This window comes from Apibacter sp. B2912 (assembly GCF_009827835.1).
Taxonomy (GTDB): domain Bacteria; phylum Bacteroidota; class Bacteroidia; order Flavobacteriales; family Weeksellaceae; genus Apibacter.
In genome coordinates this window covers 115,343-173,013 of sequence record NZ_WINV01000003.1, presented here as the reverse complement: position 1 = coordinate 173,013, position 57,671 = coordinate 115,343, and the positions used below count along the sequence as shown (strand labels likewise).

The following is a 57,671-nucleotide window of genomic DNA, read 5'->3' as shown; positions in this document are numbered from 1 at the left end:
TATCGCTTATACAAGCTTTATTTTTATCTAGTAAAATACATTTTATATCACTTAATTACGTTTATCGTAAAACTTATTGTAATACATTTTTTACTATAGTAAATTTGATTTTATTTACAAAAGATACAGAATTTATGAAATAAAAAATTTATTTTTGATCAAATTTACATTATAATTATGGCTAAAGAATTGAATTCTGATCTTGGAAAACTCCTATTACGTGTTTCAATAGGCGGATTAATGGTCTTTCATGGAATATCTAAATTATATCATGGACACGATTTTATAAAAGGAATGCTTACTTCAAAAAATTTGCCTGAATATCTATGGCTTGGAGTTCCTTTAGGGGAAGTATTTGCTCCTATTTGTATCTTATTAGGGGTTTTTACAAGGATTTCATCCCTTTTAGTAGCATTTACTATGCTTATGACTTTTTATTTAGTGCATGGGATGGAAGGTTTTTCACTATCGCAAACCGGAGGTTTAAAAGTTGAACTTAACCTATTCTATTTATTAACTTCATTAGCGCTTTTCTTCTTAGGTTCAGGAAAATATAGCGTATATAAAGGTAACAAAGGAATTATGATATAAATGATTTCTTTCTAATTTTTGTTCATTATTTTTTTACTACTATATTAATCCATACATGAATTTTGAAAAAATATTTGCCCACAATGAAACATGGATAGCTGAAAAGTTATCTATGGATAAGGAGTATTTCCAGAAGCTATCAGAAGGACAGAACCCTGAAGTTCTTTATATTGGCTGTTCTGATAGTCGGGTAGCAACTGAAGAATTACTTGGAGCTAAACCCGGAGAAGTCTTTGTCCATAGAAATTTAGCCAATATGGTTATTAGCACAGATTTTAATGTTCAATCTGTAATAACTTATGCTATCGATCATTTAAAAGTTAAACAAATCATTGTTTGTGGACATTATTATTGTGGCGGAGTTAAAGAGGCTATGGAGGCTAAAGACCTGGGACTTTTAAATCCGTGGTTGCGAAATATCAGGGACGTCTATAGAATTCATAAAGATGAATTAAATTTAATTACCGACTCAGAGGAAAAATACAATCGGCTTATTGAATTGAATGTGGAAGAACAATGCATTAATTTAATTAAAACCGCTGCTGTACAAAAAGCTATTATAGAAAGTAATCTAAAGGTTCATGGCTGGATTTTTGACATACGATCCGGAAAATTAATTGACATGAAAATTAATTTCAAAAAGATTCTAAAAGAGATTATGGAAATATATAATCTTTATGAAGGGAAAAGTTTATTTTAATATATGAAAAACCAACGGGTCAATTACCTTTCTCTACTAAATTAAAAAGTAACTTTTTTCCCAATAAAAATATTTATAAAAATAATGGGAGAGTTAACTATTTTGCTAATCTCTCCCAAAATAAAAATAATAAAGTAATTGTTTATATTTTAGTCCATTCGATACCAAAAACTAAATAAGCGATAATTAAGGTAAATACAACATTAAAAGTTTGTGCGCCTAAAAATACTAAAGTAGCTTTTCTGTTTTCTTTATTAATCAACGTTTTAAAATTAGTTTCTAAACCTATGGAGGTAAACCCTAAGGCAAACCATAATCCTTGAAATTTCTTCAATACAGCAAGAACCGGTTTGTAGTGCTCAGTTGGAATAACAAATGAGAATAACAAAGAAGCTAAGATAAAACCTATAACAAATTTAGGAAATCGATCCCAAATTACTTTTAGATTAGGTTTATCAGCAAATTCATTTCCTTCTTTTTTAGTATAACTCCAATAAACAGCTATTAAAAAGGCAGCAATACCTAACAAAACATTTTGTGAAAATTTAACTATTGTACTAATTTTAAGTGCTTCTTCCCCATAAACGGCTCCGGTTGCAGCTACTGCTCCGGTAGTATCAATTGTTCCACCAATCCATGCACCGGCCATTACTTCTCCTAATCCTAATAATTTAGCTAATGCCGGCATAATGATAATCATAGGTACAGCAACTACTAAAACTAGTGATACTACATAAGATAATTTTTTGGAATCTCCTTTTATTGCTCCTGCCGTTGCTATAGCAGCTGAAACTCCACAAATGGATACCGCACTGGAAAGCATCATAGACATTTCCTTATCTATATTGAATTTTTTGCACAGCCAAAAAGAAAAATACCAAACAGAGAAAACTACTACTACTGATTGTATTAATCCCAAAGCACCCGCCTGCATAATATCTTGAAAAATAATGGTTGAGCCTAAAAAAATCAATCCTATTTTCACATACATTTCAGAAGATAAACATCCTTTCATCCACTGAGGAGTACCTATAAAGTTATTGATAACTAATCCTATAAGCAAACAAAATATTACGGTTTCAAATCCCCAATAATTCATTACCGAGTTTCCACCAATCACCATGGCGACTATAGTAAGAATAAACAGTAAGGGAAACCCTTTTGCTGAACTCATAGGTTTTCCTTGTAATAGATCTGCCAATAATAATAAAATATAAGAAACAATAAAAATGATAAAAATGTTTATAAAATTTTTACCTGTTAAAACATTGGACAATAAATCGTCACCGGTGCTCCATTTAAATGTAGGCCAACTTAGTGTATACCCGAATGAAGAATATAAAATAATACCTAATACTATGACCAATCCACCAATTATTGTGGCTGTCCAATCCTCTGTTAAACTCAGTTTTTTCATTTCTTATTTTTGATGTTCTTTAATAAAGTTTTTTAGTTTTATTTTAGATTAAAACTCCGCAAATGTAATAATTCCTATCGAAATAATAGGAATTCAACCAAAATTTTTTACCCAGATTCGCAGTTTGTAGCAAATACACCCTTATATTGTTTATAAAAAATGTATTTTTGCACTATTGTAGAAAATATGAAGAACATAAGAAATTTTTGCATTATTGCCCATATAGATCATGGCAAAAGCACTTTAGCAGACAGACTTTTACAACAAACCAAAACTATTTCTGATCGTGAGCTGCAAGAACAGACCTTAGATGATATGGACTTAGAACGCGAACGGGGTATTACTATTAAGAGTCATGCTATTCAAATGGAGTATGAATATAAAGGGGAAAAATATGTTTTGAATTTGATCGATACTCCCGGGCATGTTGATTTTTCTTATGAAGTTTCTCGTTCTATTGCTGCCTGTGAAGGTGCCTTATTAATTGTTGATGCCGCACAAAGTATTCAGGCACAAACCATATCCAATCTTTATTTAGCGTTAGAACACGACTTGGAAATTATTCCAGTTTTAAATAAAATTGACCTACCTTCTGCAAATCCTGAAGAAGTTACCGATGAAATTGTAAATCTTCTCGGTTGCAAACCTGAAGACGTATTACGCGCCAGTGGCAAGACCGGAGCGGGGGTTGAAGAATTGTTGGAGCAAATTGTGGAAAGAATCCCGGCACCATCCGGATATCCTAATGCTCCATTACAAGCGTTGATTTTTGATTCTGTTTTTAATCCTTTTCGAGGAATAGAGGCCTTTTTCAAGGTTGTAAACGGCAGCATAACTAAAGGTCAAAAAGTGAAATTTATGGCTACCGGTAAAAGCTATGATGCCGATGAAATAGGAACTTTAAAACTAAATCAAGTCCCAAAAGATGTTATACATTGCGGTGATGTGGGATATATTATAAGTGGTATTAAAGAAGCTCGTGAAGTTAAGGTAGGTGACACCATCACATCGGTTGAACGCCCTGCATCTGAAGCTATTGCCGGATTTGAAGAAGTAAAACCAATGGTGTTTGCCGGAATATATCCGGTGGATACGGAAGAATATGAATTGTTGCGTTCTGCTTTGGAAAAGCTTCAACTTAATGATGCTTCTCTTGTTTTTGAACCGGAATCATCCGCTGCTTTAGGATTTGGTTTCCGTTGCGGATTTTTAGGTATGCTTCATATGGAAATCATTCAAGAGCGTTTGGAACGAGAATTTAAAATGACTGTAGTTACTACCGTTCCCAATGTATCTTATAATGCCTATTTAAATAAGGATCCTGAAAAAGCGATTGTAGTACATAATCCTTCGGAACTTCCGGAACCTACGTCATTAAATCGTGTAGAAGAACCTTATATTAAAGCTTCAATTATCACCAAATCAGATTTTATTGGTTCTGTAATGAACCTTTGTATTGATAAAAGGGGCGAACTGACTAACCAATCGTATTTAACTACTGACCGAGTAGAGCTATTTTTTGAAATGCCTTTAGCTGAGGTGGTTTTTGACTTTTATGACAGACTCAAAACTATTTCCAAAGGATACGCTTCTTTTGATTATTCGCCTTGCGGAATGAGAACTTCCAAGCTGGTGAAAGTTGACATACTTATAAATGGTGAGCCTGTGGATGCTTTATCTGCTTTGATTCATCAAGATAATGCCTATACTATAGGTAAAAAAATGTGTGAAAAGCTTAAAGAATTAATTCCGAGACAACAATTTGATATTCCTATTCAAGCAGCACTTGGAGCTAAGATTATTGCTAGAGAAACTATTAAAGCTTTACGAAAAGACGTTACTGCCAAATGTTACGGAGGTGATATATCTCGTAAAAGAAAATTACTAGAAAAACAAAAAGAAGGTAAGAAACGAATGCGACAAATTGGACGAGTGGAAGTCCCGCAATCTGCATTTTTAGCGGTTTTAAAATTGGATTAAGTGTTTTGTTACTTATTTATAGATTATAGACTATAATTTATGCTTATTGTATTTTTTTATAGGAGTATCATGTTATGATAATTGTTTGGATTATTGATTAATTTACCTTCTATAATTATTTTGTGCCTTAATAAATTATAGGATATATACTTACATATATTTTTTATAAAAGGTAAACACATTTATTTCATAGATATTATCTTTTTTATATAAATTAAACTTCTAATTATTATTATTTTATAAACATTGTTTATTATTTTTATCTATAAAAATTATTTGAATATTATTTTTTATGTTTTTATATTTAATAAAAATTTTTTAAATTAATATTTCAATATTTTTTTAAATAATTAAATAAGTATAGTAATCTAAATATGTTTAGTTTTTATGTAAGATTCAAAATCCATTTAATTTTAAATAGATAAACAAATTGTTTATTATTTTTGTGAAAAATTTTTTTATAGATTAATTTTCGTAACCAATCCTAATAATATACTACAAATAGTAAAAAGGGATTACGTGTTCTTTACCATTTAACACAGTTAAGACAATGTATTTATAAAATTTTAACATCGGTTATATTATTGTTATCTATCTCTATTAAAAAAATAGTGAAGAGAATTCTAACCAAGTAGGACAATTTTACAAATAGCATTCTTACAATTATAAATGGATATAGTATTACATATTTAAAAAATTTTTACATAGCGATTTAAAACTCTTATATACTATGATTTTTGAAAAAATAATGGAAGAAATAAATGAGGTAGTGCCTATTTCCAGAGAGGAAAAAGAGTATCTAAAATCTATTTTAAAATTTAAAAAGCTAAACAAAAGAGATTCTCTTTTGCATCAAGAGGAGGTTGAAGATAATTATTATTATGTACTTTCCGGTTGTTTACGAAGCTATATTAACGACAAAAAAGGATTGGAGCAGGTTCTTCAATTTTCATCTAAAGGTTGGTGGATTGCAGATAATGAAAGTATTATATACAATCAACCTGCTAAATTCAATATTGTTGCAGATTTAGATACTGAAATACTTATTTTATCTAAAAAAGCAAAAGAAGAATCTGTTAAAAGGTTTCCAAAATTAGAACTTTATTATAATGAAAGTTTAATCCGCTCTGTAATTTTCTTACGTAATCGTTTATATGAAATATTAAGTTTATCTGCAGAAGAACGATATAGAAATTTTTGTATTATGTTTCCTGAATTAAAAAATTCAATATCTCAAAAACATATTGCCTCATATATTGGTATTACTCCTGAATTTTTTAGCGCTATGAAAAAAAAATTAAAAGACAGGCAAACATGCGTTGAGGAATTTTAATTATATATTCTTAAGTTATTTAAATTTGTGAAAATATATTTAAGCTTTAAAAAAGGAGATAAAGATAGTTGATAAATAATGTATTTATTTTAAATTTACTTTATGGACCTAATAAAATATTGCATACTATTATTACAAGAAACCAATCAAGTTACTTTACCTTCTTTTGGAAAATTTGAATTAAAATTTAATTCGGTGAGAGAGGATCAGGAAACTAATCAACTACTCCCCCCCTCCTATTCCCTTTCTTTTACTCAGCAACATAATCTCAATGATATCGCTTTAGCTAGCATAATTGCGGAATTGCATTCAATAGATGTTGAGAGAGCTAAAGATTTTGTTTATCAGACAATTAAGGAGTGGAAAAAAATTCTAAAATCGGAACCATATTTAACCATTGAAAATTTAGGAACATTTACAGCTGAAAAAGAAAAAATTATTTTCAGTTTGAGTGAAAAGAGTTTTGTTACTTACAAAAATTTTGGTTTACTTCCTCTATAATTGAATTGAAATTCATGAAAGCTAAAACTCCCTCTGATTCAAGGACCATAATGACCACCATTGTACTAACGAATGAAACTAATGCTTATAATAATATGTTTGGCGGGGATTTACTTTCTTTAATGGATCGAGCATGTGCCATAGCCGCTCAAAGACATGCGGAAGCTAAAGTTGTGACTGCTTCTGTTAATCATGTTTCCTTTTCAACACCTATTCCATTAGGAAGCACCGTAGAAGCCATAGCTAAGGTTTCTAGAGCTTTTGGATCTTCTATGGAAGTATTTGTCGATATATGGGTAGATGATGCAATAAATCATACAAAAACCAAAACCAATGAAGGGATATATACTTTTGTAGCTTTAGATGAATTTATGAAGCCTAAAAAAATACCTGACTTAGTACCTGAAACTGAAGAAGAAATAGTTAGATATAACTCAGCCCTTCACAGAAGGGAATTATCTTTGCTGCTATCCGGAAGAATTACTCCTTCAGAAGCTGTTGAATTAAGAAAAATATTTACGATGGATAAATAAAATTAAACAGTTTCGGTAAAAGTCTGTAAATGCAAATGATCTCCATCGAAAACGGCATAGGTATAATACGAAATCCAATCCCCTAAATTTACATAGTGGCTGTTTTTATCTTCACCAATCAATAAATCCATAGGTAAATGACGATGTCCGTAAATAAAGTAATCATAATGTCTTTCATTCAATTTTTCTTTAGAAAAGACAATCAGCCATTCATTATCTTCCCCTAAGAATTTAATATCTTCCTCCCCGCTAATTAATTTATTTTTTCTTGATAAATAAGTACCTAAGGCTACTCCTACATCCGGATGCAACCATCTGAAAAACCATCGAGCAACAGGATTCGTAAAAAGTTTTTTCATTCTTTTATACCCACGATCTCCCGGTCCCAATCCATCTCCATGAGCAATAAAAAAACTTTTGTTGTTGATTATAAATGTTTGTTCTTCGTTAAAAACTGTTATTGCTAATTCTTTTTGAAGATAATCTCTCATCCATAAATCATGATTTCCGGTAAAAAAATATATTTTAACCCCCGAATCTGAAAGTTCAGCTAATTTTCCTAATATTCGAACAAACCCTTTGGGTACAACGGTTTTATATTCATGCCAAAAATCAAATAAATCCCCTAATAGGAATAATACTTGAACATCATGTTTAATTTGTTCTAAAAATTTTACGAAAATCTTTTCTCTTTTTCTGGATGAAACATCATCAGGTGCTCCTAAATGCTGATCAGAGGCAAAATAAACTTTTTTGCCTGCCGTAAGGTTAATTTCTATTGGTCTTCCCTTATCCATTCACCATATGACGTTTCGGTTTCATATAATTTAAGCTTCGCTAATAAAATATTTTCAGGAAGCTCTGATTGTATCTTTTCGGCAAAATCCATCAACATATTCTCACATGTGGGCTGATAATTCATAAAAATAACTTTATGTCCTTGATTTTGCAATTGCTCTCCTAATTGTTTATGTTCTGTTTGAGCGTTTAAAACAATGGCATGATCTAAAGGATTTATAATTAATTTTTTTACAATAGATTTCAAGTCTCCAAAATCCATAACCATTCCATTTTTAACATGGTGTATATCATTACATGGCTCTCCTTTAACAGTAACATACAATTTATAAGAATGTCCATGAATGTTTTTACATTTACCATCATATCCCCACAGAGCATGAGCTGTTTCAAATGTAAATATTTTAGTCAGCCTTATCACAATAAATAAATTTGTTTATATTACGCAAAGATAATTGAAAAATACTCATGTGGCAAGAAATACTCTCTACCCTGTTTCCTAATAGATGTATTGGTTGTGAAACAATTATTTCTTCATCACAACACTATGTATGCGAAAGGTGTAAAGCTCATTTACCTTTTACTTATATTCCTTTTAACAACGCAAATTCAATTCACAGCCAACTTAACAATTCTGCGAAAATAGAATTTGCATCTTCCTTATTATTTTTCTCAAAAGAAAATATTACACAACAATTAATTCATCATTTAAAATATAAAAATAAACCGGAAATCGGTTCGTGGTTAGCTGAGATTTGGTTTATGCTGAATGAGAACAATCCTTGTTTAAAAGAAGTAAAAACCGTTGTTCCGGTTCCTATTCACTCGAAAAGATATAAAAAAAGAAACTATAATCAAATTTTGCTCTGTTGCAAAAAATTAGCAACTCTAATGAATTGCAATTTCGACGAGCATGTTCTTCAACGAGTTTCTCATACGAAATCTCAAACCCAGTCCAACAGAGAAGAACGTATAAAGAAAATGGAAAACGCTTTTATAAGAAATTCAAATTGTTCGAGTCATTATTTATTGGTTGATGATGTCTTAACAACGGGTGCAACCTTAATTGCATGTACTCAAGAACTGTTAAAAACCAATGATTCTCAAGTAAGTATATTTACTTTAGCAACAACAATATAAATATAAAATATAGAATAATTCAGAAAAAAGCCCTAAATACAAAACTATTGAAGATAAGATAATTAAATATTATCTTTATTCCCAAATAAAAATAAAAATAATTTAATGAAAAGTTGTAAAGAATATTTTTTTTTTATAATTTTATACATTAATTTTAAGTACATAACACTATTATTTTATCAAGGAAATTTTCATAATTTTTAGATATAAATTGCTTATGAAGAAATTTTTATTTTTTATTACGTTGCTTTTTTCAATTAACCTGGTTACTGCAAAAGATTTTCCGGCCAGTATTTTAATGAACTTTTATTTACAAGAGCAACCTTATACTAAATCAAAATTATATCCTAACCCGGCAGTAAATTTTATACTTGTTAAGAATTCAAGTTCTTATAAAATCGATAATATTTCTGTTTTATCCATGGTTGGTACCAATTTAATTGATAAAGATATAATTGACTCCAATCTTAATCAGGAAATTAATATTTCAAAACTTCCTACAGGAAGATATTTTGTTAAAGTTACTTATTCCGATGGAAGCAGAGAAATTCTAACCCTTATCAAGTTATAATTCTAAGCTTTATTAGCAATTATAGTAAGTTTTTATTTGGCATATTAATTGACCTTAGTACACGTACAAACTTTGGAGGTTGCAACATTTCTTATTAATAATCAATACTATACCCATTTAAGATTTAAAAAAAGCAGTTCTCTTTTTTTAGATATCTGAAAGTTTGTCATTAAATCTTTAATACGAAACATTATGAAGTTCGACATATTGTCATTAGATCAAGTTATGCAAAATGATAGTGAATTTATTCCTTTACTAAGCCAGGATGAAGAAGATAAAATGATGAATGAAACTTTTCCTACAGTTTTACCCTTACTTCCGGTAAAAAATGTAGTTTTATTTCCCGGGGTTGTTATACCAATTACTGCCGGAAGAAATAAATCCATCAATTTATTACAAGATGCTCAGCAAAACGACAAGATAATAGCAGTCATTACACAAAAAGATGTAAATGCAGATAATCCGACTATAAATGATATGTATTCGGTAGGTACTATAGGTAAAATATTAAAATTACTTAAAATGCCTGATGGAAGTACCATGGTAATTATTCAGGGGATACGTAAATTTTCTATTAATAATATACTTGAAGAGGAGCCTTATTTAAAAGCAGAAATAACTTTATTGGAAGACAAAAGAAAGGTTTCCAATAAAAATAAAGAACATTTTAATGTTTTATTGGAAAGCCTTCGTGAAACAGCCATTAAAATTATTAATGAAAATCCAGCTATCCCTTCAGACGCTTCTTTTGCTATTAAAAATATTGAAGGCAGCTCCTTGTTAGTAAATTTTGTTGCTTCTAATCTTGATTTGCCTTTAGTAAAAAAGCAGGAATTGCTGGAAGTTAACAGTTTGTTAGATCGTGCTTCCAAAACGTTAAAGTACCTGAACGTTGAGCTTCAAAAAATATCTTTAAAAAATTCTATTCAGGATAAGGTTAACTCCGACCTCAGCAAACAACAACGTGAATATTTCCTACACCAGCAAATGAAAACCATTCAGGAAGAGTTGGGAGGCGTTTCTTATGAAGCTGAAGTTCAAGAAATGAAAGAAAAAGCTTCGAAAAAAAAATGGAGCAAGTCTATAAATGAACATTTTGAAAAAGAACTTAATCGCTTAGTTCGCATGAACCCGCAAACACCTGATTATGGGGTTCAAAGGAATTATTTAGAATTAATGTTGGATTTGCCTTGGGAAAAATATTCTAAGGACAATTTTGATATTAATCATGCTGAAAAAGTTTTAAATAAAGACCATTTTGGCTTAGAAGATGTTAAAGAACGAATCTTAGAGTATCTCGCGGTCCTAAAACTTAAAGGAGATATGAAATCTCCCATCATTTGTTTATATGGTCCTCCCGGTGTCGGTAAAACTTCATTGGGTAAATCCATTGCTTCTGCTTTAGGAAGAAAATACGTTCGTATATCATTGGGCGGGTTGCATGATGAATCGGAAATTAGAGGACATCGTAAAACTTATATTGGAGCTATGCCGGGGAGAATTATTCAATCCATAAAAAAGGTTGGAACATCGAATCCCGTTATTGTTTTAGACGAAATAGACAAAATTAGCACCAGTGGACACGGTGACCCGTCATCTGCTTTACTTGAAGTATTAGATCCCGAACAAAACAGTACTTTCCATGATAATTTCCTGGATGTAGATTACGACTTATCTAAAATATTGTTTATTGCTACCGCCAACAATTTAGCTACCATACAACCGGCGTTGTTGGACAGAATGGAAATTATTGATATTTCCGGATATACTATTGAGGAAAAAGTAGAAATAGCTAATAAATATCTTTTACCAAAGCAAATCCTCGAACATGGACTTACCAAAAAAGATATTTCAATAAGTAAGAAAGAATTGGAATTTATTATCCAAGCATATACTCGAGAATCCGGTGTTAGAGGCTTAGAAAGGAAGATATCAAAAATTGTAAGGAATATTGCCTTACAAATTGCTCGCAATACTGAATACAACAAAAAATTGAGTCAAAATAAAATTATCGAAATCCTAGGTCCGCCTATGATGCCTGAAATGTCTGAAACTAATAAAGTTCCAGGAGTTGTTACAGGATTAGCCTGGACTCAAGTAGGAGGAGATATTCTTTTTATTGAAAGTATTCTTTCTAAAGGCAAAGGAAACTTAAGCATGACCGGAAATTTAGGTAATGTAATGAAAGAATCGGCTACTATTGCTTTGGAATACATAAAATCTAATTATAAAGAATTCGGTATCGATCCGCAAAAAATTGAAGAAAGTAATATACACATTCACGTTCCTGAAGGTGCAACTCCTAAAGACGGACCATCTGCAGGTATAGCAATGCTTACTTCTCTTGTTTCCTCTTTTACCGGTAAAAAGGTTAAGTCTAAATGGGCAATGACTGGTGAAATTACGTTACGAGGAAAAGTTCTTCCGGTAGGCGGCATTAAAGAAAAAATATTAGCTGCTAAACGGGCCGGTATTACCGATGTCATATTATGTGAAGAGAATAGAAAAGATATTGAAAAAATCAATCCTGATTATATTAAAGGCTTAAAAATACATTATGTAACTCAAATGTCTGAAGTAATTGATTTAGCTCTATAATAAAATTATAATAATTATAAGCCTGATTTTCATCAGGCTTTTTATTTCTAATTATAATATATTTAAAATGCAACATTTATCAAATAATAAAATTTAATTTTTTTTGCTTACTGTTAAAATTTGAAAGTAAAGTACTATTAGATATATATAGACTTTAAAATTAGCTATTTTATTTTGTTTACCTTTGATATCATGAAAATAAAAGATATTGAACATTCATACCGTTCTCTTATTAATAAAGAGATTTCAACGGTACAATCACTTAAAAAAAAGATATTTATTATTGCTGCTTTAAGATTATCAGTAGTTCTTATTGCTGCTTTACTTTGTATTTTTACTTGGAAAAACAGCTACCTTACCGGCGGTATCATCTTTGTATCTTTTTCAATATTTATCTTGTTATTAAAGTTACATCAAAAACTGTTTTATAAAAAAAATTATTCAGATTCATTAATAACTTTAGCAGAAAATGAATGTAAAGCTCTTAATTACGATTTTTCATCTTTTGATGGAGGCCCAGAATATATTTCGACTGAACACAGCTTCAGCTACGATTTAGATTTATTTGGCGATCGATCGCTTTTTCAGGCTATTAATCGAACATGCACCTATCAAGGTAAAAAATTTCTTGCCTATCTGTTCCTTACTCCCTATTTAGACAAAAAAACCATTGTGGAAAATCAGGAAAGCATCCAAGAATTAACTTCAAAACAAGATTGGGTAAACCATTTCCGAGTTTTAGGGTCTTTAAACGGAAAATTAGAAAATAAAGAAAATTTTGATTCAAATACATTTCCGGAAACATTTTTATTGCATAAAAATAAATTCTGGGAAATAATGATAAATATTATTCCCTGCTTGTATTTAATCTTACTTGTACTTACAGCTTTTAATAGGGTATCTGCATTATATTTTATTCCTTTATGGATCATAACTTATTCAATTAATGCCTTTGCGAGTAAGCATGTAAATAATATAGTTAATAACATAGAAAAAAAAACAGATGTTTTAAATACCTATACCTCACTTTTTAATGCCATAGAAGAGCAAAATTTTGATAGTTATTTGTTAGAAAAAAATCGTAAAACCCTTATCAAGAAAACTCCTGCATCAAAAGCTATCTATAAATTAAATAGATATTGTTCTCAATTAAATATGTGTATGGCTTATCCGATGATTTTATTTTTCAATCCGGTCTTATGTTGGAGTGTTCGTTATGCTATTAAGATAGAAAAATGGTTAGATATCTATAAAAAGTATCTACCGAATTGGTTTGATTCTCTTTCTCATTTTGATGCTTGGTGCTCCCTGTCAACATACGCATATACTCACCCCGGATATTCATATCCTAAAATAAATACTGAACATTTTATATTTGATGGGAAAGAATTGGGCCACCCTCTACTTAACCGATCTAATTGTGTAACCAATGATGTTAAAGTTTCAAAAGAAAATTATTTTTTAGTAATAACGGGAGCTAATATGGCAGGTAAAAGTACGTATTTAAGAACTATAGGGGTTAATCACGTGTTAGCCTGTATTGGTGCTCCGGTATATGCTAAGTCATTAGAGATATTCCCAGGAAATTTGGTAACTAATTTAAGAACTACAGATTCCTTACTTGATCATGAATCTTATTTTTTCTCTGAATTAAAACGATTGAAAATGATTATAGACAGACTTCATTCCGGAGAACATTTATTTATCATTTTAGACGAAATTTTAAAAGGTACCAACTCTGAAGATAAGCAAAAAGGATCTTTAGCGCTTATGAAACAGCTTATTTCGCTAAAAGGAAATGGCATTATTGCTACGCATGATTTAGTATTAGGCACCTTGGAAGCAAACTATCCCGAAAATATAAAGAACTATCGATTTGAAGCAGAAATTGCTCAGGATGAATTAGTGTTTGATTATAAATTAAAAGAAGGTGTAGCTCAAAATATGAATGCCACTTTTTTAATGAAGAAAATGGGAATTACTGGTATTGAATAAAAATACCTGCCTATTCGGCAGGTATTATATAAATACTAAGTATATAACTTAATTTTTAAAATTTATAGAGATGATTCATCTATATCTAAACGAATAGCAAAGAAATAAACACCAACCGGGAGATCTCCACCATTATCACCCGCTCCAGGTATTGAAGATCTGGTTTCCAATACTTGTTGACGTTTTAAACTGGTACTAAAAGTTAAAGCAATTTCATGCTCATATCCTTCATCACCCGGATTTTTATCTGGAGATTGGATTACTGCAATATAATTTACATATGGAGTAGTATACCCTTGGCTTTTAGCTTCCGGATAGGTTCCAACCATAGTCATTGCATGCTCAGATGGATTTCCATTTACAAAACTATTTTGACTTGCTAAATACCAATTTCTATTATATTTCCCGTTATCGCAAAGATTACCCCCTTGATCAAAAGGTAGAGGTGAGCTAGCAGGATTCATACAAGGAGATCGTTTATTTTTAATGTGAAATTCATCGACTTTTAATTTGCTTAAATCATCTAAATCATGAAGATATGTCCAGAATAAAAATCCCCCATCGTCTCCATTATTATAAATCATATATTTAGCCATTATCATCCAAACACCCGGAGGTAATTTTAATCCTTTACCAGGTTTTGAAATTTCTACATGATCCCCCTCATCTCTATTATTCATTACAAAGTCTGTTCTAAGATCTTTTGTTTCAACCCGCTTAATACTAAATGGTTTGGGCACCCAGTTAACCATACCGGTATCATCATGGAACATTAACATGCTTCCTGCAGCTTCAGATTGATCACTGATACGAATTCCTGGTACGGTCCCATCCGTATAGATATGGACTTTAGCTTGAGGTGTTAGGGTACCAATACCCAGGTTACCATTACTATCAACTATCACATCATCGGAAGTATTAGAATTTCCTTGAGTATTACCTTTTGCATCAACATGAAAAACCCCTTTAGGCTCTGTTGTATTTATACCTACTTGTGCAAAAGCAGAGGAAATTCCTACACTTCCTCCTAACATATATAATAAAAATAATTTTCTCATATAATAAATTTAAAATTCGTATAATTTATTAATCAATAAGATCCGCATCTAATCGAACAGCATAAAAGAAAGAACCTTGAAATTTTGTATTTGATGTTACATATCCGAATTTAACATTACTTGTGCTTCCAAATATTCTAAATTCATGATTTTCCCCTTTAGGAATATTAACCAAAGCTGCTAATTGCGGAGTTCCTGTAAGCCCATCTAGACCTCCATCTTGTTCTAAAGGAACACCTAAAATAGTATTATAAACCTTTTTATTTATATCAGGATATTTAGTAACATTTTTTAAATAAATCCACACATTATTTCTTGGCTTTTCATTAGGAGGAGATACTGTAGGTTTAATTACGAATTTAGAAAGAATCAGCCATCTTCCCTGAGATAGTATTACGGGCTGCTCTGTTAAATCTGCGGCACTTTCATCTAATGGTAAAGGTATATTATCCCCTATTTTACCAGTTTTAATTAAAGGTCTCGATGGCACTACCCATTTGGAATTTCCTAAAGAGTCTATGCTGACCAATATGTTTGCATTAGTTTCATGACCATCTTCCAAACGAATATTTCCGTTTATATCCAGACTAACATCAGGATTAATTTTACCTACCCCTACCTTTCCATAATAAGGAATATTATCTTCTGTTGTAAATACCACATCATCAGAAGTATTTACCGGATTTGGTATATCGCCATTATCCTTTTTTGCATCAATATGAAATATCGCTTGAGGATGATCGGTATTGATTCCTACTCCTATTGCCTTCTTTTGCGAAATACCTATACCTGTTGCTAACAACAAAATGCATATAGTTAAATATATTTTATTCATGATTTTTTTATATAAAAATTATTATTATAATTAATAATGATCTTATTTAAATTGATCTATTCGTACAGCTCTAAAATAAGGTTTACCTGTTGAAAATCCAGTATAATCTCCATCTACATATACGATTGTATTATGATCTATACTGGTACTGGCATAAGCGCTAACCTTCATAGTTTGCCCATTGTTTATTTTAACCACATGAGTTAGCTGAGGCGTACAGGCACAAGCTCCACCCCGTTCTGTTGCAAAACCAACAGTTGTTAATACTCCTTTATCGGGTGACTGATTTTCGTCATAAAGTAGGGTCCAGATATATTGATCAAAACCATACATTTTTCCACAACCTCCACCAAATCCTGTTGAACTATTTGAAGTTCGTGTAGTGTATTTGAGTTGAATTAGCCATGTACCTTCTGTTAGCTCTAATGGCTTATCTGAAATTTTTACGGCAGGCTTATAACCACTAGGCATATTGGGATCACCGGGTATATATGGAGATGTATTTACAAAATTAGGTGCTGATGTTGATGTTGCATCAAGTCTTGTTTTAATTTGAATAATAGAACCTTCCTTGATCTCCGGCATAGGCCTCGTTTCAGCTACAAAATTACCTTCTGCATCAGAAGCAATAATTTCACCTTTTGACTGTACACCGGCCGGTTTTACTCGTAATGCTTGCCCTTTTGTCCCTATAATTTCGAGCTTTGCTTTCGGAGTTCTGGTACCAATACCTACATTTCCTTCTGAATCTACTATAAATTCATCAAATTCTTGATTTAAATTGCCTTCTTTTCCACTTACAATGTGGAAAACTCCTTGAGGATCTTCTGTGTTTATTCCCACATTTTTGGTTTGAGAGAAAGAACAAACGGAAATCACTCCGAGTAATGAACATAATAAAACTCTCTTTTTCATAATGAATTATTAATTAACATATTACTTATTAATTGATTTTCTACTTTTTAATTTAAAAAATCTATCCTATTTTTAATGATCATCTTTCTTTTTTCATTATAAAAATATAGTACCTACAAGGGCATTAAAAATAGATGAACGCTTAATTTTTTAAACTTTATAACACTTTAACACTAACTTTATGGCGGTAAAGATAAACAAAAAAAATATACAATCACAAAGTTTATATGACATATATATTTTTTATATATTTAAATCAAATAAAGTAATTTTAATTTATTTTTTAAGTATACAGCTAACTCATATTAATAATTTTTAAAATATAAATCTTTTAAATTATATTGATTAAATATTTACTTTATATAAATTTAAAAGTATGCATATAATAGCATTTATATATTAAAAGATCCATTCTTTTTATATCAATTTATATCATTATCAAAAGACGTAAAGTTATTTTAACACTCCTAAAAATTTATAAATTGATTATTTAAGTAAATGTTTATATATATACAGAATTGATATATTAATTAATATAAATTTTAACAAATATTAAGTAGCATAATTCATAAGTTTATTTCATTTCATTCGTGCCGATAAAGTAGTTATTTACATTGATTATTGTTTTCTTATATTAAAAATAACTTTATTTAATCCTAAATTAATTTGAAATTTTCTTTTGATAATTTTTAATAAACTTTTCTCTATTACTAATAATTGCTTCTAAAGCCTCTAATACATCATTTTTTTCACGGGAAAAACGAGCTCTTACGTTTTCAGGAGTTATATTCAATAATTTAGATGCCAAAATATAATCTCCCACTTCAATTTTTCTTTTTATTTGTTCTACTGTCATAACAATAATATATTTTTTGATATCTTTGTTTTATCTCAACACAAATATATATACATTTTGTTTATCTTAAAATTTTTTTACACGAAATGTATATTTTTATACATGCTATGGATAAAGTTATTATTTTAAATGAAATTAAAAAACACTATGGATACACTAAAGATTCTCAGTTAGTAAAACATTTGGGAATAACTTCTCAAATTTTGTATAACTGGAAAAAACGTAATTCATATAACATTAAATTAATTTATACAAAATGTGAAATTTTCAACTATGAATGGCTATTAACAGGAAACCCCCCTATGTTGAAAAAAGATAATACCATTACAAATAATAATAATTCTATAGCTGAAGAATCAAAAAATATTTTTCTTAAAGGCCAAAAAAATTATATTCCTTTATATAATTTGGACCGTAATGGGGGGTTAAAAAATATTTTTGTAAAAAAATTTGATCAAAATTTAATTATAGAATTTATCAAAATACCGGATTTAGCTGATTGTGATGGGGCAACATATGTTAAAGGCAATTCCATGCTACCAACAATCCAAAACGGTGACATTGTTATTTTTAAAACTATTTCCCTTAATGATTTATTTTGGGGAGAACTTTACTTAGTCGAAATATGCATGGATGACGATTCATTTTATTTATTAATTAAGTTTATACAAAAATCTGAAAAAGGAGATAAATTTATTAAACTTACAGGGCAAGATAATAAAAGTAGTTCCCATGATATTCCTATTTCTAAAATCAATGCAATAGCCCTTATCCGTGGAAGCTTACGAATATTCTAAATGCTTCTCCCTACATTATTTATCTCAATATAATTTATATATAATTTTTTTATACTAATTGTGTTAGATTATTGTAATGTTGTTGTGACAATTTAATAATTTTTAGTATATTTGTCTAGCAACCAAATACTTATATAAACATTCTGTTTATTTTGATCATTTATTTATTTAAATTAATAAGCTATGAAAAAATCTGTCCTATTAAGTAAAATAAAATTATTTTATGGATTTAAAAAAGATTCTGAATTGGCTAAATATCTTAATATTTCACCTCAAACTTTTTCAAATTGGAAAAAACGAAATAGCTTTAATCCTTTATTAATCCACGCTAAATGCCCTGAAATTAGCCTTGAATGGATATTAACCGGAGAAGGTCCTATGTTAAAATCACCAATTTTAGATAATGATTTTTCTTTACCATTATTAGAAGAACCATTAGTTAGATTTGAAGATAAAAGTAATTTTAATATACCACTATATAACTTAGACACCAATGGTGGATTAAAAAATATTGTTCATAAAAAATCTGAAAATACATTCATTTCAGAATTTATAAAAATACCTAGTTTATCTGACTGTGACGGAGCTATTCATATAAAAGGAGAATCTATGCTTCCACTTTTAAAAAATGGTGACATTGTTATTTTCAAAAATGCTTCCATAGATAATATATTTTGGGGAGAATTATATATAATTGAAATCGCCTTATCGGAAGATTCCAATCTTACCTTCGTTAAACATATTCAGAAATCCAGTTTAGGTAACAATTACATAAAATTAGTCAGTACCAATCCTATGTTTGAACCTAAAGATGTTTCCTTAGATACCATAAATGCTATCGGCATGATACGTGCAAGTATTCGATATCATTAAATATTACATAAAATTTATAATTTATTTATAACATATTATGCATCTGTTATTTTTTTAATTATATATGAATTTCACGTAATTTTTTTGAAGATGTAGTAATCAAAAAAAATAATCTAATCTTTTAAAAGTTAAAAGTCTAAAAACCCATGTCATTATGTCATTGAATTTGGTATTTAAAACATAAATATGTCATATTGTCTCGTTTTATTCATTTATTTTCTTATATATAGATTATAAAAACCTATCCACGATTTTGGTTTATATTTTGCTGAGAAAAAATGTAAGAGATTAAATAAAATGGATTTTAATAAATTAACCATCAAATCACAAGAAGCCTTGCAACAATCCCAAGTGATTGCACAAGGATTAGAAAATCAGGCCATTGAACCTGCGCATTTGCTTAAAGCTTTATTGGAAAGCGAAGCCAGTGTGATTACTTTCATATTAAAAAAACAAAACTCAAATTTAGCATATATTAACTCCGAACTTGAATCTATACTAAATTCTTTACCTAAAGTTAGCGGCGGACAAATTTATTTGTCTCAAAATTCTAATAAAGCTTTAAATGAAGCCCAATTAGAATCAACTAAGATGAAAGATGAATTTATAAGTTTAGAGCATATTTTCTTAGGACTACTTTCTGTAAATGACAAAACCTCACAATTATTAAAAAACCAAGGAGTCACCAAAGAAGGCGTACTTAAAGCGATCGAAGAAATCAGAAAAGGAGAACGAGTAACCTCTCAATCAGCAGAAGATACCTATAATTCATTAAACAAGTATGCCAAAAACCTTAATGAATTAGCTCAAAACGGTAAACTAGACCCTGTAATAGGAAGAGATGACGAAATCAGAAGGGTTTTGCAAATTCTTTCTCGAAGAACAAAAAACAATCCCATATTAATTGGAGAGCCCGGTGTCGGAAAAACTGCAATTGCCGAAGGAATAGCTCATCGAATCATTAACGGGGATGTTCCTGAAAATTTGAAGGATAAAACTATTTTTTCTTTAGATATGGGAGCTTTAATTGCAGGGGCAAAATATAAGGGTGAATTTGAAGAACGTCTAAAAGCAGTAGTTAAAGAAGTAACCGCTTCCAACGGAAATATTATTTTATTTATTGATGAAATTCACACATTAGTTGGTGCCGGAGGAGGAGAAGGAGCCATGGATGCAGCGAACATTTTAAAACCCGCATTGGCACGTGGCGAACTTCGTTCAATTGGAGCTACAACATTAAATGAATATCAAAAATATTTTGAAAAGGACAAAGCGTTGGAAAGACGTTTTCAAAAAGTGATGGTTGAAGAACCCGATGTGGATGATGCCATAGCAATATTACGTGGAATTAGAGAGAAGTATGAAGCCCATCACAAAGTACGTATTAAAGATGAAGCCGTAATTGCATCTGTGGAACTTTCCAATCGTTATATTTCCGACCGATTTTTACCGGACAAAGCCATAGACTTAATGGATGAAGCATCGGCAAAACTTCGTATGGAAATGAATTCCAAGCCTGAAGAGTTGGATGCCTTAGACCGTAAAAAAATGCAGCTTGAAATTGAATTAGAGGCGGTTAAACGAGAAGCGGAAAGTCCTACTTCCAATGAAAGCATTAAACAAGCTAATGAGAAAAGGTTAGAAAATGTTAAAGAAGAATTAGCACAACTTAATGAAAAAAGAAATGAGCTAAGCGCTTCCTGGAAAGCAGAAAAAGAAAGAGCGGATAAAGTTCAAGAAATCCGTAAAAATATTGAAGAATTTAAGATTGAAGCTGAAAAGGCTGAAAGATCCGGTGATTATGGTAAAGTTGCTGAATTACGTTACGGAAAAATAAAAGAACAAGAGGCTGAACTTGCTAAGGCTGAAGCCGAACTTTCTGATGATCGACCTAAATTAATCAAGGAAGAAGTTGATTCCGAAGACATTGCTGATGTAGTAGCCAAATGGACCGGTATTCCGGTTACTAAACTGGTACAAAGTGAACGTGAAAAGTTATTAAATCTGGAATCTGTTCTTCACAAAAGGGTTGTCGGACAAGAAGAAGCAATTGAAGCAGTAGCAGATGCTATACGCAGAAACCGCGCGGGATTAAACGATGAAAGAAAGCCTATTGGATCATTCTTATTCTTAGGAACAACAGGTGTCGGTAAAACCGAATTAGCAAAAGCCTTAGCCGAATTTTTATTTGATGATGAAAATTCAATGACCCGAATTGACATGAGTGAATATCAAGAAAAACATTCTGTTAGCAGACTGGTAGGTGCGCCTCCGGGATATGTGGGTTACGATGAGGGTGGTCAGTTAACCGAAGCCGTTAGAAGAAGACCTTATTCTGTTATCTTATTGGATGAAATCGAAAAAGCTCATCCGGATGTTTTTAATATTTTATTACAAGTATTGGATGATGGTAGGCTTACAGATAATAAAGGAAGAACCGTTAATTTTAAAAATGCGATTATAGTTATGACTTCCAATTTGGGATCTCATTTAATTCAAGAAAATTTTGAAAAACTGGAAGGAAATAATTACAAAGAAATTTTAGAATTGACCAAAGAGCAAGTTATGGAACTGTTAAGAAAAACACTTCGCCCAGAGTTTTTAAATCGTATTGATGAAACTATTGTATTTAAGCCTTTAAATAAAAATGAAATAAGAAGTATAATAGATATCCAATTAGATTCTCTTAATAAAATATTAGATAAAAAAGGAATTCGCATGAGCATGACCGATGAGGCTAAAGATTATATAATGAGCAAAGGCTATGATCCTACTTTTGGCGCCAGACCTTTAAAAAGATTGATTCAACATGAAATTTTAAATCAATTATCTAAGGAAATTTTAGGTGGAAAAATTAATGATAATGATACCATCGTTGCAGATTATTTTCCTGAAACCGGTCTAGTTTTTAGAAAAGAAAATTAATAAGAATACATAAATCATAATACATTATTAAATTAAAAAAAGGGTATATAATTTATACCCTTTTTTGGTTTCAGTTAATAAAAGTACTTCATATTATTTTTATTTTATATTTACTTCTTATATTTAGTATTCAACACTTACTATCTTAATTAATAATACATAAATTTAAAGATGATGATATCATTTAAAATTAATTAGTATATTATCATATTAGAAGATAGATCTATAAATAAAACCTGTTAAAAAATGTTTTTAGATAAGTTTGTAACAAAATAAATAATTATTCTACTTATAATACTGAAAATTCATTTACATAAGAATGAAACTAAACAACAGTATAATCGCTTTTTTCATAGTCGGATTTATTTCAGCGCAAAAAGTATGGTCTTTCAATGATTGTTTATCTTACGCCAGAGAAAACAATTTGCAAGTACTTGCTTCTAAACTAAATGAACAAGTTCAAGAAAGTAATTTAAAAATTGCTAAAAAAGAAAAACTACCCGATCTTAAAGGTACTATAACCAACGGTATAACTTTTGGTCCATTGGCTACACAAAAGGTTACCCAAGATGGTGTAACAGATTTTACCATAGACTCCTATTATAAATATACAGAAGGATATCAAAACAATCTTGCTCTTGAATCCTCCATGATACTTTATAACAACAGACGTTTACGATTAACCGAGGAAAAAAACTCTTTTTTGGTTCAACAAAATCAATATACCACTGAAAAAATCAAAAATGATATTTCACTACAATTAGTAGGAAATTATTTAACCGTTCTATTGAATAAAGAGCTTTTAGGAGTTCAATTAAATTCCATGGATACTCAAGCAAAAGATAAAGACAGGAATGAAAAATTATATAATGCCGGTAGTATACCTTTAAGCACTTTATACGAATCAAAATCCAATCTTGCGAATGCTAAACAAACGTATGAAAATGCTAAAATTGAAGTAGATCGTTCACTAATGGTTTTAGCCATGTTACTTCAAAAAGATTATCGAGATTTTCAGATAGAGGATGTTAAAGTTTCCGATGATATAGGAATGCCTCTTATCAATTTGGATGATATCATCAATTATGCTTTTAATAATCAACCGGTTATTAAATCTGCCGAATTAGGGGTTGAATCAGCAAAGAAAGATATTGATATTGCTAAAACCGCTTTTTATCCTTCAATTACCGGCGGATATAAAGTAAGTACTTTTTATCAGGATTATTTCGATCGTTCCAGTAAATCTATAGACGACCAATGGTATGACAATCACTCTCAAATGGTATCTGTAGGGGTTAATATTCCCATATTTAGTAAAGGAACAAATAAAATAAAAGTTCAGCAATCCCGAATTAATCAATTGATCCAAGAAAATCAGCTCGACCAAGAAAAATTAAATTTAAAGCAAAATATACAAACTTCTTATTTTGACGTAAATTCTGCTTATCAAACATTTACTTCTGCAAAAGAATTGGTAGAATCCACCGAATTATCATATGAATTTGCACAAAAGAGTTTCACTGCAGGAAAAATTAATATATACGATTTAAATACTGCAAGAAATAATTATTTCAACGCATTATCTCAAATGCTTCAAGCTAAATATTCATTTTTATTCAGATTAAAAATTCTTGATTTCTATATTGGTAAACCGTTAGAAATATCTTCTGATGAAAATACTAATTATAATAATTTAACTCCTGGTAAAGAAACGGTACAGGCAATAAATGATTTAACTTCAACTGATGTGGAAATTAAAAAACCGGAAGTTATAAAATCAAATAATATTATTCAGGAAAGAAAAAATGCAAATCTTTCAACCCCAAAAACAACCGTTATAAAACCTGAAAATATTAGCAATGCTAAACCTAAGCCTTCTGTAAAATCTAAAGATGAAGTAAAAACTAGTTCCGTTCCTGTTACGGCTCCTGTTAAAAATAACAATTCATCTCAACCCATAAAAACAGAAACGGTGAATAGTAAAAATATTCCGGTTAAATCATCAAATGAAAATTCGACAGTAAAACCATCAACTAAAAATGATGCAGATGCTAAACGGGAAGCATTAATTAAAGAAAGAAGATTAAAATATAGTCAAGGCGCCAAACCTAAATTCCAGAATGATGCTCAAAGAGAAGCCTTAATCAAGGAAAGACGAGCTAAGCTGAGTAAAGGAATATATGACTAACTACTATGAAATAAAAAGGCCTTTACCAATTGGTAAAGGCCTTTTACTTTGAATTAAGTTTATTATTTACTTATATAAACCATACAACTTCTGTATATACTTACCTATAATATCAAATTCTAAATTTACTTTATCTCCAATTTTCAGATATTTAAAATTTGTATGATCCCATGTATACGGAATAATTGCAACTGAAAACTCATTGTCCTTACTATCTACCACTGTTAAGCTTACTCCATTTACAGTGATTGAACCTTTTTCCACGGTGATTTGTTTACCTGTATAGGTAAAAGTCAATAAAAAACTTCCTTCTTGATTTTCTATCGATTTCAATTCCCCTACTTGATCTACATGCCCCTGTACAATATGCCCGTCTAGTCTATCTGATACTTTAACACATCTTTCCAGATTAATATGATCACCAATGGCAAGAGTTGAAAAATGCGTTTTTTTTAATGTTTCAGCAATAGCTGTTATCGTATAAAATTCCGGATTTATATCTACAACTGTTAGACATGTTCCATTATGAGCTATACTTTGATCTATTTTTAATTCATCAATAAATGAAGCGGAAATTGATATGGAAAGATTTTCATCTATTTTTTCCATATTTACTATCTTTCCCGTTTCTTCTACAATACCTGTAAACATATTCAATTTTTATTCAAAAGTACTATTTTATAATTTTTTTTTAAATCGTTTATAGGCAATATTTAAACTCTTTAATATTTTGTTTTTAATTTATAATTATTGTTGATTTATAAATTAAAAAGCTTTATTTCATATAGCAATATTTCTATTTTATTAAATTATTATAAATTAAGTATATATTTTTTTCTACTTTTGTTATAATAAATTTCACAGTTCATATATGAGCGTTAAAAATAATAAGCTAAAAATAGGAATTAGTATAGGAGACCCTAATGGTATAGGAATTGAAGTAATATTGAAAACCCTTCAAAATAAAGAAATCTTAGATTTCTTTACACCGGTAATTTTTGCTTCTACTAAATTATTATCCTATCAAAAAAATATTTTCGGATTAAATTCTATCTATTTTCAAGGAATATTTAAAGCTGAAGAAGCTATTCCCGGAAAAATAAACGTTGTGAATTTATGGAAAGAAAATGTTTCTATTAGTTTTGGCAATTCAACCGAAGAAGGTGCCAAAATAGCTAAAACTTCTTTATTAGCTGCTGTTGACGCTTTAAAACAAGGTTCGGTGGATGTTTTGGTTACAGCTCCTCTAAATTGGGAAAGCATGCAAACCCAAGGATTAAATTTTTTAAATCATACGGAATATCTTGAAAATACTCTTAAGGAGAAAGCCCATTTACTTTTAGAAAACAACGATTTAAGGATTGCATTTGCCACGTTTAATACTCCAATATCCAAAGTTTCTGAACTATTAAGTAAGGAGTCAATTAAAAAACAAATTAAAGCTTTACATACCACTTTAATTCAAGACTTCTGTATTGAAAAACCTAAAATTGCGGTTTTAGGATTAAATCCACATGCAGGAGAAAATGGCCTATTGGGAAAGGAAGAAATTAATTGTATTGAGCCGGCGGTTAAAGAATCTTTTGATCGAGGCATTCTCTCCTTTGGTCCTTACTCTGCTGATAGTTTCTTCTCGCCTTGTATTTATACTTCTTTTGATGGAATATTAGCAATGTATCACGATCAAGGGCTTATTCCTTTTAAAACTCTAGCTTATGAATACGGTGTAAATTTTACCGGTGGATTATCTGTTGTTCATACTGAACCCAATCATGGAACAGCTTATTCGATAGCCGGACAAGGAATTGCGGATGCAAAATCATTTGAACAGGTAATTTTTGATGCGATAAAAATTTATAAAACTAGAAGAGAATATGTGAAATTAAAATCAAATGCCCTTCAAAAAACAAAAATTGAGGGTATTGATATTACTGTTGATGAAGATCTTCCCGAAGAAGGAGAAGTATAAATTTGAATATTGTTATAATCTAAAATAAAAAAACTTTAAAATTAATTTTAAAGTTTTTTTATTTTTATCTATTAAGTAAACTGTCTACCTGGCTATATTAACTGCTCTAGTTTCTCGAATAACAGTTACTTTAACCTGTCCCGGATACGTTAATTCATTTTGAATTTTTTCACTTATTTCAAAAGACAATTGTGACGCTTTCTGATCGTCTATTTTTTCACTTTGAACCATTACGCGTAATTCTCTACCGGCTTGAATTGCATAAGCTGTATTAACGCCATCAAAACTTAATGCTACATTTTCTAGGTCTCTCAGTCTTTGAATATATGATTCTACTACTTGTCTCCTTGCTCCCGGTCTTGCACCGCTAATTGCATCAGCTACTTGAATAATAGGCGCAATCAAACTTTTCATTTCAATTTCATCATGGTGGGCACCTATGGCATTAACAACGGTTTGATTTTCTCCATATTTTTCTGCCCATTGCATTCCTAATATTGCATGAGGATACTCGGATTCTTCTTCAGGAACTTTTCCAATATCATGTAATAATCCGGCACGTTTTGCAATTTTTGGATTAAGCCCTAGTTCAGAAGCTAAAATTCCTGCAATATTAGCAACCTCTCTTGAGTGCTGCAAAAGGTTTTGTCCGTAGGAAGAACGATATTTCATTCTACCGACCATTTTTACTAATTCAGGATGTAATCCATGAATTCCTAAATCGATAATGGTTTTTTTACCGATCTCAATAATTTCTTCTTCTATCTGTTGCTGGGTTTTAGCTACAATTTCTTCAATTCTTGCCGGATGGATTCTTCCGTCGGTTACCAATCTATGTAGAGATAATCTGGCTACTTCTCTCCTAACCGGATCAAAACAAGAAAGTAATATTGCTTCAGGAGTATCATCAACAATAATTTCAACCCCTGTAACTGCTTCTAAAGCCCGAATATTACGCCCTTCTCTTCCTATAATCCTACCTTTTATTTCATCTGATTCTATATTAAAAACAGATACCGAGTTTTCAATTGCTTGTTCAGTACCTACCCTCTGAATGGTTTGTACTATAATTTTTTTGGCTTCTGCCTTTGCATTCAGCTGCGCTTCTTCAACAATGGCTTGGATTTGAGCTTGAGCTCTGGATCTTGCTTCCTGCTTTAATGCTTCCACCAATTCAGCTTTTGCATCTTCAGCAGAATATCCTGAAATTTTTTCTAATATTTCTACCTGCTGTTCATGCATTTGATTTAATTCAGCTTGTTTTTTAGTTAGCGTTTCCGCTTTAATCTGATTATCATTTATGGCTTGATCTAATTGCTTTTTTTGAATATTATTCTGATGCAATTCGTCATTTAGCTTCGTTTCTTTGTCTTTAATTCTTTTTTCCACTTCAAGCATTTTCTTTTCTCTTTGATTAATTTGCTCTTCGTGTTGTAATTTTAATTCTAAGAATTTTTCTTTTGCTTGAAGCATTTTTTCCTGCTTAATGTTTTCGGCCTTAAGCTCTCCTTCCTTTAAGATCGCAGCAGCTTTGTCTTCTGCTTCTTTTAATTTATTTTCTCTATATTTATTTAGAGAACTTTTCGATAAGAAGTATCCTATAAATCCCCCAATAAAAAGGGTGGCGATTAACTCAAATATTATCGTTACATTCATACAATTAATTTATATAAAAAAACCTACATCAATCCTATTAAACTTTGATTTAAGTAAACTCCAATAAACAGGATTCAAGCTATGCTTTTTTCTCTGTAATCTGCTGTTGATATTTCTATCAAATCATCTGAGAAGATGAGAGGCAGCCCGCCATTAAAAAAAACAATCACTCAGTCAGTCAATTCGTGTTGAGTTTACTAAATTGAGTTAGAATCAATGTAGGTTATATCTTTGTTCTACATTTAATTTTAAATTCTATGATCTATTTGGAAATGCGTTACTTTATCTATAACAATCTTTTTATTTTTTTTATTTTAAGCAAAATTTCATTTTGTTCATGTGATTTTTCCCTTAAAATGTTTTCTAATTCTGAAGCTAGTTGTAAAGCCGCCATAGCTAAAGCATCTTGTTTTTCAGAAATGTTATAGTTTTTTTCAAAAGTATTAATGTATTTTTCTATTTTTTTTGCAGCAATTCGTAATATCTCTTCTTCCTCACTTTGTACTACTAGGGGGTAATTTCTTCCCGCTACTCGTATATTTACTTTTTGAGACATTTTTATTTATGAATTCTGCAATTCTGAAATACATGCATCTATTTCTTTAATCATTCTATTCATCTGCAATTTCATCAACTTCTTATATTCTCCACTTCCCGAAATTGCATTAATAACTTTCAATCTTTTATTAAGCTCTTCAAGTTCTTTATATTGTTTTTCTTTCTGAATAAATTTATCTTCATTTTTTAAAAGAGAATTTTCTAGATATTCATTTTTTCTTTTCAATTCTTCATTTTCCTTCTTTAATTCGAGAATCTTATTTTCCAAATCATTAATTCCCTGAATAATCTCTTCCATATTAGAACGAAAAATTTACTATTCTAACTCTCTTGCAAATATATGAAATTCTTTTTTAAAAAAGTTAATATCCTAATATAATAGTTTATCCAACAAAATTTCATCAACATTGTTTTAATTAACAAATCCCTGCAGTAAAATTTAAAATTTTATATGATGTTTTTAAGTTAATTATACTGAATTATTTCAACAAGTTGTTAATAAATTGAAATAACTCCATTTTAACTTTTAGTTTATCATATGCCGATAAATTTATAGAAAAGAAGTATCAGCAGACCAAAAATAACTAAAAATTTAAATTATTTACTATAACAAAAGTAGTAATAAAAAGATTTAAAAATGATTATTCGAATTTAATTGAAAAGACGACAGCTCTGGTATGTATCGACTTTAATGCACCTGCCCAGTACGGAGGAGTTCCCGGATTATCTGCAACTAATTCATTATTGAAAAAGAATATTCCCCTTACTGACGGAGTCATTTTAAATCGCTTAAAGTAAAGCTCTATACCGGCTTCTAATTGATAAGAAAAGTTATTAGTTTTCATTCGGAAGATTTGATCGGTATTATCCTTTTCTTTTTTCTCATTACTTTGTAAGTTTATTAACCAACTTAAACCGGCCTGTACATAAGGTCTGGAATTATACCATCGGTCCCCGTGAAAATTTAAAAATAACGGAAAATCTAAATATGTAGATTTTACATTTCGTTTGACATCTTGTTCTGTGTAAGTAGTTTCCAGACCATTGGCAATTTCTTCATCGATGATCTTTTGAATGTTGTTAAAAATTAAATCGCGTTGTGTGAAGTGCATAGCCGGTTCCAACCTCAAATCAATGTAGTCATGAACTTTCATTTTACCAATTAAGCCTACAGTAAATCCTCCTTTAGAATCCACATCAACTAAATATCTGCCGGTATGTTCTAAACCTTCTTTGTTGGGATGAATTTTTAAATCAAAATAATTCATTGCTAAATAATACCCCCAGGAAAATTCCTGATCATCAAAATCAGTATACCTTTCCATAACGTCTCTTGAACGGAACTGCGCATTAACTCCACAATGTATTACTATTAATAATAAAACTATGACTAATTTCTTCATAGTAGAGAAAACGATTTTTTTATTTATTTATTTTATTCCCTCATAGACAGTGGCTACTCCAAATGTCAATCTTCTAAAGCTAGCTTCCTTAAATCCATTTTTAAGGATCAAGTTTTTCATATTTTCCCCATAGGGCATAGCATCAACGGAATTGGGTAAATATGTATACGCTCGTGAATCTCCTGAAATTATTTTTCCTATACCGGGTAATATATTTTTAAAATAGAACATAAAGAAAGGAGCAAAAAAACCACCGGGTTTTGAAAATTCTAAGATTAACAATTTTCCTCCCTTTTTAAGTACTCTTCCCATTTCAGAAATACCTTTTTCTAAATTTTCGAAATTACGAACTCCGAAGGAAACTGTTACAATATCAAATTCTCCTTCTTGAAAAGGTAAATTTTCAGCATCTCCTTTAACTAATTTTATTCTGTCTTTCAGCCCTTTTTTATTTATTTTAGCTTGACCGTAATCCAACATTTTTTGAGACAAGTCTAAACCGGTAATTGAAGCTTTTGTTTTTTTAGCATGTTCAATTGCCAAATCAGCCGTTCCTGTAGCAACATCTAATATTTTTTCGGGGTTATATGCCACCACTTTTTTTTCTAATTGATTCCGCCAATAAATATCAATGTTAAAAGATAACAATCTGTTTAAGAAGTCATAATTTTCAGATATATTATCAAACATCTGTTCAACCTGTTTCTTTTTACTTTCTGTTTCGTTATATGGCTTTACAATATTTGGCATATTATTAATTTGCTGTTCTCAACTTACAAAAGTAACTGTTTTATTCAAATGTTGACCGATAAAACTCTAAAAATTGGTTTTTTCTGAATAATTTAATCCTTGATTCTATGGAATCTACTTTATTAATTATTTTAGGAAAATTTTGATTAATATTATAATAGAAATCTTGTATTACTAATTGGTTGTATTCGCCAATTTCACCTATAAACTCTTTTCCATTGATATTTTTCCGATGGGCTCGATATATGGAATCTCTGTTTTTTATATGACCGTAATATCTTTTAAAAGTGAAATAGGTTGCTAAAGATGGATTAATAAGACCTCTTTTATTTTTAGTTATTACAAAAAAAGTATCTTTTAAAATAATATTCCCCTGTTTATTTTGACATGAGATTGTATTCTTACCCGAATTAACAGGAATTGAAAGAGATTGTCCTCCCGCGAGTATATAACTTTTTCCATTTACAAGTACTTTAATTTCTTCATTGTTGGGATTATCCAACAAAAATTCATCATTCTTTTCAATATAAAACTTGTATATAAAAAATGAAATTAATCCTATAAATAACGCTATCAATAATCCTTGTAAGGAATTTTTATTCAGCATATAACCTTACTTTGATGCACAAAGGTAACAATATAATAGATTTTTTAGTAATTATTACATAAATTTGTCAAATTATTATCAAGAATAATATCACAAATTTAATATGTTGCAAAGTATTATAACTGGCTCTGGATCGTACTTACCTAAGAAAGTCGTTCCAAATAGCAATTTTGAAGGAATTACTTTTTATGATGAAAACAGGGAACCCATAACGAAACCGACTCCAGAAATTATTAAAAAATTTGCAGATATCACTGAAATAACTGAAAGACGTTACGTTGACGACGACAATGTGATGAATTCTGATTTGGCAGCTGAAGTAGGTAGATTAGCAATTGAAAATGCAGGAATAGATAAGGAAGAACTCGATTATGTTATCGTAGCTCACAATTTTGGAGATATCGATGCTAATGAAAGACAAGTAAGAATTATGCCTTCCATAGCTGCTTTAACCAAGAAAAAAATTGGTATTAAAAATATTTTGTGTAAGCCCTATGATATGAACTTTGGATGTCCGGGATGGAATGAAGGGATGATTTTAGCCGACCAATTATTAAAAGCTAAAGTGGCTAAGAAAATATTGGTTATAGGTTCTGAAACTCTTTCCAGAACTGTTGATCCTTATGACAGAAATTGTATGATTTTTTCTGATGGTGCAGCAGGTGTAATACTTGAATCCAGAGAAACCGATAAACCGGTAGGTATTCTTCATCATTATACCAGAAGCGATAATGGAGAAGAAGTATCTTATATTGCTACAGACTCCTCTTTAAATCCTAATTATGTCGGATCGAAAGCTAACATCCGAATGAAAGGAAGAAAAGTATATGAATATGCCCTAACTTACGTTCCTCAAGTCGTAAAAAAAGTGATCGATGATGCCGGATACACCATATCCGATATAAATAAGGTTCTTATCCATCAAGCGAATGCAAAAATGGATCATGCTATATTAGAAAGAGTTTTTAAATTATATAAATTAAAGGTAACCGATATTCCGGAAGGAATTGCTCCCATGACTATACAAAAATTCGGTAATTCTTCTGTAGCAACCATACCCACGATGTATGACATGATGGTTAAAGGTAACTTTTTAAACCAAACTTTAAAATCCAATGATTTGGTCATATTTGCCTCAGTAGGTGCAGGGATGAATATCAATGCAATTTTGTATAGAATGCCATAAAATTTAATTACTGAAAATTCAAAAATACATTGGGCACTTTAATAGGAATATTATTTATTGTATCATTAATTGTTGAATATTATTGTTATCAAGCTATTAAAGTATTGACAACTAATAAACTTTTTAGAAAATACTGGTTAGGTTTTTCAATTAGTGCTTTATTGATTATTCTTATTTGGTCCATTTTTATTGATAGAAATAACAAAGGGCAAGTTCATTTTTTATTAGGTTTTTTTATGATTGTTTTCGTTCCGAAATTTGTTTTGGCAATAACGATCATTTTTGAGGACCTCATAAGAATGCTGACTTTTTTAGTTAGAAAAGTTACATCAAAACCATCTGCAAATGACGCATATTTACCTGAAAGAAGAAAGGCTATAAGTGCTATTGGTTTAGGACTTGCAAGTATTCCTTTTTTATCTATTATTGAAGGTATTGTTTGGGGTAAATTTGATTTTAGAGTAAGAAAAGTTACTATAAAATTTCCTGATCTACCCGAAAATTTTGACGGGTATAGAATTGCTCAACTTTCAGACATTCATTTGGGAAGTTTTAACACTAAGGATTATGATAAGGTTGCCAGAGGAATAAAACTTCTAAATGACCAAAATGCAGATTTGTTTGTCTTTACCGGGGATTCTGTTAATAATCTGGCGGATGAAATGGAACCGTGGCTTCCTTTGTTAAAAACCATAAAAGCAAAAGACGGCAAATATTCTATTTTGGGTAATCATGATTATGGGGTTTATATTTTTGGAAAGAATGAAATTGCTCAACAAAAAAATATTGATCAATTAAACGAATATCATAAATCCATGGATTGGAAATTATTAAGAAATGAATCTATAAGAATTTATAAAGATAACCAATTCATTAACATTGTAGGAGTTAAAAATTGGGGGGCAGGACATTTTCCTAAAGATGGAGATATAGAAATTGCTTCTCAAAACATTAAAGATGGTGAATTCAATATTTTATTATCACATGATCCTTCCCATTTTGATGCTATTGTAAAAAATTTCTCAAAGAAAATGCATCTTACCTTATCAGGCCATACTCACGGAATGCAGTTTGGAATTGAAATTCCCGGCGTTATAAAATGGTCTCCTATCAAATATAGATACCCTAAATGGGCGGATTTATACCAAGAAAAGGATAAATACCTTTATGTAAACCGTGGATTTGGTTTTATAGGATTTCCGGGAAGAGTGGGAATTTGGCCGGAAATAACTATAATTGAATTAAAAAAAGGTTAATTTTGCAGTTCTTTTAATTGCAAACTACATTTAAATTAACTACGCTTAGTTATAACCATATTTTATTAACTATGTTACAATCAATGACTGGCTATGGTAAGTCAGAAGTCAATACAGAAAATTTAAAAATTTCAATTGAAATTAAAACCCTTAACAGTAAATCTCTTGATTTATTTGTAAGGATATCGCCTAGATATAGAAATAAAGAGCTGGAATTAAGAAAAATTATTGGTAATAAATTAGTAAGAGGAAAAATAGATTTTTCTATAGTTATTGAAAATTTAGGTGCAGAAAATAATTCTCGAATCAATGTAAATGCTGTTAAAAATTATATTTCCAATTTGGAAGAATTACAAATAGAAGGCACACCCTTGGATTTCCTTAAGATGGCTATAAGAATGCCTGAAGTATTTACTAATCAAGAAATTGAAATTAGTGATGATGAATGGATTTTGGTTTTAGAATGTCTAAATGCTTCTATTGAAAAAGTAAACGATTTTAGAGCTGAAGAAGGAAAGTCTTTAGAAAACGTTTTAAAAAAATATACTCAAAATATTCTCATTTCATTATCTGAAATTGAAAAATACGAACAAGAAAGAGTGGAATCCGTAAGGCAGAAATTAGAAAAACAATTATCTGAATTGAAAGTCCAATTTGATGAACAGCGTTTTCACCAAGAACTTGTATATTATATTGAGAAATTAGATATTAATGAAGAAAAAGTACGCTTAAAACAACATTGTGAATATTTTTTTAAAGTAATTGAAGAAGAAGATCAAGCCGGAAAAAAATTAGGTTTTATTGCTCAAGAAATGGGAAGAGAGATCAATACTATTGGTTCTAAAGCCAATCATTCTGAAATTCAAAAATTAGTCGTACTAATGAAAGACGAACTTGAAAAAATAAAAGAACAAACTAATAACGTTTTATAATTAATTCATGGGGTTAATCTATCAAAAACCGGGAAATGATACGTTTCAACTTAAAGAATTGCTTCCGGGAAAGCCTATGGAAGGCAAATTAATTATTTTTTCTGCTCCTTCCGGTGCCGGAAAAACAACCATTGTTCAATATCTTTTATCCATATTTCCTGAAATTTCATTCTCTATTTCCTGTACAACACGTCCTAAAAGAGAAAATGAAGTTGACGGAAAAGATTATTATTTTCTTACTGAAGAACAATTTCAGGAAAAAATAAAAAATAATGAATTTATTGAATATGAAGAGGTTTATAAAGGACGATATTACGGAACTCTTTATTCAGAGATAGAAAGATTATGGAACCAAGGGAAGCATGTTATTTTCGATATTGATGTAAGGGGTGGACTTAATCTTAAAAAACAATTTAAAGATAGAGCATTGGCAATTTTTATAGCACCTCCTTCTTTAAAAGATCTTGAAGAACGATTGAAAAATAGAAATACTGAAAATTTAGAATCGCTATTAACCAGAATTCAAAAAGCGGATGAAGAGCTTTCTTTTGCCAAAGATTTTGACGCTGTTATTATTAATGATAATTTGGAAAAAGCTCAAAATAAAGCTAAAACGTTAGTAAAGAATTTTCTCGATATAAAAGAATAAACTAATTACTTTCTTCTACTTCGAAAAATAATGCCTTTATCATTCCGCTAATAATATACATATTGTTTAAAAAATAGTATCATAAATCTATAGGGTTTAAAAATATGAATTTTTAAGAGTTTTATTTACTTAAAAAATCATTCGGGAAAGCACAATTTACCTAAACATTATTTAAATTCATGTAGCATCACATTATTCAATGGCTTAAATAACAACTAAGTCTTCATTGATATTTATAGTTTTTTTAAATTTGAATAATCTTATTTCAAATGAACTAAATTATTCATAATTAACCAACTACTATTTTTTATATTTTCATGAAAGGAAGGATAAACAAGAAAAACAGTAAAAAGGAAATTCCCTATAAGCTCTATTATTGGCTAACGGGTATTATTATTTTTTTATCTGTGCTTTTCTTTTTTAGAACTTCACTCATTATGTATTATTACATTATAAAAGAAAAATTAGCTATTGGTGAATTCGGAAATGCAAATTTTCAAAAGAGCATTAAAATATCTGAAGCCGAAAAGATTCAGGCTGTTTTTAAAAAATATAAAAATTATGCTTTCGGGTTGGATATAAGTCAACATCAAGGCAAAATATTTTGGGATAGCGTTCAAGATATTCATAAAGATATTCCTGTTTCCTTTGTTTTTGTTAGAGCAACCCGAGGGGCTTTTACTCAGGATGCTTTTTTCAAAAAAAATTGGAAAAATCTTACGAAAAAAAAAATACTCAAAGGCGCGTATCATTATTATGATGTGAACAGAAATTCTACCCTACAAGCAGAAAACTTTATTAAAACCGTAACTTTGGATAAAGGTGATTTGCCTCCCGTACTTGACGTGGAAGATCTGCCCAAAAATCAATCGTTGGAATTATTGAAATCAGGACTTATCAATTGGTTGAACTTAGTTGAAAAAAACTATAATGTGAAGCCCATTATTTATTCTAATGATTCATATTTTATCTATCATATTTCGGATCTTGATTTAAGTGAATACATTATATGGACGGCAAACTATAACCCTATAAAAAGTCCTTTGCACCAAAAATGGATTTTTTGGCAATTTACGGAAAAGGGGATTGTCAAAGGATTTACACAAAATTTTGTAGACATCAATGTATTTAATGGAAGCATAGAAGAGTTACAAAGACTTACTCTTTAAAAAAATAAGGGTAGAAATATTTCCACCCTTATTGCTCTAACTAAGTATAAATTTATTTGAAAGAAATTTACTTTAAAAAAAATTAATTTACTTTTAAATTATATGCTACCAATAAAATCTAGAAATATTATTTGATCATGACTAAATAATTAACATTTACTATTTTATCAATAAAACTTATAATTTAAGTTAATATTTTCAAAAAACTTGCCAAAAAGTCCTTTAGATAAAGAGCATACATAAATAAATACTTGACTTTAGGGGTATGCTTATTGTATATTTGTAATCTAAACATAATTTTAATAATGAAAACTTCAGATTTTGATTTTAAATTACCTCCTGAACTTCTTGCGGATAGACCTTCCAAAAACAGAGATGAGGCAAGACTAATGGTGGTACATAAAAATACAGGAGAAATAGAACATAAATTATTTAAAGATGTCATTGATTATTTTGATGAAGGAGATGTATTTATTTTAAATAATACAAAAGTATTTCCGGCTCGTTTATATGGTAACAAAGAAAAAACAGGAGCTCAAATAGAAGTTTTTTTATTAAGAGAGCTGGATGCTGAGTCAAGAATTTGGGATGTATTGGTAGATCCTGCACGAAAAATAAGAATTGGAAATAAATTATTTTTTACGGAAGATGACAGTCTAGTGGCTGAAGTTGTAGATAATACTACTTCACGAGGCAGAACCTTACGTTTTTTATTTGACGGTTCTTATGAAGAATTCAGAAGAAAATTAAAAGAATTAGGAGAAACTCCTCTTCCAAAATATATTAAAAGAAAACCTGATTCTGAAGATGCTGAAAGATACCAAACCATCTATGCAAAAGAAGAAGGTGCAGTTGCTGCGCCAACGGCAGGTCTACATTTTTCAAAACATCTGTTAAAAAGATTGGAAATTAAAGGTATTGAATTTGCTGAAATTACTTTACATGTAGGATTAGGTACTTTTGCTTCAGTAGAAGTTGAAGATCTTTCCAAACATAAAATGGAAAGTGAACAAATATCCATTTCAGAAAAAACTTGTAAAATAGTAAATCATGCCATTGAGACCAAACACCGTGTATGTGCTGTGGGTACAACTTCCATGAGGGCTATTGAAACTTCAGTTTCTGCTAATAAACGATTAAATCCATACGAAGGATGGACCAATAAATTTATTTTCCCTTCTTACGATTTTGGTATTGCTGATTCCATGATTACCAACTTTCACACTCCTAAATCAACTTTAATGATGATGGTTTCTGCTTTTGCCGGTTATGATTTAATTATGAAAGCTTACAAAGAAGCTATTAAAGAAAATTATAAATTTTACTCCTATGGAGATGCCATGTTAATTATTTAATAATAGCATTATAGTGACTTTGAATCAAAATAAGAAAGATATAAGAGCCTTGAGTTTACAAGAACTTGAGGCTTATTTTTCCTCGATAGGAGAAAAACCTTTTCGAGCCAAACAGGTTTATGAATGGCTCTGGAATAAAAATGCTCATTCTCTTTCAGAGATGACCAATCTTTCCAAATCTTTACGTGAAAATTTAGAAAATCATTTCTCAATCAAGCCAGCAGAAATCCACGTCATGCAAAGGTCTATCGACGGAACTATTAAAAATGCCGTAAAATTACACGACGGAAATGTCGTGGAATCGGTTCTGATTCCTACCGCTAAACGGACTACGGCTTGTGTTTCTTCGCAAGTTGGATGCAGTTTGGATTGCACTTTTTGCGCTACGGCACAATTAACACGAATGAGAAATTTAACTGCCGCAGAAATCGTAGATCAAGTAACTTTAATTGATAAACAAAGCAGAGAATATCATCAAAAGCCCCTTTCCAATATAGTATTTATGGGAATGGGAGAACCTTTACTCAATTATTCTTCCGTAACGGATGCAATCCGAAAGATTACGGAGGACAAAGGATTAGGGATGTCTCCCAGAAGAATCACCGTTTCTACTTCCGGAATTCCTAAACTGATTGAAAAATTAGCAGACGAAAATTTAAAAGTTAAATTAGCCTTATCCTTACATTCAGCCATTGAGGAAAAACGCAATCAATTAATGCCATTTAGTGTAAAATTTCCTCTAACAAGTATAATGGAATCCCTATCCTATTGGTATCAGAAAACTAAAAGTAGAATAACACTGGAATACATTATTTGGAAAGGAATCAATGACGGCAATGAAGATATAAGAGCATTAATAAAATTCTGTAAATCAATACCGTCAAAAGTTAATTTAATACAATACAATTCCATAGAAGGAGGAAAATACTCTCAAGCCAATTCAAACATAATTCAAAATTATGTTACCGCTTTGGAGCAAGAAAATATCATTGTTAAAATAAGAAAAAGCAGAGGGGATGATATTGATGCAGCCTGTGGGCAACTCGCTAACAAGCATTAATAATATATAATTAATGTTTGAAGAAAGTTTAACTTAAATTCTAAGTTTATTTTTTAATCTGTTGGCTTAGTTATCAGAATCGGTATACCATTTATATATTCCTACTAGCGCATTTATTTCATATAATATGGATTGAACAGCAAAAATATAATTATGTGAAATCAGATTCAATGATAACCAAACTAAATTACTAACACTCCACAAAACCCAGGAAAAAGGTTGTCTCATGATCATAGTAAATTGAGCGGACACTCCTATCATAAAAGCAATACAATTAAGTAAAAGTATGTAAGGAGGTGAATCTTTTTTAAAAAAATAATCTCCCAAGAAAAACATAAGAATTATTCCTATTATACAGAATAAGATCGTACATACTAAGGCTTTTTGATTCATTTTTGATACTTTAATTTTTCCTTCTTGATCTTGATTTTTTTTCTTAGTCCATAGAATCAGCCCGAAAACATGAGTCATAAAATAATATAGATTACTACACGCCATACCTACATTTCCAAATAACAGATGGGTATATATCTCGCCAATATTTGCTGACATTCCCAATAAATTGGATACTATCGGCGATCTATATACCAATACGTTAACACAAACATAACCAAGCAAAGCGGTCACGGTAAAAATTAGTATATGGGGTAGTGGTTCAGCATTGTCTTTCCACATAGCATATCCCAAGTATATGGTTAAAAAAAACGCAACAATAAACCAGGTGATTCTAAGTATTTTTTCAGATTTCTTTGTAAGCATTTTACTTAATTATTATATTTTAATTTTGTTTTCTTTTAATTGTTACTCCGTTTTCTGATACATACACCCCCGATAAAATACATATGGTACCTAGAAAAGTAATCATTGTTATACTTTCCTTTAAAATAATTGATGCCGAAATGATTGCTATCAACGGTACTAAGTAGATATAATTAGTTGTTTTTATAATTCCTATTTTCTTTATTGATAAATTCCAGGTAAAAAAACATACCATGGATGCTATAATTCCTAAAAATAAAAGATTAAAAATTACCGTAGGTGTTAGCAATACATCTTTTTGAAATTTGAAAGGTGCTATTAAAATAAAAGGTATTATAGTTACTATTCCATAAAAAAATAATTTACGGGTTATAAAAAGTATGGAATAAGTATTACTGAGCTTATTTAAAATCAAAGTATAGATTGTCCAAGAAAGTACTGCCGTTAAAGCCAATAAATCCCCCCAAAAGTTTATCTCGAGTATGAAACTACCATTAAATATTACTAAAAAAACTCCAAATAAAGCTAATAAAGAACCATATACTAAATTTTTGGTTACTTTTTCTTTTTTATTTATTAGTATAGTAAAAAAAGCGGTTACTATGGGATTAGTAGACAATATTAATGATACATTAGAAGTTAAAGATAACTTCAAAGCTATATTTTCTGTTATAAAGTATATTGTTCCTCCAAATAATCCGATTAACAAGAACAGAAATTCATCTTTATAATTTTTTGAAAAAATTACCTTAGGAGAAAAAAACCATATACATATATAAGCTAATAAAAAACGGTATAAAAAGATCTCTACCGGACTTAATCCGTCATTCATTAATACTTTGGTTGAAATAAAGGTAGTACCCCATATACAAATCGTTATTATAGCTAAAATATGATATTTTAAATTTTTGTTTTTCATACATTTAGTTAGTATTACAATAAAAAAGAACTGATAGTTTTATAAAACTATCAGCTTATTCCAAGATTAAAAAATATACTAGTTCCTTAGGAATTCATCTATATGCCTAGCCGTTTTTCTTCCGGAAGCGATGCTTGTTACCACCAAAGATTGTCCGCTCACACAATCTCCTGCTGCAAAAATTTTATCCACATTGGTCTTTCTAGTTTCATCGGTATGAATATTTTTTCTTTCATTCATGATGATCTCCATTTCTTCTAAAAAACCTTCTTGAATGGGATTGACAAATCCAAGGGCCAAAAAAGCCAAGTCAATTTTTAATATTTCGGGTTCCCCCACTTCTTTCATAGTAAATTTTCCTGATGAATCTTTTTCCCATTCAACTTCTACTATTTCCACTCCAGTTAATTTTCCCTCTTCTCCGATAAATCTTTTGGTATGTAACGACCATCTTCGTTCACATCCTTCTAAATGTGAAGAAGAAGTTTTTAAATAGACCGGAAAAGGAACGGGCCATCGGTTTTCAACTTCTTTTAACTCTTTAGGCTTTGATAGTATTTCAATTTGTATAATATTAGCAGCTCCTTGACGATTAGCCGTTCCTATACAATCGGAACCGGTGTCTCCACCTCCGATTACCAAAACATTTTTTCCTTTTGCATTAATAAATTCTTCTTCGGAAATGGTTTCTTTAGCAACGATCTTGTTTTGCATTTTTAAATATTCCATTGCATAATGTACTCCTTTGAGTTCCCTTCCCTCAATTTTCAAATCTCTGGGCGACTGAGACCCGATAGCTATACAAACGGCATCATAATTTTTTAAAATCTCTCTTCCTTTTATATCTTTACCCACTTCAGTGTTGACTATAAATTCAATGCCCTCCTCCTTCATCAAATCAACACGTCTTTGAACTACATTTTTGTTTAATTTAAAATCGGGAATACCATATCGAAGCAATCCGCCGATACTGGTATCTTTTTCATAAACTGTTACAGTATGTCCTTTTTTATTGAGTTGATTGGCTACTGCCATTCCTGCCGGACCTGATCCAATAACTGCTACTTTTTTTCCTGTTCGTGCAGTTGGAATTTGTGGCTTCATGAATCCCTCGGAATAGGCGTGTTCCATCACGGCTGCCTCATTTTCTCTAATGGTAACAGGCGAATCTTCAATCGCCAATACACAAGTTTTTTCGCAAGGTGCCGGACATACTCTTCCGGTAAATTCAGGAAAATCGTTAGTAGATTGTAAACTTCGAGCGGCTCTTTTCCAATTTCTTTTATAAATTAGATCTTGCCATTCGGGCATTTTATTTCCTAATGGACAACCGTATTGACAAAATGGAACTCCGCAGTCCATACATCTAGATGCTTGTAAAAATCTATCTTCTGTATTTAATGTCTGCTCTACTTCTCCATAATCCGAAATTCTTTCATGTCTAGGGCGATACCCTGCTTCTTTTCTGTTTATTGTTAAAAATGCTTTAGGATTTCCCATTTTATACTTTATAATATCTTAATAATCGTATTCTAGTTTTGAAATTTTCTCATTTATTGCGCGAATTTTTTCTTCTTGCAAAACTCTTTTATATTCTATTGGAGTAACTTTAATAAAAGAATTTACTTCGTTTATCCAATTATCCAATAAACTTTTAGCTAGTGGGCTTGAAGTGTGTTTGTAATGATTGCTAATAAGATCATTTAATTCACGTATATCGCTAATATCTTCAATTAAGGAAAGTTCTACCATTTCCATATTGCAATAGTAATCGAAATCGCCATCCGGATTATATACATAAGCGATACCGCCACTCATACCGGCTGCAAAATTTCTTCCTGTTTTACCAAGCACTACCGTTCTTCCTCCGGTCATATATTCACAACAATGATCTCCTGCGCCTTCAACTACCGCAAGAGCTCCACTGTTTCTTACACAAAAACGCTCTCCTACCTGACCGTTAATATATACTTCGCCTGAGGTTGCACCATATAAAAGTGTATTTCCCGCTATAATGTTGTTTTCAGGCGTAAAGTTAGATGAATCGGGAGGCAACAAAACAATCTTACCGCCTGACAATCCTTTTCCCAAATAGTCATTTGCATCCCCTTTTAATGTAAAAGTAATTCCTTTGGATAAAAAAGCTCCGAAGCTTTGACCTGCCGATCCTTTAAATGTGCAATGAATGGTATTATCCGGTAATCCGTCATTACCGTATTTTTTTGCCACTTCTCCTGACAGCATTGCTCCCACAGCTCTATCCGTATTTTGAATGGTACGTTTCAATGATACGGGCATGGTTTGATCTATGGCATTGCGACAAGTGTTTATTAATTCTCTATCTAAAACTTTATCTATTTTATGATCTTGAAGTTTATTGTGTTTTAAAGAATTTTTATTTTTTTCGGGATAATATAATATTCTGCTTAAATCTAATTTTTCAAATCTAGGATTTTGAAGAGAGGATTTGGACTTTAACAGATCTGTTCTTCCCACAATATCGTCTAATTTGGTAAATCCCAGTGAGGCTAAATGTTCTCGTACTTCTTCTGCTAAGAAAGTAAAGAAATTTATAAGATAATCACTTTTGCCGCTAAATTTCCCCCTTAATTGCTCATTTTGGGTTGCTACTCCTACCGGACAAGTATTTAAATGACACTTTCTCATCATAACGCAACCCAAAATAATCAAAGCACTGGTTGCAAAACCAAATTCTTCGGCTCCCAGCATTGCGGCTATGACAATATCCCTGCCTGTTTTTAATTGTCCGTCTGTTTGAAGGCGAATGTTACCTCTAAGATTATTTAACACCAATGTTTGTTGGGTTTCAGCTAAACCGATTTCCAGCGGTAATCCGGCATGTTTTATAGAGCTTAACGGACTGGCACCCGTTCCTCCGTCGCACCCGCTGATTAAAATTAAATCTGCCTTTGCTTTTGCCACACCGGCAGCTATAGTTCCTACACCACTTTCTGAGACCAATTTTACGCTAATTATAGCTTTCGGATTCACATTTTTTAAATCATAGATTAATTGTGCCAAATCTTCAATAGAATATATATCGTGATGAGGTGGCGGTGAAATCAATGAGATACCGGGTATGGAATGTCTTGTTTTGGCTATAATCGTATCAACTTTAAATCCGGGCAATTGTCCTCCTTCTCCGGGCTTAGCTCCTTGAGCTACTTTAATTTGAATTTCATCTGCATTTACTAAATATTCCGTTGTAACTCCAAATCTTCCTGAAGCCACTTGTTTGATCGCTGATCTAGCATTAGTTGAAAAACGTTCTTTTAGTTCTCCTCCTTCTCCTGTATTACTTTTTCCCCCGATCGTATTCATAGCAACCGCTATGGCTTCATGTGCTTCTTTACTGATGGATCCGAACGACATAGCACCTGTAACAAAACGCTTCATAATTTCTGATGCAGGCTCGACTAAATCTATATCAATGGGTTGAGATGTATAATCGATAAAATCTCTTATAAATATTTTATCCTCTTTGTTGTCTACTTCTTGAGTAAATTCTTTAAATTTATTGTAATCTCCGGTTCGTGTGGCAATCTGAAGTTTTGCGATGGTTTCCGGATTCCAAGCATGGGCTTCTCTTCCTTTTCTCCATGCATACATTCCTAAATTGTCGTATATGGTTGAATCATGTACCCCTTCGAATGCTTCTTTAAACGATTGGATGGTATCGTATGCTATGTCTTCTAAGTCTATACCTTCTATTTTTGAAATGGTGTGACCAAAATAATCGGACAATACTTTTGAACTTATTCCGATCGCCTCAAATACTTGAGCTCCTATATAACTTTTAAGGGTAGATATTCCCATTTTTGAAAGAACTTTCAATAATCCTTTATGTATGGATTTCATGTAATTTCTTTCTGCTGTTGAAAATACCATTTGTATTTCTCCTTTTTCAACCAAATCATTCAACATGGCAAATGACAGGTATGGATTTACCGCATTGGCTCCGTATCCAAATAATAAGGCAAAATGCATAACCTCTCTCGGTTCTGCTGACTCTACCACCAAATCAATTTGCATACGTTTTCTCTTTTTGATCAAATAATGATGGACAGAAGAAACTGCTAATAATGAGGGAATGGCGATATGGTCCAGGTCAGCTTTTCTATCACTTAAAATAATATAATTGCTTCCTTTGTCCACTGCTTCTTCTGCAGTTTTACAAAGTTCTTCAATACCTTTTTTCAACCCGTAAGCATATTCATCCGGTTGATACGTAAAGGTTATAGGAATCACTGTCGATTTAAATCCTTTATAATCTAAATTTTCAAGCAGATCCAATTCTTTATTAGTTATAATGGGATAGGCCAGTCCGACCATTTTACAGTGTTCGGGCATGGGCTCTAATATATTTTTATGTAAAGAACCTATATATCCGGCTAGGGACATTACTAATTCTTCTCTTATAGGATCAATGGGTGGATTGGTTACCTGCGCAAAATGTTGCCTGAAATAGGAAAATAAACGATTGGGTTCTTTGGATAATATGGCCAAAGGGGTATCGTTTCCCATAGAGCCCACCGGTTCTTTACCGTCTATAGCCATCGGAATTAAGAGTTTCTCTATATCTTCACGATAATATCCATATGCTGATAACATGACATCCAAATTCGGAACTTCATATTTCACGCTTCTTCCCGAAGATATATCATCTAAAGAAATTCTGTTTTTATCTAACCATTGTTTATACGGATAAGCATTTGCCAATTCTTCTTTTAATTCTTTATCATACTGAACAGTACCATTTACAGTATCAATTAATACCATTTTTCCCGGTTTTAATCTTCCTTTTTCCCTGATTTCTGAAGGATCAAAGGTAACTACTCCTGTTTCTGAAGCTACTACCATCATATCATGATGGGTAATGAGATATCGTGCGGGGCGTAATCCGTTTCTATCCAACAATCCCCCGGCATATCGCCCGTCACTGAATAAAATGGTCGCCGGTCCGTCCCACGGTTCCATAAGAATGCTGTGGTATTCATAGAAGGCTTTCAGTTCGGATGAAATCGGATTTTTATCATTCCATGATTCCGGAACCATCATGGCCAATGCATGAGGCAATGACTTGCCCGACATTACTAAAAATTCTAATACATTATCAAAAGATGAACTGTCGCTCATTCCCTGCTGCACAATCGGCCATATATCTTCTATATTTCCTATTTTTTCTGATTTTAAAACGCTTTCACGTGCTTCCATCCACAACCTGTTTCCTTTGATGGTGTTGATTTCACCGTTATGCCCGACTAAACGAAAAGGCTGAGCTAAACCCCAGGTTGGAAAAGTATTGGTGCTGAACCTTGAATGAACTAAAGCAATGGCACTGGTAAAATTAGGATTTAATAAATCAGGAAAATAATGTCTTAGTTGTAAAGATGTCAACATTCCTTTATATACAATGGTTTTGGTTGACAAACTTACTATGTAACACCCGCGCTTATTTTTTATATCTGATTCTAATAGTGCTTTTTCAAATTTTTTTCTAAGTAAATACAGTTTCAGTTCTAATACTTCTTGTGAATATTCTTCTCCTTTTATGAATATCTGCTTTATAATCGGCTCATTTGCCATTGATATTTCTCCAAGTATATCACTATTAACAGGTACATCCCTCAAGGCTAGAAAACTTAATCCTTCTTTTTTGATTAATTCGGACAGTAATTCAAATGCCTTTTTTTCTTCTTCTTTTTCTTTAGGGAAAAATAACAACCCGCTCCCATATCTGCCCTTTTCCGGAACTGCTATTCCTTGAAGAAGAACAAATTCATGAGGTATTTGCACCATAATTCCGGCTCCATCTCCGGTTTTATTATCGGCGCTTTCAGCTCCTCTGTGGGTCATATTTTCTAAAACTTGAAGTCCGTTTTCAACAATTGAATGGGATCTGACACCTTTGGTGTGGACTATCATACCTACTCCACACGCGTCATGCTCAAATTCCGGATCATATAATCCTTTTTTACAGTATTCACTTTTCCACATAATTTTTACTCAGAATTTTTTAAGTTATAAAAGTAATAATTATAAATATAAATTATTGCATAAATTGCATTATAATTTGCTATTAATAAATTATAAACATAAATTATCTAGTATTTTATACCTTAAAACGCATAGGAAGATTCGATATTATCAATTGATTTTTGAAAAATTAATATCTATCGGAGTTTTTAACTGAAAATAAGATATATTAATATTTTTATATTTTACAATTAATTTAACATTAATTTAAAAATAAGACAACTTTCATGTACTATATTTGCGTTATAAATTCAATTAACACAATTTTATTAAGATAATCGTAAAACAATCACTATGTCATTTAAAGCGAAATTAGAAGTAGAAGGGAAATCATATAATGTTTTGAATATTAATTACTCTTTAGCTCAGGAAACAGATCCGACCGGTCGCCCATCTTCTCAAACCAGAGGGGGAAGGATTGAAGTTTCAATTGAATCTACCGGTGAAACTGACATTTTTGAGTGGATGACAAATAGCTTTGAAAGAAAAGATGGTAAAATAGTATTCATTAAAAGAGACAACAATTCTACTTTAAAAGAATTATATTTTTTTGATGGATATGTTGTGAAATATAAAGAAAATTTTGATTCTTACGGTAAATCTCCTCTAACGGAAACTTTTACTATTTCTGCTAAGAGTATTAAAATGGGAACTGGAGAGCATATTAATGAATGGATTTAAGATTAAAAATCTTTTAATCGGAATTAATTAAATTAAATTTACGCCTATTGTATGGTATTTTTATTTAATTAAGAAATTCTAATATCCCTTTTTGGTAAGATTTGTAAAGTGGTTTCGGATATTAAGTTTCTAATTTTTAAAAATATTTATTTCTTATAAAAAATAAAACGATGAATTTCAAGAAATTCATCGTTTTTTTATGAGTGTTATAATTAATAACTATTTTACATATTATTGTTCCGCCAATTTTTCTTTAATGCGGGTTTCAATTTCCTCTAATAGTTCCGGATTATCTTTTAATAACTGCTTAACAGAATCTCTTCCTTGTCCAAGTTTCGTATCTTGATAGCTGAACCAGGATCCGGATTTTCCGACAATTCCCATTTCAACTCCTAAATCCAGGACTTCTCCAACTTTGGAAATTCCTTCTCCGTACATAATATCGAATTCTGTTTGACGGAATGGTGGGGCTACTTTATTCTTAACTACTTTTACTTTCACTCTGCTTCCTATTGCATTATCACCATCCTTGATCGGTGAGCCTGATTTACGTATATCAATTCGTACTGAAGCATAGAATTTTAATGCATTTCCTCCGGTAGTTGTTTCCGGGTTTCCAAACATTACTCCAATTTTTTCTCTAAGCTGATTGATAAATATTACGGTACATTTAGTTTTACTAATGGTAGCGGTTAGTTTTCTAAGAGCCTGAGACATTAGTCGTGCATGAAGACCCATTTTAGAATCTCCCATTTCTCCTTCTATTTCTGCTCGAGGAGTTAATGCTGCTACTGAATCGATAACTACAATGTCAATAGCACCTGATCGAATCAGATTATCGGCGATTTCCAATGCTTGTTCTCCATCGTCCGGCTGAGAAATAATCAGATCGTCCAAATTGATGCCCAGACGTTGAGCGTAGGTTGGATCGAATGCGTGTTCTGCATCAATGAAGGCTGCTATTCCACCTTTTTTCTGAGCTTCTGCTATTGCGTGTAACGTAAGTGTTGTTTTACCCGATGATTCCGGACCAAATATTTCAATAATTCTTCCTCGTGGATAGCCTCCGACCCCTAAAGCCAAATCCAAACCGAAAGATCCGGTAGGAATGGTGTCTACTTCTTCAACAGGCTTATCTCCCATTCGCATGACTGATCCTTTACCATAGGTCTTGTCTAATTTGTCTAAAATTAGATTCAACGCCTTCTTCTTTGCTTCTGAATTGTTTGCGTCTTTGCTTTCTTTTTCTGCCATTATTTGTTTTACTTTTTATATATATTTAATTTTTCAATTGTTTTTAATCCTTTAAAATATTAGTCGTTTACAAATATCTAAGTTAACTAATGTTTATCTTAAAGATTCATAGTTTTAAGGATTTGTTCTGCATGATTCTTTGTTTTTACTTTGGTAATAATATTTTTAATTATTCCATTTTCATCAACTATATAGGTATATCGTAAGATGCCTTCGTATTCTTTTCCCAAAAATTTTTTCTTACCCCATGCTCCAAACGATTCTATTATTTTTTTATCAACGTCTGCTATAAGCGGAAAAGGAAATGAATATTTATCATGAAATGATTTTTGTTTATCTACTGAATCTTTACTTATTCCTATGATTTGATAGCCTTCTTTTTGAAGAGTTGCATAATTATCTCTAAGATTACATCCTTCAGCTGAACAACCCGGAGTATTTGCTTTGGGATAAAAATATATGATAAGTTTTTTTCCTTTAAAATCTGAATATTTAATTATTTTTCCTTCTTGGTCAAGTCCTTCAAAATCAGGAATCTTATCCCCTATTTTTAACATCGTTTTGGGTTTAAACTTTTGGTTATGTAAAGATATTCATAAAAAATATAAGTATCAATTTTTTCAAAACTCTAAATTATATATCCTTACCAACCACCAACCTAAGCAATTATATATCAAACCATTAAGCAACCAAATAATTCTCAGCTATAAATTTTCCATTTCTTTCAATTAAGTGTAAGTAAATATCATGAAATACTGAAATTTTAAATGCTATAGTATAAGATCCTTGTAATTTTTGATTACTTCATATCCTTTGTTTTTGAAATAGGTTTCCGAACATTCTAATTTTTCAGCCATAATAAAATCTCCTCCCCAAGCTCCCAGACTCTTAACAAACCCCGGATAATCACTGAATAAAACTTTTTTTACTGTATCTATATTGATAAACTCTGAAATCAATTGTTCATGTTCTGAAATAAGAATCCTAAATTGATTAAAGGTAATTTTTGGGTCAATAATTTCTCGGGTTATATTTGAAATGGCATCTATTAGATTTTCCGACTTCGTTTTTTGTTTATAATGCTGTATTCCTTCTCTTGAATTTTGTTTTTGATTCAAATAAATAAATAAAAGATTTTCCGTTATTGCCGAAGATATTTCTACCTTTTCAATTTTCTTTACTTCATTTTCTTTTAGTTGATAGGTAATAGGCGTATGGGCTTCGGCACAGGCTATATCATAACCGCTTCCTCCAAAAGTTTTTTCTAATAATTTATAGGAATTTACTTTTGTCCATTGTGCTATATTATTTATTAAGGTTGAGCTGGTTCCCAAGCCCCAATTTTCGGGAAAGTCCAGCCGAGTTATACATTCGTATCCAACTTTATTTTCAAATTTTGTGCTTCCTAATTTTTGTACTTCTTGGAAAATATGGAGTAATTGTTTTGAAAAATTTAAATTCGTCGTTTCATCGATTTTATTGCTGTTGATATCTAAAACGGTTTTAAACCATAATTTTCCATCACTTTTATAGGCAGTCCATACCAATTTATTAGAAAATTCTTGAGTTTGGTGTATTTGAAGAGATTGTCCTAATCGAGTGGGTACGGCTAAACTTAAGGCACCATCCAGTACCGTATATTCTCCGGTTAAAAGTAATTTTCCGTTACTTTTAAATTTTTGTAAAATACTCAAATTATGAGAGTTTATTCTGTTTATTTTTGAAGATATTTAGCAAATGATTCATCTAATAGCGCCGGCATACTTACACGTCCATTGACTACACTTACTACTTCTGCTTTTGCTTCAGAACATACTTTGTTGTCGGACTTGCGTATAATTTTTTGATTAAATATATAACGGATTCCTTCTTTTTCCAATGAATCTAAGGTACATAAAAATTTTTCTCCTCCTTTTAGTGAACTCATATAGCGTACATGAATGCTTATTAATACTAAATCGATTCCTTTTTGGTGTAAATCATAGAAATCAAGCCCATTATGTTCTAGAAATTCATGACGGCCTACTTCATAATAGTGTTGATAATTTGCATTGTTTACGATGCCTTGTGCATCACATTCATAATCTCGTACTTTTAAATCGATTTCAAAAAGAGGAGTATTCATAATTTAATTTTTTATACGTAATAGTAAACTCTAATTTATGAAAAATTTCGCTTATAAAAAAGGAATTGTAAGATTTTTATTTATTGTTTTTAGGTGAATATATACCAGAGTATTCCTATATTTAAACGAAAATCTGTATATGGATTGAGTGGCGAACTGTAAAATTTGTAACCACTAAAACTGGAGTTGAAATGTTGTCCTTCCAGTATAATCAACATTCTTTTGACTTTAAAATGCAGAAATAAATCTAATACGGGATATTCTCCGATATTATAATTTTCTGTTTTTGATTGTAATCTTAACTCGTTGGTTACCGGTAAAAAGAGTCTGGATTGGAATTTATTAAAGTAATAAGCATTTAATCCTAATTGGAATTCTGCATTATTTTTAAATGCTTTTGATTGGTAATAAATGGTTGCTCTACCAATGAAATCCGGCAAGGGTAAGAGTTGTTTATTACTGGTAACATTTTGATATGCTAAATTAGTTTCCAAATGGAATTTTTTATATTGAAAACTGTTTTTCAAACCTACTTGTACTATATCAACCGAAGAACCGGCTTGTTTAGGAAGATAATCACTATCTAAATAGGTATAATTTTTTATATTATAAAATTGTGTAAAAACTCTTGTATTATAAGGTTTTATATGTAATTCTCCTCCAGCTTGAACTGTTCTTTCTTTTTTCGGGTCATCCATAAAATAATTCATGGATTTATAAAAACTTTGATTATACAGCAAGTTTAATGACGGTATCTGAGATTTAACTCCTACATTAGCTTCTAAATAATAATCTTTTAAAGGACTGACTATTAAATGATTGTCTAAGTAATACGAATTTTTAAATTCATCTCCCGTCATTGCCTCTCCTTGTGATTTTAAAACAATTTCTTTCTTCCAGTTAAATGCAAGTTTTCCGGCTATTCCCACTCGATTGTCTTTGAGATTTTTAGGAAAGGAAATACTTGGATCAACTATTCGGTCAAAATTAAATTCTAAATGTTCATATTTTAGTCCTGTTTCCAAATGTAATTTATCGCTCCAATCAAAAACTGCCATGGATTGATTGGTAATCTTTCTAAGTTTTTTTGTGTTGTAATGACTTTTCAAATTGTCTACATCAAAAATATCTTGTTTATCTGAAAAATAGGTATTTAGATTTTTAAATTCTTCATAGGTAAAGTGGGAAGATTCTGCCGAAAAAATATTTTTTATAGATAACGGATAGGTGTTATGTCCCGAATTAAGTATTCCTAATTGTTGACCGACATAAAATCTTCTTCTTCCATATTTTGATTGCGCCCCTGTAAGGTTTACTTCCATTCGGTCCCGATCTTTAAATCGGCTGTCTCCATCTTCGAAATTTTTTGGAAATTGAATTCCTCCGTTTTCTTCATCGTCTACATTAGCTGTTATATAGTGAGTCCACAAATTATATTTTTGATTTTTGGTATGATAGGCAAGTGTGAATAAAAGTGAATTATTGGAAGCTAATTGTTCTAAATATTTTCCTTCTGAACGTAATCCTCTGTATTGTATGGAATAATTTAGCCTTGAATTGATATTATGTGTAAATAAACTTGATAATGAATGGCCTTGTTTATATCCATTGTTGTATTGAAATTCGGTCATCGGGGTCTGAACATCGAAATATCTTACTTCATCAGCTTCTATTAGGTTAAAAGATTTTCCCGTAGGAATTAAATCTATTCCCGAGTTAATTTTAGTTGAAAATAATAAAGGATTAAAAGTATGTCCTATATTGGAAAACGGCATGGCGCCAAAACTATCTTTGTGATTGTACATTCTATTGCTATAGTATTTATCTATAGTTAAAACCGTATCAAAGATTTTTTTCGCATGGTCTTCCGTCCAATATTTATAGGATTGTATGGTTGGGTTATAAATTTTAATTGAATCAGAAGAGATAGTTTTACTGTTTGTTACAGGCATTTCGTTTTTGTTCCCTTCTGAAACCTGAGCAAAAGAAAATATTGAAACTATGCTTGAAAATAAACAGATAAAATATATTCTAATTCTACTCATGTACGTAAACAATATGCAAATATAAAAATAAAAAAACGGCAAAAAAACCGACTGTTTACTCTATATGTTATATTATTCTTAATATCTGTTAAAATAATGCCGAATATCATTATTTACGTTCTGTATTTAAAATTTTTTTAGTGTATATTAAAATGCTATCTATAAAAAAACCACCTTAAATAAGGTGGTTTTTTGTGTATATAATCTATTAATACCCTTTATTTTGTTGATCTTTGTTCATTCCGGCATTATTATCTATTTCGGATTGCGGTATCGGAAAAGCTAATCTGAAGTCACCAACAGGGAAAGTAACATCTTGTTCTCCTGTTAAGTCTATTCTTGTTAAGGTTTTATTCCATCTTAACAAATCCCAAACCCTGAATCCTTCTCCTACTAATTCTTTTCTTCTCTCTTCTTTTACATCATCCATGGTTATTGTTGTTAATGGAGTAATTCCTCTTTGAGCTCTAATTCCGTTTACTAATTCTAAGGCTTCAGCAGTAGAACCTCCTCCGCCCATTAATATGGCTTCTGCCTGATTTAAGGCTATTTCTTCATATCTTACTAACTTTTGATTGGATTCTCCTGTTAATAACGGATATTTACCTTCAATATAGGTTGCATTTTTGGAAGAATTTTGACGCAACATTCCGGTTTTGTCTTTACTATCTTTTTTGATTTTAGCTCTGATATCTTCAGGATCGTATGCTGCAACTAAACTTGGATTTAAGCGGGTATTGGCGTATCCTTCTGATGAAAAAATATAACCTACACTTGAAGTACCAATAGCCCCTGCAACGCCATAAGCTAGTTCAAATATTGAGTTAAGCCCTTCTATTCTCCAACTGGTTACATATAAACCTTTGTCGATAGGTGCATATTGAGCAGTAACTTCACCGGCATATTTATATACATTAGTATAGTCTTCTTTGTATAAATAGTATCTCGACATTAATCCGGCTATCGCTCCTTTAGTTAATTTTTGTTTAACATCAATGTTATATACTGATTTTTCATAGGCTTGTTGAAAATCAGATTCGATTTGAGCATAACATTCATCTAAGGTTGCTCTTGATACAGCGAATGTTGCCGGGTTGGTTGTATTATCTAAAATTAAGGGAACACCTAAATTTTTGTCTTGTGTATATTTTTGTCCAAACAATTTTATGAGATCGAAATATGCCCAAGCTCGGATTGCATAGGCTTGTGATTTAATTTCGTCAATTTTTTCTTCCGGAGTTCCATCTGTTATAGTTGCGTTTATGACAATATTTGCATTGGATATTACTCGATAGATTCTTTTCCATGTTTCACTTGCATAACTGTCGGTTGCATTCATGGTAAATTGAGAAACTGTCTGATATCTTCCGGAAGAGCCTGTTGAGAACATTTCATCACTTCCTCTAACTTCTCCGAAAACTACATAATTACATCCGTAATAATATTGGGATCTCATTAAGGCATAAGTTCCGTTCATAAATGTTTCCAGCTGACCCAAAGTAGTAATGGGCGTTTCATCTATTACATCGGTTTGTTGCAATTGCGGGTCTGTAAAATCATCTGAGCATGATACGGTTGAAATTAATGATGATAAAACAGTTGCTAATAATATTATCTTTTTCATGGTTATCTTCTTAATTTTTAAAATCCAACATTAACTCCAACAGTAAATGTTTTTAATATAGGTTGTTCAAAGTTACTTCCTCCTCCATTGACATTTTGTTCAGGTTCTATTTTCAGATGCCTTACTTTACTGTCAAAACAATAGGTCCAAATATTGGTTCCTCGTAGATATATTTTAAGGTTAGTTAATCCTATATCATCTAATACTGATTTTGAAAAAGTATATCCGATGGTTAAGTCTCTTAATCTGATGAAATCGCCATCATATAAAAATCTGGTTGATGAATAGTTGGATTTTGAAGAATTGGTAAGTATTGGTTTTGGATTTGAAGCATGAGGATTATCCGGCGTCCAGAAATCGCCTTGTTCTTCATATCCTCCATATATATGTATATATTGTCCGTCACTGGTAGTGTAATTTCTCCATCCATCATATATTTTATGTCCGAAATTACCACTGAAGGTTGCAGATAAAGATATTCTTTTATAAGATAGATCTGTTGAAATCCCTGCCATGTATTTTGGAAGTGTAGTTCCTTGAACGGCTCTTTCTGCTTTATTATAATCGGTAGTTACTTCTCCTCCTTTTCCATTTACATACCATTGTCCTTCTCCTGTAGTAGGGTTAACTCCCGCCCATTTCCTCATATACCAACTTTTTACGGCTTCTCCTTTTCTAACAATATTTACCCCTGTAATAGATTCACCTAACGGAAGATTTGTTACTTCATTTTTTACGTAAGTGAAATTACCGGATAGATACCAGTTGAACCCGTCAGGAGTATCTGATTTGATTATTGTTCCTCCTAAATCTAATTCAATCCCTTTGTTTACCATATCTCCGGCATTAACTAATACGGTAGAGAAACCTGTGGTTAATGATATACCTTTAGGGAATATTAAATCTTTTGTCTTTTTGTGAAAGTATGAAGCTGAAAAATTCAATCTGTGATTAAAAAATTCAGTTTCGAAACCTGCATCAAACTGTCTGATTTTTTCCCAAGTGAAATCTTTATATCCTAATTGATAGATATATCCTCCCGCAGCATCATTATAGTTTAAATCATATCCATATTGTGCAAATGAATTTAAATCGTCATATAGTAATTGATTTCCTAATTCTCCATATGATGCTTTGATTTTTAATAAATCAATGGATGATCCGATTAAAAATCTTTCATTGGAAATATCATAAGCTGCTCCTACAGACCAGAATGTCCCCCATTTATTACCTGAACCAAAGTTATTTAATGCTTCTCTTCTTATCGTTCCGTCCAGAAAATACTTTTTACTGTAATCGTAACTTACATTCGCTGCATATGCATTTCTTGTAGCGATATAGCCATTTCCGGTGGTTTCTTCATTTTTAACAAAATTATCTGTAGAATATAACCCCAGTCTTCCTAATGTAGTATTTGAAGTGCTTAAGTATTTATAGTCTTTTTTATAAGCTTCTTGTATAATTCGTGTATCAAAGTGATGGTTTTCTCCTACTGTGAAAAAGTAATTTAAAATATTCTGAACATTCCAGTTAAAATATCGCACTCTTTCATTAATCATTCTTCCGTTTGTATTAGCTCCGTCTCCATGAATTGGATTATCATATTTATCTCTTTCCATGTTTATATACTCCGGTGCAAAATTTATTACATATCTTAAATTATTAATAATCTTGTACTCACCTTGTATATTAGCAAAAACTCTGGCTGTTTTAGTGGTTATGTAGTTATTTTCCAATAAATACGCGGCATTAAACATACCGTTAAACATTCTTCCACCTTCTCCTAAATTGTAACTTCCATCCGGATTTTTAGCAGGGTCAGTTGGCAGCATAAAGTATTTAGTTAATAATGGATTTGAAAAATATCCTCCGTTTAAAACACTATTTTGTTTGGTATAAGCCGCATTGATATCTGTACGGATGGTTAATTGATCTGTAGCTTTATAATCAGTTGCTAATCTCCCACTTACTCTATCAAAGTCTGTACTTCTTACAGTACCTTCTTGTGAGAAATAATTAAGAGACGAAGCATATTTTAATTTATCTGAACCTCCGGTTACCCCAATATTTAGACTGTTTTGAGAGGTATAATCTCTTTCCACAAGTTTAGTCCAATCAGGAACCTCAGTTTTACCATCCCATAACGGCAAGGTGGTTTCTTTTGGAGCCAATTCATTGTTTATATAATCGATGGCTTCTTGTTCTGTTAAATTTCTTTTATTTCTAACCGCTTCCGTTAAAACTCTGTTCCATGTTCCCGGAGTGATTGATTTTGGGCCTTTTACCGCTTTTTTTCCAAAACCTCTTTCCAAGTCAACTGAAAATTTAGCTTTCCCGTTTTTTCCTTTTTTGGTAGTTATCACAATAACCCCCGCTCCTGCATCAGCACCATACAAAGAGGTAGCTGCTGCATCTTTTAAGACCGTATAAGATTCTATATCATTGGGATTTATGGTTGCTAAAACATTCGTTGAAGGGTCTGTTTCGGATTTGTTACGATTATTGGTTAAATTACCTGAAGAAATTCTTACCCCGTCAATGATGTAAATCGGATTGTTATTTCCGTTTACAGAGGTAACTCCTCTCAATCTTATTTGTGCAAGTCCTCCCGGCTGACCTGTGGAGGAGTTTACTGATAAACCTGAAACTCTTCCTGCTAAGGCTTTATCAAATGATGCAATCGGGGCATTTGATATATCTGATCCTTTTACCACAGATGCTGTTCCTACCACATCTTTAGCATCTCTTATTCTACCGAATCCTAAAACAACTACTTCTTCAATTTCCTTTTCGTCTTTTTTCTCGATTTTTTTAGAAAATTTAAATGCTAAATCATCTTTTGCTATTACTTCTTCAGATTCTTCTTCTAAATTCGTAATTACTAAAACATCCCCAACTTTTCCTGCTGATAATTCAAAATTACCGTCATCATCGGTTCTTGTAAAAGTATTCGTTCCCTTAATTTCGACCTTTGCTCCTATGGCAGGTTCACCATCAGCCTCTTGTACATTTCCTTTAATTTGCCCAAAAGCAAATTGACCGGATAAGCACAA

At 31.1% G+C, this 57,671-nt stretch carries 48 protein-coding genes (1 of these 48 cut by a window edge); 23 read left to right on the top strand and 25 right to left on the bottom strand.

Annotated features, from left to right (window positions below; genetic code table 11):
* Window positions 1-177: 177 nt before the first annotated feature.
* Together GFV01_RS06870 and GFV01_RS06865 are read left to right on the top strand one after the other, a co-directional pair.
* Window positions 178-591, top strand: coding sequence for a DoxX family protein (locus GFV01_RS06870; RefSeq protein WP_185116728.1), 414 nt, complete (start codon window positions 178-180; stop codon window positions 589-591).
* Window positions 592-646: 55 nt separating this feature from the next.
* Window positions 647-1,291, top strand: a complete 645-nt coding sequence (locus GFV01_RS06865; RefSeq protein ID WP_160565833.1) for a carbonic anhydrase — start codon at window positions 647-649, stop codon at window positions 1,289-1,291.
* Between the two features lie 142 nt (window positions 1,292-1,433).
* Here the strand turns inward: GFV01_RS06865 and GFV01_RS06860 are convergent, their stop codons facing one another.
* The gene (locus GFV01_RS06860; protein WP_160565831.1) at window positions 1,434-2,708 is read right to left on the bottom strand and encodes a YeiH family protein; all 1,275 of its coding nucleotides are present in this window, start codon (window positions 2,706-2,708) and stop codon (window positions 1,434-1,436) included.
* 186 nt (window positions 2,709-2,894) lie between these two features.
* Here GFV01_RS06860 and lepA point away from each other — a divergent pair, with 186 nt between their 5' ends.
* The 4 genes from lepA (at window position 2,895) to GFV01_RS06840 (ending at window position 7,055) form a co-directional block, all read left to right on the top strand.
* Entirely contained in the window at window positions 2,895-4,688 is a 1,794-nt protein-coding gene (gene lepA, locus GFV01_RS06855; protein WP_160565829.1) for a translation elongation factor 4, read from the top strand.
* 730 nt (window positions 4,689-5,418) lie between these two features.
* On the top strand, window positions 5,419-6,021 hold the full coding sequence (locus GFV01_RS06850; RefSeq protein ID WP_220264363.1) for a Crp/Fnr family transcriptional regulator: 603 nt from the start codon (window positions 5,419-5,421) through the stop codon (window positions 6,019-6,021).
* Between the two features lie 102 nt (window positions 6,022-6,123).
* Window positions 6,124-6,522 carry a hypothetical protein gene (locus GFV01_RS06845; RefSeq protein ID WP_160565825.1) on the top strand — a complete coding sequence of 133 codons (399 nt, stop codon included), beginning with the start codon at window positions 6,124-6,126 and terminating at the stop codon, window positions 6,520-6,522.
* Between the two features lie 14 nt (window positions 6,523-6,536).
* Window positions 6,537-7,055 (top strand): acyl-CoA thioesterase, encoded by a 519-nt coding sequence (locus GFV01_RS06840; protein ID WP_160565823.1) that lies wholly within the window; start codon window positions 6,537-6,539, stop codon window positions 7,053-7,055.
* Between the two features lie 2 nt (window positions 7,056-7,057).
* Here the strand turns inward: GFV01_RS06840 and GFV01_RS06835 are convergent, their stop codons facing one another.
* Window positions 7,058-7,852, bottom strand: a complete 795-nt coding sequence (locus GFV01_RS06835) for a UDP-2,3-diacylglucosamine diphosphatase (RefSeq protein ID WP_160565821.1) — start codon at window positions 7,850-7,852, stop codon at window positions 7,058-7,060.
* Window positions 7,831-8,274 (bottom strand): 6-carboxytetrahydropterin synthase, encoded by a 444-nt coding sequence (locus tag GFV01_RS06830; protein ID WP_160565819.1) that lies wholly within the window; start codon window positions 8,272-8,274, stop codon window positions 7,831-7,833. The genes GFV01_RS06835 and GFV01_RS06830 overlap by 22 nt, the downstream gene beginning before the upstream one ends.
* Window positions 8,275-8,321: 47 nt before the next feature.
* Between GFV01_RS06830 and GFV01_RS06825 the strand changes: the two genes are divergently transcribed.
* From GFV01_RS06825 to GFV01_RS06810, 4 genes are all read left to right on the top strand, one after another.
* A complete protein-coding gene (locus GFV01_RS06825; protein ID WP_160565817.1) occupies window positions 8,322-8,993 on the top strand; it encodes a ComF family protein in 672 nt (223 codons plus the stop codon).
* A gap of 217 nt (window positions 8,994-9,210) precedes the next feature.
* Window positions 9,211-9,564 carry a T9SS type A sorting domain-containing protein gene (locus GFV01_RS06820; protein WP_160565815.1) on the top strand — a complete coding sequence of 118 codons (354 nt, stop codon included), beginning with the start codon at window positions 9,211-9,213 and terminating at the stop codon, window positions 9,562-9,564.
* Between the two features lie 192 nt (window positions 9,565-9,756).
* Complete coding sequence (lon, locus tag GFV01_RS06815) at window positions 9,757-12,162, top strand: endopeptidase La (protein WP_160565813.1); 2,406 nt, start codon at window positions 9,757-9,759, stop codon at window positions 12,160-12,162.
* A gap of 192 nt (window positions 12,163-12,354) precedes the next feature.
* Complete coding sequence (locus GFV01_RS06810) at window positions 12,355-14,157, top strand: hypothetical protein (protein ID WP_160565811.1); 1,803 nt, start codon at window positions 12,355-12,357, stop codon at window positions 14,155-14,157.
* Between the two features lie 62 nt (window positions 14,158-14,219).
* On the opposite strand, the gene GFV01_RS06805 is transcribed toward GFV01_RS06810, so the two are convergent.
* The 4 genes from GFV01_RS06805 to GFV01_RS06790 all read right to left on the bottom strand — a co-directional run bounded on the left by GFV01_RS06805 (window position 14,220) and on the right by GFV01_RS06790 (window position 17,821).
* Window positions 14,220-15,215, bottom strand: a complete 996-nt coding sequence (locus GFV01_RS06805; RefSeq protein ID WP_160565809.1) for a hypothetical protein — start codon at window positions 15,213-15,215, stop codon at window positions 14,220-14,222.
* Between the two features lie 28 nt (window positions 15,216-15,243).
* Entirely contained in the window at window positions 15,244-16,050 is an 807-nt protein-coding gene (locus tag GFV01_RS06800) for a hypothetical protein (protein ID WP_160557573.1), read from the bottom strand.
* Window positions 16,051-16,092: 42 nt separating this feature from the next.
* On the bottom strand, window positions 16,093-16,965 hold the full coding sequence (locus tag GFV01_RS06795) for a hypothetical protein (RefSeq protein WP_160557574.1): 873 nt from the start codon (window positions 16,963-16,965) through the stop codon (window positions 16,093-16,095).
* A gap of 661 nt (window positions 16,966-17,626) precedes the next feature.
* Window positions 17,627-17,821, bottom strand: coding sequence for a hypothetical protein (locus tag GFV01_RS06790; RefSeq protein ID WP_160565807.1), 195 nt, complete (start codon window positions 17,819-17,821; stop codon window positions 17,627-17,629).
* Between the two features lie 86 nt (window positions 17,822-17,907).
* Between GFV01_RS06790 and GFV01_RS06785 the strand changes: the two genes are divergently transcribed.
* The 4 genes from GFV01_RS06785 (at window position 17,908) to GFV01_RS06770 (ending at window position 24,604) form a co-directional block, all read left to right on the top strand.
* The gene (locus tag GFV01_RS06785; protein ID WP_160565805.1) at window positions 17,908-18,618 is read left to right on the top strand and encodes a helix-turn-helix domain-containing protein; all 711 of its coding nucleotides are present in this window, start codon (window positions 17,908-17,910) and stop codon (window positions 18,616-18,618) included.
* A 183-nt stretch (window positions 18,619-18,801) separates the two neighbouring features.
* The gene (locus GFV01_RS06780) at window positions 18,802-19,491 is read left to right on the top strand and encodes a LexA family transcriptional regulator (protein WP_160565803.1); all 690 of its coding nucleotides are present in this window, start codon (window positions 18,802-18,804) and stop codon (window positions 19,489-19,491) included.
* Between the two features lie 297 nt (window positions 19,492-19,788).
* Entirely contained in the window at window positions 19,789-22,416 is a 2,628-nt protein-coding gene (gene clpB / locus GFV01_RS06775) for an ATP-dependent chaperone ClpB (protein WP_160565801.1), read from the top strand.
* 319 nt (window positions 22,417-22,735) lie between these two features.
* Window positions 22,736-24,604, top strand: a complete 1,869-nt coding sequence (locus GFV01_RS06770; protein ID WP_160565799.1) for a TolC family protein — start codon at window positions 22,736-22,738, stop codon at window positions 24,602-24,604.
* Between the two features lie 66 nt (window positions 24,605-24,670).
* Here the strand turns inward: GFV01_RS06770 and GFV01_RS06765 are convergent, their stop codons facing one another.
* The gene (locus tag GFV01_RS06765; RefSeq protein WP_160565797.1) at window positions 24,671-25,255 is read right to left on the bottom strand and encodes a riboflavin synthase; all 585 of its coding nucleotides are present in this window, start codon (window positions 25,253-25,255) and stop codon (window positions 24,671-24,673) included.
* 220 nt (window positions 25,256-25,475) lie between these two features.
* Between GFV01_RS06765 and pdxA the strand changes: the two genes are divergently transcribed.
* A complete protein-coding gene (pdxA, locus tag GFV01_RS06760) occupies window positions 25,476-26,573 on the top strand; it encodes a 4-hydroxythreonine-4-phosphate dehydrogenase PdxA (protein WP_160565795.1) in 1,098 nt (365 codons plus the stop codon).
* Between the two features lie 84 nt (window positions 26,574-26,657).
* On the opposite strand, the gene rny is transcribed toward pdxA, so the two are convergent.
* From rny to GFV01_RS06730, 6 genes are all read right to left on the bottom strand, one after another.
* Window positions 26,658-28,229, bottom strand: a complete 1,572-nt coding sequence (gene rny / locus GFV01_RS06755; RefSeq protein WP_105296320.1) for a ribonuclease Y — start codon at window positions 28,227-28,229, stop codon at window positions 26,658-26,660.
* A 286-nt stretch (window positions 28,230-28,515) separates the two neighbouring features.
* The gene (locus GFV01_RS06750) at window positions 28,516-28,785 is read right to left on the bottom strand and encodes a cell division protein ZapA (RefSeq protein ID WP_160565793.1); all 270 of its coding nucleotides are present in this window, start codon (window positions 28,783-28,785) and stop codon (window positions 28,516-28,518) included.
* A gap of 6 nt (window positions 28,786-28,791) precedes the next feature.
* Window positions 28,792-29,085, bottom strand: a complete 294-nt coding sequence (locus tag GFV01_RS06745) for a hypothetical protein (RefSeq protein ID WP_105296322.1) — start codon at window positions 29,083-29,085, stop codon at window positions 28,792-28,794.
* Window positions 29,086-29,428: 343 nt separating this feature from the next.
* Window positions 29,429-30,190, bottom strand: a complete 762-nt coding sequence (locus tag GFV01_RS06740) for a porin family protein (protein WP_160565791.1) — start codon at window positions 30,188-30,190, stop codon at window positions 29,429-29,431.
* A gap of 27 nt (window positions 30,191-30,217) precedes the next feature.
* Window positions 30,218-30,940 carry a bifunctional demethylmenaquinone methyltransferase/2-methoxy-6-polyprenyl-1,4-benzoquinol methylase UbiE gene (ubiE, locus tag GFV01_RS06735; protein WP_160565789.1) on the bottom strand — a complete coding sequence of 241 codons (723 nt, stop codon included), beginning with the start codon at window positions 30,938-30,940 and terminating at the stop codon, window positions 30,218-30,220.
* Window positions 30,941-30,980: 40 nt separating this feature from the next.
* On the bottom strand, window positions 30,981-31,547 hold the full coding sequence (locus GFV01_RS06730) for a hypothetical protein (protein WP_160565787.1): 567 nt from the start codon (window positions 31,545-31,547) through the stop codon (window positions 30,981-30,983).
* Window positions 31,548-31,650: 103 nt separating this feature from the next.
* On the opposite strand from GFV01_RS06730, the gene GFV01_RS06725 reads away from it, so the two are divergent.
* From GFV01_RS06725 to rlmN, 7 genes are all read left to right on the top strand, one after another.
* Window positions 31,651-32,733 carry a 3-oxoacyl-ACP synthase III family protein gene (locus GFV01_RS06725; RefSeq protein ID WP_160565785.1) on the top strand — a complete coding sequence of 361 codons (1,083 nt, stop codon included), beginning with the start codon at window positions 31,651-31,653 and terminating at the stop codon, window positions 32,731-32,733.
* A gap of 29 nt (window positions 32,734-32,762) precedes the next feature.
* Complete coding sequence (locus GFV01_RS06720) at window positions 32,763-33,989, top strand: metallophosphoesterase (protein WP_185150334.1); 1,227 nt, start codon at window positions 32,763-32,765, stop codon at window positions 33,987-33,989.
* A gap of 71 nt (window positions 33,990-34,060) precedes the next feature.
* A complete protein-coding gene (locus GFV01_RS06715; protein WP_160557588.1) occupies window positions 34,061-34,921 on the top strand; it encodes a YicC family protein in 861 nt (286 codons plus the stop codon).
* Window positions 34,922-34,928: 7 nt separating this feature from the next.
* Window positions 34,929-35,570 carry a guanylate kinase gene (gene gmk, locus GFV01_RS06710; protein ID WP_370513733.1) on the top strand — a complete coding sequence of 214 codons (642 nt, stop codon included), beginning with the start codon at window positions 34,929-34,931 and terminating at the stop codon, window positions 35,568-35,570.
* A gap of 317 nt (window positions 35,571-35,887) precedes the next feature.
* A complete protein-coding gene (locus GFV01_RS06705; protein ID WP_160565783.1) occupies window positions 35,888-36,739 on the top strand; it encodes a glycoside hydrolase family 25 protein in 852 nt (283 codons plus the stop codon).
* 305 nt (window positions 36,740-37,044) lie between these two features.
* The gene (gene queA / locus GFV01_RS06700; protein WP_105296330.1) at window positions 37,045-38,094 is read left to right on the top strand and encodes a tRNA preQ1(34) S-adenosylmethionine ribosyltransferase-isomerase QueA; all 1,050 of its coding nucleotides are present in this window, start codon (window positions 37,045-37,047) and stop codon (window positions 38,092-38,094) included.
* A 19-nt stretch (window positions 38,095-38,113) separates the two neighbouring features.
* Complete coding sequence (gene rlmN, locus GFV01_RS06695; RefSeq protein WP_160565781.1) at window positions 38,114-39,154, top strand: 23S rRNA (adenine(2503)-C(2))-methyltransferase RlmN; 1,041 nt, start codon at window positions 38,114-38,116, stop codon at window positions 39,152-39,154.
* Between the two features lie 66 nt (window positions 39,155-39,220).
* Here the strand turns inward: rlmN and pnuC are convergent, their stop codons facing one another.
* From pnuC to gltB, 4 genes are all read right to left on the bottom strand, one after another.
* The gene (gene pnuC / locus GFV01_RS06690; protein ID WP_160565779.1) at window positions 39,221-39,913 is read right to left on the bottom strand and encodes a nicotinamide riboside transporter PnuC; all 693 of its coding nucleotides are present in this window, start codon (window positions 39,911-39,913) and stop codon (window positions 39,221-39,223) included.
* A 19-nt stretch (window positions 39,914-39,932) separates the two neighbouring features.
* Entirely contained in the window at window positions 39,933-40,832 is a 900-nt protein-coding gene (locus GFV01_RS06685; RefSeq protein ID WP_160565777.1) for a DMT family transporter, read from the bottom strand.
* A 78-nt stretch (window positions 40,833-40,910) separates the two neighbouring features.
* Complete coding sequence (locus tag GFV01_RS06680; RefSeq protein ID WP_160565775.1) at window positions 40,911-42,332, bottom strand: glutamate synthase subunit beta; 1,422 nt, start codon at window positions 42,330-42,332, stop codon at window positions 40,911-40,913.
* Between the two features lie 18 nt (window positions 42,333-42,350).
* On the bottom strand, window positions 42,351-46,850 hold the full coding sequence (gene gltB / locus GFV01_RS06675; RefSeq protein WP_160565773.1) for a glutamate synthase large subunit: 4,500 nt from the start codon (window positions 46,848-46,850) through the stop codon (window positions 42,351-42,353).
* Between the two features lie 333 nt (window positions 46,851-47,183).
* Here gltB and tssD point away from each other — a divergent pair, with 333 nt between their 5' ends.
* Complete coding sequence (gene tssD, locus GFV01_RS06670) at window positions 47,184-47,570, top strand: type VI secretion system tube protein TssD (protein ID WP_105296336.1); 387 nt, start codon at window positions 47,184-47,186, stop codon at window positions 47,568-47,570.
* Window positions 47,571-47,801: 231 nt separating this feature from the next.
* On the opposite strand, the gene recA is transcribed toward tssD, so the two are convergent.
* From recA to GFV01_RS06635, 7 genes are all read right to left on the bottom strand, one after another.
* Window positions 47,802-48,824, bottom strand: a complete 1,023-nt coding sequence (recA, locus tag GFV01_RS06665; protein ID WP_160542507.1) for a recombinase RecA — start codon at window positions 48,822-48,824, stop codon at window positions 47,802-47,804.
* A gap of 98 nt (window positions 48,825-48,922) precedes the next feature.
* Window positions 48,923-49,381, bottom strand: coding sequence for a thioredoxin-dependent thiol peroxidase (bcp, locus tag GFV01_RS06660; protein WP_160565771.1), 459 nt, complete (start codon window positions 49,379-49,381; stop codon window positions 48,923-48,925).
* A gap of 213 nt (window positions 49,382-49,594) precedes the next feature.
* A complete protein-coding gene (locus tag GFV01_RS06655) occupies window positions 49,595-50,518 on the bottom strand; it encodes a GYDIA family GHMP kinase (RefSeq protein ID WP_160565769.1) in 924 nt (307 codons plus the stop codon).
* Between the two features lie 20 nt (window positions 50,519-50,538).
* Complete coding sequence (locus GFV01_RS06650) at window positions 50,539-50,949, bottom strand: thioesterase family protein (RefSeq protein ID WP_160565767.1); 411 nt, start codon at window positions 50,947-50,949, stop codon at window positions 50,539-50,541.
* Window positions 50,950-51,038: 89 nt separating this feature from the next.
* On the bottom strand, window positions 51,039-52,994 hold the full coding sequence (locus GFV01_RS06645) for a putative porin (RefSeq protein WP_160565765.1): 1,956 nt from the start codon (window positions 52,992-52,994) through the stop codon (window positions 51,039-51,041).
* 208 nt (window positions 52,995-53,202) lie between these two features.
* Window positions 53,203-54,618 carry a RagB/SusD family nutrient uptake outer membrane protein gene (locus GFV01_RS06640; RefSeq protein WP_160565763.1) on the bottom strand — a complete coding sequence of 472 codons (1,416 nt, stop codon included), beginning with the start codon at window positions 54,616-54,618 and terminating at the stop codon, window positions 53,203-53,205.
* Between the two features lie 17 nt (window positions 54,619-54,635).
* Window positions 54,636-57,671, bottom strand: the 3' portion of a protein-coding gene (locus GFV01_RS06635; protein WP_160565761.1) for a SusC/RagA family TonB-linked outer membrane protein. The gene runs 36 nt beyond the window's last position; only the last 3,036 of its 3,072 coding nucleotides appear in the window; the start codon falls outside the window, past its right edge — the gene reads right to left on this strand; it ends in the stop codon at window positions 54,636-54,638.

Bases quoted from the DNA above. Each gene is read 5' to 3' on its own strand.
- GFV01_RS06870 (WP_185116728.1), top strand. From the start codon at position 178: ATGGCTAAAGAATTGAATTCTGATCTTGGAAAACTCCTATTACGTGTT.
- GFV01_RS06865 (WP_160565833.1), top strand. From the start codon at position 647: ATGAATTTTGAAAAAATATTTGCCCACAATGAAACATGGATAGCTGAA.
- GFV01_RS06860 (WP_160565831.1), bottom strand. From the start codon at position 2,708: ATGAAAAAACTGAGTTTAACAGAGGATTGGACAGCCACAATAATTGGT.
- lepA (WP_160565829.1), top strand. From the start codon at position 2,895: ATGAAGAACATAAGAAATTTTTGCATTATTGCCCATATAGATCATGGC.
- GFV01_RS06850 (WP_220264363.1), top strand. From the start codon at position 5,419: ATGATTTTTGAAAAAATAATGGAAGAAATAAATGAGGTAGTGCCTATT.
- GFV01_RS06845 (WP_160565825.1), top strand. From the start codon at position 6,124: ATGGACCTAATAAAATATTGCATACTATTATTACAAGAAACCAATCAA.
- GFV01_RS06840 (WP_160565823.1), top strand. From the start codon at position 6,537: ATGAAAGCTAAAACTCCCTCTGATTCAAGGACCATAATGACCACCATT.
- GFV01_RS06835 (WP_160565821.1), bottom strand. From the start codon at position 7,852: ATGGATAAGGGAAGACCAATAGAAATTAACCTTACGGCAGGCAAAAAA.
- GFV01_RS06825 (WP_160565817.1), top strand. From the start codon at position 8,322: ATGTGGCAAGAAATACTCTCTACCCTGTTTCCTAATAGATGTATTGGT.
- GFV01_RS06820 (WP_160565815.1), top strand. From the start codon at position 9,211: ATGAAGAAATTTTTATTTTTTATTACGTTGCTTTTTTCAATTAACCTG.
- lon (WP_160565813.1), top strand. From the start codon at position 9,757: ATGAAGTTCGACATATTGTCATTAGATCAAGTTATGCAAAATGATAGT.
- GFV01_RS06810 (WP_160565811.1), top strand. From the start codon at position 12,355: ATGAAAATAAAAGATATTGAACATTCATACCGTTCTCTTATTAATAAA.
- GFV01_RS06805 (WP_160565809.1), bottom strand. From the start codon at position 15,215: ATGAGAAAATTATTTTTATTATATATGTTAGGAGGAAGTGTAGGAATT.
- GFV01_RS06800 (WP_160557573.1), bottom strand. From the start codon at position 16,050: ATGAATAAAATATATTTAACTATATGCATTTTGTTGTTAGCAACAGGT.
- GFV01_RS06795 (WP_160557574.1), bottom strand. From the start codon at position 16,965: ATGAAAAAGAGAGTTTTATTATGTTCATTACTCGGAGTGATTTCCGTT.
- GFV01_RS06790 (WP_160565807.1), bottom strand. From the start codon at position 17,821: ATGACAGTAGAACAAATAAAAAGAAAAATTGAAGTGGGAGATTATATT.
- GFV01_RS06785 (WP_160565805.1), top strand. From the start codon at position 17,908: ATGTATATTTTTATACATGCTATGGATAAAGTTATTATTTTAAATGAA.
- GFV01_RS06780 (WP_160565803.1), top strand. From the start codon at position 18,802: ATGAAAAAATCTGTCCTATTAAGTAAAATAAAATTATTTTATGGATTT.
- clpB (WP_160565801.1), top strand. From the start codon at position 19,789: ATGGATTTTAATAAATTAACCATCAAATCACAAGAAGCCTTGCAACAA.
- GFV01_RS06770 (WP_160565799.1), top strand. From the start codon at position 22,736: ATGAAACTAAACAACAGTATAATCGCTTTTTTCATAGTCGGATTTATT.
- GFV01_RS06765 (WP_160565797.1), bottom strand. From the start codon at position 25,255: ATGTTTACAGGTATTGTAGAAGAAACGGGAAAGATAGTAAATATGGAA.
- pdxA (WP_160565795.1), top strand. From the start codon at position 25,476: ATGAGCGTTAAAAATAATAAGCTAAAAATAGGAATTAGTATAGGAGAC.
- rny (WP_105296320.1), bottom strand. From the start codon at position 28,229: ATGAATGTAACGATAATATTTGAGTTAATCGCCACCCTTTTTATTGGG.
- GFV01_RS06750 (WP_160565793.1), bottom strand. From the start codon at position 28,785: ATGTCTCAAAAAGTAAATATACGAGTAGCGGGAAGAAATTACCCCCTA.
- GFV01_RS06745 (WP_105296322.1), bottom strand. From the start codon at position 29,085: ATGGAAGAGATTATTCAGGGAATTAATGATTTGGAAAATAAGATTCTC.
- GFV01_RS06740 (WP_160565791.1), bottom strand. From the start codon at position 30,190: ATGAAGAAATTAGTCATAGTTTTATTATTAATAGTAATACATTGTGGA.
- ubiE (WP_160565789.1), bottom strand. From the start codon at position 30,940: ATGCCAAATATTGTAAAGCCATATAACGAAACAGAAAGTAAAAAGAAA.
- GFV01_RS06730 (WP_160565787.1), bottom strand. From the start codon at position 31,547: ATGCTGAATAAAAATTCCTTACAAGGATTATTGATAGCGTTATTTATA.
- GFV01_RS06725 (WP_160565785.1), top strand. From the start codon at position 31,651: ATGTTGCAAAGTATTATAACTGGCTCTGGATCGTACTTACCTAAGAAA.
- GFV01_RS06715 (WP_160557588.1), top strand. From the start codon at position 34,061: ATGTTACAATCAATGACTGGCTATGGTAAGTCAGAAGTCAATACAGAA.
- gmk (WP_370513733.1), top strand. From the start codon at position 34,929: ATGGGGTTAATCTATCAAAAACCGGGAAATGATACGTTTCAACTTAAA.
- GFV01_RS06705 (WP_160565783.1), top strand. From the start codon at position 35,888: ATGAAAGGAAGGATAAACAAGAAAAACAGTAAAAAGGAAATTCCCTAT.
- queA (WP_105296330.1), top strand. From the start codon at position 37,045: ATGAAAACTTCAGATTTTGATTTTAAATTACCTCCTGAACTTCTTGCG.
- pnuC (WP_160565779.1), bottom strand. From the start codon at position 39,913: ATGCTTACAAAGAAATCTGAAAAAATACTTAGAATCACCTGGTTTATT.
- GFV01_RS06685 (WP_160565777.1), bottom strand. From the start codon at position 40,832: ATGAAAAACAAAAATTTAAAATATCATATTTTAGCTATAATAACGATT.
- GFV01_RS06680 (WP_160565775.1), bottom strand. From the start codon at position 42,332: ATGGGAAATCCTAAAGCATTTTTAACAATAAACAGAAAAGAAGCAGGG.
- gltB (WP_160565773.1), bottom strand. From the start codon at position 46,850: ATGTGGAAAAGTGAATACTGTAAAAAAGGATTATATGATCCGGAATTT.
- tssD (WP_105296336.1), top strand. From the start codon at position 47,184: ATGTCATTTAAAGCGAAATTAGAAGTAGAAGGGAAATCATATAATGTT.
- recA (WP_160542507.1), bottom strand. From the start codon at position 48,824: ATGGCAGAAAAAGAAAGCAAAGACGCAAACAATTCAGAAGCAAAGAAG.
- bcp (WP_160565771.1), bottom strand. From the start codon at position 49,381: ATGTTAAAAATAGGGGATAAGATTCCTGATTTTGAAGGACTTGACCAA.
- GFV01_RS06650 (WP_160565767.1), bottom strand. From the start codon at position 50,949: ATGAATACTCCTCTTTTTGAAATCGATTTAAAAGTACGAGATTATGAA.
- GFV01_RS06645 (WP_160565765.1), bottom strand. From the start codon at position 52,994: ATGAGTAGAATTAGAATATATTTTATCTGTTTATTTTCAAGCATAGTT.
- GFV01_RS06640 (WP_160565763.1), bottom strand. From the start codon at position 54,618: ATGAAAAAGATAATATTATTAGCAACTGTTTTATCATCATTAATTTCA.